This is a genomic window from Psychrobacter sp. KFRI-CH2-11, assembly GCF_038239325.1.
In the GTDB taxonomy this organism is placed as follows: domain Bacteria; phylum Pseudomonadota; class Gammaproteobacteria; order Pseudomonadales; family Moraxellaceae; genus Psychrobacter; species Psychrobacter celer.
The window spans coordinates 1,499,455-1,557,125 of record NZ_CP151283.1 but is presented as its reverse complement, the minus strand read 5'-3'; the positions used below and the strand labels follow the sequence as shown (position 1 = coordinate 1,557,125).

Annotated in this window: 41 protein-coding genes and 2 pseudogenes (2 of these 43 only partly in view); 16 read left to right on the top strand and 27 right to left on the bottom strand. The window is 47.1% G+C overall.

Translation table 11 applies throughout. The features are described from left to right. From AADH33_RS06480 to AADH33_RS06445, 8 genes are all read right to left on the bottom strand, one after another. Positions 1-530, bottom strand: the 5' portion of a protein-coding gene (locus tag AADH33_RS06480; RefSeq protein ID WP_348549923.1) for an ABC transporter substrate-binding protein. It extends 463 nt beyond the left edge of the window; 530 of the gene's 993 nt are visible here — the first part of the coding sequence; the start codon lies at positions 528-530; its stop codon lies beyond the left edge, outside the window. A gap of 82 nt (positions 531-612) precedes the next feature. Beyond that, entirely contained in the window at positions 613-2,295 is a 1,683-nt protein-coding gene (locus AADH33_RS06475; protein WP_348549922.1) for an iron ABC transporter permease, read from the bottom strand. A gap of 96 nt (positions 2,296-2,391) precedes the next feature. Beyond that, on the bottom strand, positions 2,392-3,279 hold the full coding sequence (locus AADH33_RS06470) for an ABC transporter ATP-binding protein (RefSeq protein WP_100749588.1): 888 nt from the start codon (positions 3,277-3,279) through the stop codon (positions 2,392-2,394). 295 nt (positions 3,280-3,574) lie between these two features. Then, positions 3,575-4,714 (bottom strand): M14 family metallopeptidase, encoded by a 1,140-nt coding sequence (locus AADH33_RS06465; RefSeq protein WP_348549921.1) that lies wholly within the window; start codon positions 4,712-4,714, stop codon positions 3,575-3,577. 341 nt (positions 4,715-5,055) lie between these two features. Further along, a complete protein-coding gene (locus tag AADH33_RS06460) occupies positions 5,056-6,021 on the bottom strand; it encodes an ABC transporter ATP-binding protein (RefSeq protein ID WP_348549920.1) in 966 nt (321 codons plus the stop codon). Positions 6,022-6,036: 15 nt separating this feature from the next. Next, positions 6,037-7,023, bottom strand: a complete 987-nt coding sequence (locus AADH33_RS06455; RefSeq protein WP_348549919.1) for a FecCD family ABC transporter permease — start codon at positions 7,021-7,023, stop codon at positions 6,037-6,039. Positions 7,024-7,092: 69 nt separating this feature from the next. Next, positions 7,093-7,950 carry a heme/hemin ABC transporter substrate-binding protein gene (locus AADH33_RS06450; RefSeq protein WP_348549918.1) on the bottom strand — a complete coding sequence of 286 codons (858 nt, stop codon included), beginning with the start codon at positions 7,948-7,950 and terminating at the stop codon, positions 7,093-7,095. Between the two features lie 176 nt (positions 7,951-8,126). Next, entirely contained in the window at positions 8,127-9,260 is a 1,134-nt protein-coding gene (locus tag AADH33_RS06445; protein ID WP_348549917.1) for a ChuX/HutX family heme-like substrate-binding protein, read from the bottom strand. Between the two features lie 418 nt (positions 9,261-9,678). Here AADH33_RS06445 and AADH33_RS06440 point away from each other — a divergent pair, with 418 nt between their 5' ends. The 4 genes from AADH33_RS06440 (at position 9,679) to AADH33_RS06425 (ending at position 17,730) form a co-directional block, all read left to right on the top strand. After that, entirely contained in the window at positions 9,679-11,856 is a 2,178-nt protein-coding gene (locus tag AADH33_RS06440; RefSeq protein WP_348549916.1) for a TonB-dependent receptor plug domain-containing protein, read from the top strand. A gap of 113 nt (positions 11,857-11,969) precedes the next feature. After that, on the top strand, positions 11,970-13,232 hold the full coding sequence (locus AADH33_RS06435) for an HmuY family protein (protein ID WP_348549915.1): 1,263 nt from the start codon (positions 11,970-11,972) through the stop codon (positions 13,230-13,232). 191 nt (positions 13,233-13,423) lie between these two features. Continuing rightward, positions 13,424-15,178, top strand: coding sequence for a multidrug ABC transporter permease/ATP-binding protein (locus AADH33_RS06430; RefSeq protein WP_348549914.1), 1,755 nt, complete (start codon positions 13,424-13,426; stop codon positions 15,176-15,178). A gap of 296 nt (positions 15,179-15,474) precedes the next feature. Next, a complete protein-coding gene (locus AADH33_RS06425) occupies positions 15,475-17,730 on the top strand; it encodes a TonB-dependent siderophore receptor (protein WP_348549913.1) in 2,256 nt (751 codons plus the stop codon). An 81-nt stretch (positions 17,731-17,811) separates the two neighbouring features. Here the strand turns inward: AADH33_RS06425 and AADH33_RS06420 are convergent, their stop codons facing one another. The 5 genes from AADH33_RS06420 to hppD form a co-directional block, all read right to left on the bottom strand. Continuing rightward, complete coding sequence (locus AADH33_RS06420; RefSeq protein ID WP_348549912.1) at positions 17,812-19,188, bottom strand: MBL fold metallo-hydrolase; 1,377 nt, start codon at positions 19,186-19,188, stop codon at positions 17,812-17,814. A gap of 373 nt (positions 19,189-19,561) precedes the next feature. After that, on the bottom strand, positions 19,562-20,968 hold the full coding sequence (gene nhaC / locus AADH33_RS06415) for a Na+/H+ antiporter NhaC (protein ID WP_075102381.1): 1,407 nt from the start codon (positions 20,966-20,968) through the stop codon (positions 19,562-19,564). 90 nt (positions 20,969-21,058) lie between these two features. Continuing rightward, positions 21,059-21,400, bottom strand: a complete 342-nt coding sequence (locus AADH33_RS06410; protein ID WP_075102380.1) for a 4a-hydroxytetrahydrobiopterin dehydratase — start codon at positions 21,398-21,400, stop codon at positions 21,059-21,061. Between the two features lie 71 nt (positions 21,401-21,471). Further along, entirely contained in the window at positions 21,472-22,446 is a 975-nt protein-coding gene (gene phhA, locus AADH33_RS06405; RefSeq protein WP_241900674.1) for a phenylalanine 4-monooxygenase, read from the bottom strand. A 216-nt stretch (positions 22,447-22,662) separates the two neighbouring features. Further along, a complete protein-coding gene (gene hppD / locus AADH33_RS06400) occupies positions 22,663-23,763 on the bottom strand; it encodes a 4-hydroxyphenylpyruvate dioxygenase (RefSeq protein ID WP_075102379.1) in 1,101 nt (366 codons plus the stop codon). Between the two features lie 193 nt (positions 23,764-23,956). Between hppD and AADH33_RS06395 the strand changes: the two genes are divergently transcribed. The 3 genes from AADH33_RS06395 (at position 23,957) to AADH33_RS06385 (ending at position 27,120) form a co-directional block, all read left to right on the top strand. After that, positions 23,957-24,883, top strand: a complete 927-nt coding sequence (locus AADH33_RS06395; protein WP_075102391.1) for a LysR family transcriptional regulator — start codon at positions 23,957-23,959, stop codon at positions 24,881-24,883. Between the two features lie 196 nt (positions 24,884-25,079). Further along, entirely contained in the window at positions 25,080-26,366 is a 1,287-nt protein-coding gene (gene fahA / locus AADH33_RS06390) for a fumarylacetoacetase (protein WP_193833357.1), read from the top strand. Positions 26,367-26,544: 178 nt separating this feature from the next. Next, positions 26,545-27,120 (top strand): VOC family protein, encoded by a 576-nt coding sequence (locus AADH33_RS06385; RefSeq protein WP_100749384.1) that lies wholly within the window; start codon positions 26,545-26,547, stop codon positions 27,118-27,120. A gap of 52 nt (positions 27,121-27,172) precedes the next feature. Here the strand turns inward: AADH33_RS06385 and AADH33_RS06380 are convergent, their stop codons facing one another. Beyond that, a complete protein-coding gene (locus AADH33_RS06380; protein WP_100749385.1) occupies positions 27,173-28,006 on the bottom strand; it encodes an IclR family transcriptional regulator in 834 nt (277 codons plus the stop codon). A gap of 199 nt (positions 28,007-28,205) precedes the next feature. On the opposite strand from AADH33_RS06380, the gene maiA reads away from it, so the two are divergent. Then, on the top strand, positions 28,206-28,853 hold the full coding sequence (gene maiA, locus AADH33_RS06375; protein ID WP_198411596.1) for a maleylacetoacetate isomerase: 648 nt from the start codon (positions 28,206-28,208) through the stop codon (positions 28,851-28,853). A 229-nt stretch (positions 28,854-29,082) separates the two neighbouring features. Here maiA and AADH33_RS06370 read toward each other — a convergent pair. Then, positions 29,083-29,292: pseudogene (locus tag AADH33_RS06370) on the bottom strand (integrase core domain-containing protein); the annotation flags it as partial. 9 nt (positions 29,293-29,301) lie between these two features. Beyond that, the gene (locus tag AADH33_RS06365; protein ID WP_100749387.1) at positions 29,302-30,192 is read right to left on the bottom strand and encodes a LysR family transcriptional regulator; all 891 of its coding nucleotides are present in this window, start codon (positions 30,190-30,192) and stop codon (positions 29,302-29,304) included. 135 nt (positions 30,193-30,327) lie between these two features. Here AADH33_RS06365 and AADH33_RS06360 point away from each other — a divergent pair, with 135 nt between their 5' ends. Beyond that, entirely contained in the window at positions 30,328-30,819 is a 492-nt protein-coding gene (locus AADH33_RS06360; RefSeq protein WP_075102373.1) for a CidA/LrgA family protein, read from the top strand. Between the two features lie 9 nt (positions 30,820-30,828). After that, the gene (locus tag AADH33_RS06355) at positions 30,829-31,527 is read left to right on the top strand and encodes an LrgB family protein (RefSeq protein WP_075102372.1); all 699 of its coding nucleotides are present in this window, start codon (positions 30,829-30,831) and stop codon (positions 31,525-31,527) included. A gap of 10 nt (positions 31,528-31,537) precedes the next feature. Here the strand turns inward: AADH33_RS06355 and AADH33_RS13185 are convergent, their stop codons facing one another. Together AADH33_RS13185 and AADH33_RS06350 are read right to left on the bottom strand one after the other, a co-directional pair. Further along, the gene (locus AADH33_RS13185) at positions 31,538-31,684 is read right to left on the bottom strand and encodes a transposase (RefSeq protein WP_350339869.1); all 147 of its coding nucleotides are present in this window, start codon (positions 31,682-31,684) and stop codon (positions 31,538-31,540) included. A 17-nt stretch (positions 31,685-31,701) separates the two neighbouring features. Then, entirely contained in the window at positions 31,702-32,064 is a 363-nt protein-coding gene (locus AADH33_RS06350) for an IS630 transposase-related protein (protein WP_100749388.1), read from the bottom strand. Positions 32,065-32,111: 47 nt separating this feature from the next. Between AADH33_RS06350 and AADH33_RS06345 the strand changes: the two genes are divergently transcribed. After that, entirely contained in the window at positions 32,112-32,222 is a 111-nt protein-coding gene (locus AADH33_RS06345) for a DUF4298 domain-containing protein (RefSeq protein ID WP_241900675.1), read from the top strand. A 42-nt stretch (positions 32,223-32,264) separates the two neighbouring features. On the opposite strand, the gene AADH33_RS06340 is transcribed toward AADH33_RS06345, so the two are convergent. From AADH33_RS06340 to AADH33_RS06325, 4 genes and pseudogenes are all read right to left on the bottom strand, one after another. Beyond that, on the bottom strand, positions 32,265-32,879 hold the full coding sequence (locus AADH33_RS06340; protein WP_075102370.1) for a DedA family protein: 615 nt from the start codon (positions 32,877-32,879) through the stop codon (positions 32,265-32,267). A gap of 117 nt (positions 32,880-32,996) precedes the next feature. Beyond that, positions 32,997-33,131, bottom strand: coding sequence for a hypothetical protein (locus AADH33_RS06335; protein ID WP_274539908.1), 135 nt, complete (start codon positions 33,129-33,131; stop codon positions 32,997-32,999). A gap of 287 nt (positions 33,132-33,418) precedes the next feature. After that, positions 33,419-33,691, bottom strand: a pseudogene (locus tag AADH33_RS06330) (integrase core domain-containing protein); the annotation flags it as partial. A gap of 124 nt (positions 33,692-33,815) precedes the next feature. Next, positions 33,816-34,877 carry an RNA-guided endonuclease InsQ/TnpB family protein gene (locus AADH33_RS06325; RefSeq protein ID WP_348549911.1) on the bottom strand — a complete coding sequence of 354 codons (1,062 nt, stop codon included), beginning with the start codon at positions 34,875-34,877 and terminating at the stop codon, positions 33,816-33,818. Positions 34,878-35,330: 453 nt separating this feature from the next. Here AADH33_RS06325 and AADH33_RS06320 point away from each other — a divergent pair, with 453 nt between their 5' ends. Next, positions 35,331-36,512: a hypothetical protein gene (locus AADH33_RS06320; RefSeq protein WP_348549910.1), complete on the top strand. Its 1,182-nt coding sequence runs from the start codon at positions 35,331-35,333 to the stop codon at positions 36,510-36,512. 320 nt (positions 36,513-36,832) lie between these two features. On the opposite strand, the gene AADH33_RS06315 is transcribed toward AADH33_RS06320, so the two are convergent. The 3 genes from AADH33_RS06315 to AADH33_RS06305 all read right to left on the bottom strand — a co-directional run bounded on the left by AADH33_RS06315 (position 36,833) and on the right by AADH33_RS06305 (position 47,352). Then, on the bottom strand, positions 36,833-44,650 hold the full coding sequence (locus AADH33_RS06315) for an ESPR-type extended signal peptide-containing protein (RefSeq protein WP_348549909.1): 7,818 nt from the start codon (positions 44,648-44,650) through the stop codon (positions 36,833-36,835). A gap of 414 nt (positions 44,651-45,064) precedes the next feature. Then, entirely contained in the window at positions 45,065-46,594 is a 1,530-nt protein-coding gene (locus AADH33_RS06310; RefSeq protein ID WP_348549908.1) for a sensor histidine kinase, read from the bottom strand. A gap of 62 nt (positions 46,595-46,656) precedes the next feature. Then, positions 46,657-47,352, bottom strand: a complete 696-nt coding sequence (locus AADH33_RS06305; RefSeq protein WP_100749392.1) for a response regulator transcription factor — start codon at positions 47,350-47,352, stop codon at positions 46,657-46,659. A gap of 219 nt (positions 47,353-47,571) precedes the next feature. Here AADH33_RS06305 and AADH33_RS06300 point away from each other — a divergent pair, with 219 nt between their 5' ends. Beyond that, on the top strand, positions 47,572-48,156 hold the full coding sequence (locus tag AADH33_RS06300) for a Spy/CpxP family protein refolding chaperone (RefSeq protein WP_348549907.1): 585 nt from the start codon (positions 47,572-47,574) through the stop codon (positions 48,154-48,156). 91 nt (positions 48,157-48,247) lie between these two features. Here the strand turns inward: AADH33_RS06300 and AADH33_RS06295 are convergent, their stop codons facing one another. Then, on the bottom strand, positions 48,248-49,873 hold the full coding sequence (locus tag AADH33_RS06295; protein WP_348549906.1) for a hypothetical protein: 1,626 nt from the start codon (positions 49,871-49,873) through the stop codon (positions 48,248-48,250). Positions 49,874-49,909: 36 nt separating this feature from the next. After that, entirely contained in the window at positions 49,910-51,790 is a 1,881-nt protein-coding gene (locus AADH33_RS06290; protein WP_100749395.1) for a hypothetical protein, read from the bottom strand. A 234-nt stretch (positions 51,791-52,024) separates the two neighbouring features. Between AADH33_RS06290 and AADH33_RS06285 the strand changes: the two genes are divergently transcribed. The 3 genes from AADH33_RS06285 to dnaE form a co-directional block, all read left to right on the top strand. Continuing rightward, positions 52,025-53,101, top strand: a complete 1,077-nt coding sequence (locus AADH33_RS06285; protein WP_348549905.1) for an RNA-guided endonuclease InsQ/TnpB family protein — start codon at positions 52,025-52,027, stop codon at positions 53,099-53,101. A 280-nt stretch (positions 53,102-53,381) separates the two neighbouring features. Beyond that, the gene (gene ggt, locus AADH33_RS06280; protein ID WP_348549904.1) at positions 53,382-55,310 is read left to right on the top strand and encodes a gamma-glutamyltransferase; all 1,929 of its coding nucleotides are present in this window, start codon (positions 53,382-53,384) and stop codon (positions 55,308-55,310) included. A 334-nt stretch (positions 55,311-55,644) separates the two neighbouring features. Further along, a protein-coding gene (gene dnaE / locus AADH33_RS06275) for a DNA polymerase III subunit alpha (protein ID WP_348549903.1) crosses the window boundary here: on the top strand, positions 55,645-57,671 show its 5' portion. The gene runs 1,678 nt beyond the window's last position; 2,027 of the gene's 3,705 nt are visible here — the first part of the coding sequence; the start codon lies at positions 55,645-55,647; the stop codon falls past the right edge of the window.

Below are 57,671 nucleotides of genomic sequence, written 5' to 3'. Positions count from 1 at the left end.
TTTTGTACAAACAACCAACCAGTCGACGAGCCATTGGGATCAACCATCGCAATTTTGTTTTGGTAGATAGGCTTTGCCAAATCTTTGGCGCTGGTTGGTCTAGGTAGGTTTTGCGCCGCCATCTCTTTGGTATTTAAAATAATCGCCCCAGTAAAACTTAAGATGGGCGCATAGTAACTAGGTACTGCAATCTGCGGGTTGACCTCATAGCTGACATCCTTAAACATCGAATGCTTTGCTTGCGCGCTCTCTAAATAAAACGAGCTCATGGTGACCAAGTCTGCCTCTGTGTTTTTACCTTCGGCCAATAAACGCCCGCCAAGCTCACCGGTACCAAAGGACTGAAAGATATATTGACCTTCATAGCCTGCTTGATCTAATACCGCTTGGATGACTTCGACCGCTTCTTCGTCGGCGTTACTATAAATGATGACTTCGTCTGCGCTATTGTCCTTAGAAGCGGCTGAGCTACAGCCAGTCAAAATCATGCCGCACGTGAGACCTACCATTAACGTTTTGAGTGTAAACATCGTGTATCCTATATATTTTACTGAAGGTTTAATTATTAGAGTTTAGTTATTAAAAGTGGCTTACATAACAACTAGCGATAGATTAAACAGCCTTTGCGGTAACAGCTTTTTCGATGATTATTTTCGATGTACCGTAGAGTTGTCTGCTATATAGATGACGAATGCTGGCAAACAGAATCAAGGCGCAAATATTGGTCAGCAGTATCATCAGCGATAAGATAAAAATCTCATCAAAGCGCGCAAAATGCTGTAATTCTACAATTTTGGTGGTAAGCACCATGGTTTTGGCACCAGAGATAAAGATAACCGCACTAATCGTCACCATGGCGCTGATAAAGTAGAAGGACGCCACCTCGATTAAGGTAAAGAATGAATTGGGAATCACCACGCGCCGCAGCGTCGCAAACCACGAATCACCCAATAAACTCGCCGTCGTCTCCCAGCCTAGATTCATCTTAGCCAGCGCGTTTTTACTCATCAGATAAGGGGTGGCAAAGTAGTGAATGATGTTGCTTATCACGATAATAAAAATAGTGTTGGCGACAGCAGAGCCTGAAAACATCATAAGATACGCAATACCCACCACCATCCCTGGTACGGTGTTAGTCACCAATGCTGAGCTCTGGATGCTGAATTTACCGATGTTAAATAAGCCAGAGCGTTCGCACAGCAGTGCTGAAAAGTAAGTGATTAAGGTGCCAAAGACAGCCGTCAACACCGCGACGATGAGCGAGTTTTTGTAGACGCGCATGAGATTGGCAGACTCTAAGACCTTGCTGACGGTTTCTGTGCTGAACTGCATTTGATAAGGCCATGTCTTGATCCATGGAATGATAAATATCACCGCAAAGACCATCAGTAAGCAGAACAAGATAGCGCTCGATAATACGGCTAACACTCGGTCTTTGATTTTCGAAGTAGGCAGGTCGATATTTGCTACCGTGTCGTAACGCACATTAAATCGCGCGACATACCAAAGTATGGCAATGCTCAATATCGATGGAATAAGCATAAACAATGCGACCACTGCCCCTTTTTCAAACGAAGGCGACGCGCCTAATATTTGGGTATAAAGCTCGGTAGCGATGACTTTATATTGCCCGCCAATGGACGCCGGAATGCCAAAGTCGGTAAAGGCTAAAAAGAAACATTGAATCATGGCCGCGGCAAAAGTACCAATCAATGGGCGAATGACTGTCATATCAAACTGGCGCAGAGACGAGTCGCCCATTAATTCTGAGACGATAACGAATTTTTTGTCTAAATACTGAAAGGTATTATTGAGTAATAAAAAGGCGATGGGTAAGGTATAAATGGTATAGCCAAGCCACATTCCTTGAAAGCCATATATATGTTCAAACAACTGAAAGCCGAGTATTTGAGTCAACAGACCTTGCTTGCCAAAGGTATAAATAATGGCAAAACCATAAGTCACCGTGGGCAACAACATGGGCAATAAGGCGGCAACCTTGATGGCCTTTTTAAAGCCTTTTGGTAAATTGGTCCAGTGCACGGTATAAGCTAAGATAAAAGCAAGCATGGTGGCGCTCAGCGCACTTATCGTCGCCACAAAAAAGCTATTAAGCATCACTTGCTGAAAGCCGTCACTGCTTGCGATGGCGGTATAATTGTCCAAGCCGATACCATCGCCGACATTTAGTGACAGCGCCAGCATCTTACCTAAGGGTACAAATAAAAAAACGATGAATAAAATCGTCACAAATAGCCAAATGGCTTTTGCTTGGGGTGGGTTACTCAGCTTCATAAACGTCCAAAACAATCAAATGGTCAGGTTTTTACTAAATGACATCTATCGTCCGTCTCTCAGTCACCAATACAGTAACTACAGGCTTTTATCAGCTTAGCCTTTTACCGCGTTTTTTGACTGTTGCTTATCATGAGCGGTGAGAGTATGAGAGTCTGTAGGACGGGAGCTAATATCAGCCTCATGATGGCCATAGTTTTGAGTTTGCGTGTATTTGCTTAGCGGGTCGGTTTCAGAGATTCCGTCGGCAAATAAGCTTAAGATATTGCGGCGTTTGATATTGAGCTGATTAAGAATGAAGTTGGTGACAAAATCATTGGCAGGGTTATGTATGATGTCAGTGGGCTGAGCGAACTGCGCCACTTTGCCTTCTGATAGCAGCAAGATACGATCCGATAACGTCATCGCCTCTTCTGGGTCATGGGTGACGATCAAGGTAGTCAGCTGATAGCGCTTTGCAATCTCGCGAATACGCGCTTTGACGGTTTCCTTAATTACGCCATCTAGTGCCGATAACGGCTCGTCTAATAATAGTATTTTGGGTTTCATAACCAGCGTGCGTGCCAGCGCGACACGCTGCTTTTGACCACCAGATAACTGATGAATACGCTTATTTAGATGTGCCTTGATATCGAGCAAGTCGACCAGTTCATCGACCTCTTGTTGTGTGCTCATATTCGGATTGTTACGCAGACCATATTCGATATTTTGTTTGACACTCAGGTTAGGAAATAACGCATAGTCCTGAAAGACGATATTAAAGCCCCGTTGCCTCATGGAGACGCGGGTAATGTCCTCGCCGTTATAGGCGATGCGGCCACCATTGATGTCGGTCAACCCCAAAATCATATGCAATAAAGTGGTCTTACCACAGCCAGATGGCCCTAAGATGGACACTATCTCACCCTTATTTATTCTGAGTGAAAGATCCTCAAATATTACCTTGTCCTCATATTTTTTTGTCACTTGTCTTAGCTCTAACATATTCACTCACCTAGTCGCTTACTGTCTATTTAAATGACTGTCTATTTAATCGTCATTTATTAAATTACTTGTCTTGTGTAGCTCAGCAGTGTATCGGTCAGTTATGACACTTCGATGAAAAAGCCTTGATAATAATTTCGATAAGGTCAGTATTTACCGCTTTATCATTGTTCTCCTTTTTTTGTTCTCCTTTTTTTGACAAAAAAATAGCGCCCATGTAGGCGCTATTTTTAGATGGTAGTAATAACAAGAGGTATTGATGACTCAAACAGTATCGGTGACTAGAGCTTTAAAACTAGCGTAAATCATCGACGACTGCCAACATCGCAACCAACGATGCCTCACCCAGCCTCATAGAACGCTCAGGCGACCAGCCCGTCACTGCATCAGGGCCATTATCATTGTCTTTAAATGGCATCTCCAACGTATTGGCCAGACAATCGAAATGCTCGGCTACCCAGTTGGTAGCGACGGTCATATTTGCGGTGCCTGGTGCGTCGATCTCATAGCCATATTCAGACTGAAAATCCGCACAAGCAAGCTTTAACACCTCTGAGAATCTATCACGCAAATGTGCCAGACGATCATTATAGCTTGGCGTGCCCTGTGAGCCGGCTAAAAACACATCTGGCAACGCTTCATCGCCGTGCACATCATAAAACAAGTCAACGCCAGTCTCCTCCATCTTATTGATTACATAAAAGACCTCAGGGCTTTTTTCCAAGCTTGGGTTAGACCATTCACGGTTTAAGTTGGTACCAGCAGCATTGGTCCGTAGATGTCCACGCACACTACCATCGGGGTTCATATTTGGCACGATATAGACATCGGCTTTTTCTAATAGCTGCTTGGCAGTGGCATTATCGCTATCTAGCAACGCATATATCAGCCCCTCAACCAACCATTCTGCCATCGTCTCGCCGGGATGCTGGCGAGCGGTAATCCAAATATTGCGCTTATTTACCTCACTACTGCTATCACCATTACCGATTTTTACTAACGTTAAATCACGCTTATCAAGGGTTTCGCCCAGATGCTCCAACGCTACCAATGGGTGCGTTTGGACAGCCGCCAGCAGGTCTTGATGACGCTCATAACTGTATGGGGCAAAATAGGCAATTTGAATGGTGTCATATTCCAAATCTGCCACTATAGTCAACTTGCCATCTTTATAAGTGGTAGGCAGACGGAACCAATACTCCCGATCGTAGGAAGCAACTGCTTGGTAATTCTCCCACCCTGCAACGTATGACGCCTCCCCTGCGTTGACGATATTTAAAGTGTACTGCTCACCTGCCTGACCTGTTAGGCGAAAATTAAACCACTGAAAAAACTCGCCCCCAACGTCTGGTCGAATCGCCAGTTGAATGTCGTCTTTATTTTGTGTATTGATAATATCGATATTACCTGCATCGAAATTTGCCGTGATGTGCATAATTTGTCCTTTATAAGTTTTATGATATTTATCGCTTACTGCTGAACGGCAAGCGTTTTGACATAAGGTTATAGTCGACTCTAAATAAAACAGATACATTATATGTCAACGTGGAACTGGTATAAGTTTTTCTTGCGTGCTGTGCCTGCGCAGACAGAGGCTGCGTAAAATTTATCCCAGTCCCACTGTATCGTTTTTATACTGAACTCACTATAAGAAACACTATCGACCTATTTTAGCAAAAAAAACGCCTCAAAACCCTGCAGGCCAGAGCAGGATTTTAAGGCGTCCATCATCAGTTGATGATTATCAGTCTTTATTGACCATGACTATCTACCAAATCATACAAACACCACGCCATCTTCGGTCTGATGTGCTTTGATATCGACATCATAGGCAGCACTGAGTCGCTGACGGGTCATCACCTCATTAGGCGTGCCTTGGGCAATAACTCGCCCACCGTTTAGTAGTACCACCTCATCGGTATAGCGATGGGCATAAGTCAAATCATGCAGCACCACCAAGATACTTTTGCGCTGCTCATGTACCAGAGTGTGTAAATAATGCAACAAAAAACGCTGATGGCGAATATCAAGATGGTTGGTCGGCTCATCAAACATCATGATTTTGGTGTCTTGCATCAGCGCCCGCACGATAGCTAAGCGCTGCTTTTCCCCGCCTGACAAGGTTTGCACACGGGCATCGGTCAGGTTTGACAGCTCAAAATCTTGCAGCAAGGTTTGCGCACGCTCGACATGGTGGCGATTTGGCCGCTGATACCAAGCAAGGTTTGGCGAGACGCCCAATAGCGCATAATCAAGCACCGTAAGCGGCAACTCAAAACGCTCATGTTGCCCAACCCAAGCGATATGACCATCACGCATCATCTCATCGATAGGCTGGCCTTGAGCCGTGATATACCCCTGTGTTTTTAACGCCACCCCAGTATGCTGACCCAATACTGTATGCAATAATGTGCTTTTACCTGCACCATTGGGCCCGATAAAGGCGACGAGCTTTTGGCTTGGTACGGTGAGCTTGTCTATTTTTAGCAGCACTTTGTCACCATGCGAGATATGAATATCTTGCATCGACAACAGCTCGCTTGCTTTCTCATGACTTGTATTATTATTTTGACTCGGTCGCTCTGTTTGCTCTGTTTGCTCTGTTTGCTCTGTTTGCTCTGTTTGCCCTGTTTGCCCTGTTTGCCCTGTTTGCCCTGTTTGCCCTGTTTGCATTGATCGTACTGGCCGCACGGATTTTGCTGCCGTAGCGCTGCGTCCACTGTGAAAAAATGAATCAAGCATAGTTACTCCTATCAATTAACGGCGGCTACTACGCACAAACAGCCAAATAAAGAAGGGACCACCGAGCAGCGCTAAAACGATGCCAACAGGCACATCCACCGGATAAGCGATATGCCGCGCTGTGCCATCAATGAGTAGTAATAATAGCGCCCCAAGCCAGCCCGACCAAATCATCAGCCGCATACGCCCGCCGCCAAACAAAATAGCCAGCAGGTTTGGCACCATCATGCCAATAAAGCCGATGACGCCGGCTAAGGATACCGCCGCCCCTGTCAATAATGCCGAGGCAATCACCACCAGACAGCGCACCACTCCCACCTTGATACCCAAGGATTTAGCAGCAGCCTCCCCTAGCATCAACCCATCTAACTGCCGCCCTAATGGCAATAAGATAGCCAGCCCCAAGATCATAGAAACGATCGCATAGCGCAGCGGTACAAACCCCGCCTCCGCCATACTGCCCGACAGCCAATTGGTCGCCGAGCGCAGCACCATGTCATCAGACATAAATAAAATCAGACTGACCACGGCCGCACAAAACGCACTGATCACAAACCCCAATATCAGCAGGCCCATCTGCCCACCGCCCAAAAACCGATGACAAGCGAGAATAAACAAACACACCAATACGCTTCCGCTAAAAGCGGCAAGCGGTATGCCAACGCCGCCAAACCCCAACGCCAATACCAGTACCACCCCAAGCGCTGCCCCGCCTGATGTACCGATTAGGCTAGGATCGGCTAATGGGTTTTCAAACAACGCCTGTAGCGCCGCTCCGCTGACCGACAACGCCATACCGACAAGCAAGGCTGTCGCCACGCGTGGATAGCGCAGCTGCCAGATGGTGTCATCCAGATGATTGGGACTGGACCAGTCGCCAAAGCCAATACCAAGGGCCAGCCAAATCAGTAGCAGTGATATGGCCGCCGCCACCAGATAATAAAGGCTGTGCTTGTATTTGCTTGATAATACAGGGGTCGGTACTGTTAGTGTATTTGCCATGGAAAGTATCGTTTTATGTGGATAAGAATTTAGCGAGTATATTTGCTTGATTTAGATTATTTGCTTAGGCTATTTTGCGAGCGCATTTAGCTTTTTTAGCACTTCAGGCGACTGTAAGCCATAACGCAAAAAATCATCGGCTGGCCAAAAATGGACGCCGTCATTTTTACCTGCTGTACTGGCAGCAACCTCAGGACGCTTACTAAACTTGCTGACACCGCCAACGACGGCCTCATTATGCTCGGCAATAATAATCACATCAGGCTTAGCGGCCAGCCAGCCTTCTCGCGACAAGGGCTTTAGCCCCGATACGTTGGCGGCATTTATCCCGCCCGCACGGCGGATCAGCTCATCGCCTACCGTGCCCTTGCCAGCGACAATACGGCCATCGTAACTTAGCAGATAGCGCTTGCCGGTTTTTGCCATAGGACTCATTCCTGCCTGCCAACGCTTGGCTAGCTGCGACCCGGCAGATTTTTTATCGACATAACTGCCGATAGACTTGATACTGTTGGCAAAGGTGCTGACTTCTTCTTTGGGTGCAACATTGACAGCCTTAACCTTGAGCCCATTTAGGCGCTGATAGATACTCACCGGCTGTACCATATAGCTGCCGAGCACCAAATCAGGCTTGACCGCCAGCACTGACTCGGCAGTGATATTACGGTGCATGCCCACAGCGGGCACGCTCTTTAGCGCCGGATTTTTATTGGTTGCATCTTTACCCACCAGCTTATCGGTCGCTCCTAGCGCCACGACCACATCGGCGACGTCGGGACTCATGGCGACGATACGCTCATAAGCTTGAGCAGAAAGCGTTGGCACGGCCAATACACCAAGGATGGTAGCCGTACTGATAGCACCACGGGTACGTTTTTTATTGATAACTGAGTGCGTGAGTGTTGTTTTTGATAAGGCAGAAGACATACGTATTCCTAATTTACTAACGTAAAAAATGACCTTATAGCCAATTCAAAACAAAATGCTTATAAATTCATACCAGTTGCACATTCATATGAGCGTATCGATTTTATTTTGAACTGCCTATATTTATAAGTCATTAATGTTAAATAATTATCCAAAATTGATTTTTTATAACTGGTCTATGCACTTTCTGCTTCAGCCATGACTGCTGGCGCTAACGCTTCTGCGTAGGCATGTTCGTCGACAATATTAGCAACTATTTGCTGCCACTCAGCCAGCTCAGGCGTGCCTTCGAGTCGTTGACCAAACACGCTAAAGACACTGACTCCGTGACCATCAAAACCTTCAATACAAGTCACAATGCCATCTTTGGTTGGACGCTTGACGCACCACACTTGCGCCAAAGCTTTGTCTTTGAGATGCAGGGTAAAGTCATTGTGGTCTTTGTCTAAAATATTAAACCAGTCCCCCATGCGCTTAAGCGTCTGCACCGTACCCGTCTGAATTTGCACGAGTCCGCTATTACCGATAAATATCATAATCGGGCATTTGGCATCACGGGCCTGCGTAAATACCGCCTCGACAGCGCTAACCTCAAGCTGCTGCGTCATCTGCTCTGGCGCTTGACGGTAGCTGCTGGCACGGTCGATATCGAGACTTCTTAATAGTGAATGAAACTGATGCACATCTGTCATTGCCTGCCAACCTTGTTGGAGCTGCGTGCGGGCGCCTTCATCCAGCGACTTGTAGCGCCAGTCACTTAGCGGCGCTTGTATCTCTAACGTCAGCGTCTCCGTATTTACCGTCTGCTGCTGCGCCGCAATCAGCGCCTGCCAGCTGGCGATATTCTCATCGCTTAATTCGCGCAGATAGACTTTATCAATCGCCGCTCCCTGACCGTTATAAAACTGAATGCTATAAGACGGTTTGCCTGTGCGACTGGTATCGGTGACCGCCAGCATGTGCTGCCATTGCCACATAAAAAACCGCAAATCCAAACCACCAACATTGAGCGCTATCCCCATCTTTTCGCCGAGTTTTAAATTGTGATACGGCGCGGTTTTTTCGTGTACGGCCAGATTGTTTCTGACGATGCTCTCAACGCTGCCAAAGCGTGCAAACTGCTGTAACACCGTTTTGCACTGATCTCCGATGTACTGGCTGTAGGGCGATGCGAGCATCAACTCAAACTCACTGACACCCAATGTCGCCGCCCCTTCTGTCGGAAACAGCATCGGCGTGTTTGCTTTTAGTGCTTGGTACTGTTGCCACAGCTCAGTATTTTTTGTGATTAAAGATAACGGTTGACTCATGAGGGTCTCCATAAAATAAGTAATAAAAAGCCAATCAGCTCGCTATATACGCAAAGAGATAAACGGCTGAATAATAATCGCCGCCTGTGGCCAATCTATCTGACTAAACCAAGCAAAATGGCAGCGCTCCATGTGTGCGCTTATCGTTTTTGTCAGGCGGTATTGAACGGGAATGATTATGGCAACATTTTTTTAGTTTGTAAATAGAAACAATTATCATTTACATGTTGATAATTATTATCGTTTGAAATATGATATCTAGGCTTTGTTACTCGCATTGAGGTTTTAAGTAACAAAACCTTGAAGGATTAAATCGCTGCTAGCCGCTTATTTTGTTGTTTTGATAAATAACTTTAATAAAACAGAGCGTCAAACCTCTCTGTTTTTTGCTTTCTCTTTTACGAAGGTTGTTTTGTTTATGTCGATGTCCCCGCTTCGCTCTTATTTACCAGATACCCGCTTCTCTACTCGTTTACCACAGTGGCGACAGCGTGCTTTGGTCACTAGCATCGCCTTGGCGTTATCTGCGTTGGCCCCTGCCAGCGTCCAAGCAGCAGGTTTTGCAGACGACGGCTCTGAGTTTACCGATGATACTGCCCTACCAAGCGTCCGTCTCGACCCTATCGTGGTGACCGCCACACGCTCTGAGCGTGCCTTAAGCGATGCGCCCATCGCTATGCAAGTACTTAGCCGCCAAACGCTCGATGACAACCACGCCCATACCTTAAAAGAAGCACTGGCGCTGTTGCCCAATGTTTACTTACGCAAAGTCCATGGCAAGACAGGCTATGAAGTCAGCATGCAAGGCTTTACCGGCGATCAGGTATTGGTGCTCATCGACGGCTTACCGATTACCGCCAGTACGGGATCGACGGTGAACTTAAATCAATATATGAATATGGATATCGAGCAGATAGAAGTGGTACAAGGAGCGGCGTCAGCGCAGTTTGGCAGTGCGGCCATGGGCGGGGTGATTAATATCATCACCAAACCTATCGGCGCGGCGACAGGACATATCACCACCGAGATCGCCAGCAATGGTGAGCAAAACCCATCAGGTAAAGAAATAGACGCCAACAAACGCTATGTCGAAGCCAGCGTAGAAGGCGCTTTAGATAAAGACCAACGCTTTCATGCGCGCCTATCAGGCTCATATCTAGACAATGATGGCTTGAGCTTGGATCATAAAGCGTGGCCCAGACTAAAAGACGCCAGCGAGCAGTCACAAATCAGCGCGCGCCTAAGCTACCGCCCTGATGGCAAAGGCATGTCAAACGATAGCAATAGTAGCGACGATAGCCACGTGGTCAAAAACGCTCAATATTGGCTAGAGGCCAGTCACTATAAAGAAGATGATGTCAGCCGCTTTAATTACTATGTGGCACCGCGCTATTTGGCGCAGCAGCGAGATGAGCACATCAGCAAGCAGCGCTTTAGTGTCGGTGCGCGCGCTGATATCACGCCGCATGCAGACGATCGCAGCAAGACCTATCGATTGTCCGCTCAAGCCCTGCATGAGGACTATCAAAGTGAGTCTAATACCAAAACCCAGCAGACCATCACCAGCGCCCGAGACACCGACATCAGTACCACGCTAGCGCAAGCGCAGCTAGACCTACCTGAGTGGGTGCTATCCGGCGATCATATTCATCTTATTCAGGTCGGTGGGCAGCTTCAGCAAGACAAGCTGAGCCAAACGAAAAACCAAGTCAGCGAGTTGATCAGCGATGAGGTCAGCCGCGATGTCGGTGAGCTATACCTACAAGACGATTGGCTGATTGGTGACAATTGGGAAGTGTTGAGCGGTATTCGCTACCAAAACGATGAAGACTTTGGTGGCCATACGGCGCCAAAAGTATCGCTCAAATATAATCTCATGGACGCCAGCGGCCGCGACCATATCTTGCGTGGCAGTATTGGCGGCGGCTACCGTGTGCCCAATCTCAAAGAACGCTACTACGTCTTTGATCATAGCAATTTGGGCTATAAAGTGCTGGGCAACCCAAACTTGCAGCCGGAGACCTCAACCAGCTACCAAATCGGCTACCAAGGTCAGCTGAGCGATACACTCAATCTCACCGTCAATGGTTTTTATAATGACGTTGACGACCTTATCCAAACCGACGAGGACAATGCGACCTTTGATGGCAATATCGCTGTTTATAAATATATGAACGTCGATAGCGCCAAGACCTACGGCGGCGATATCGGTATCGACTGGCAAGTAGATGAGCGCACCAAACTACAAGCCAGTTATGCATATCTCAAGACCCACAATAATGTCACCGACACCGAGCTGACCTATAAGCCCAATCACAAGGCTATGCTGGTACTTGACTATCAAATCAATGACAAGCTACAGCTGATCCCGCGCCTCAACTACGAATCCAAGCAGCTCGTCAGCACCAGCGCACAGACATACTCGCCGTCTTGGTGGACGCTCGACAGCAAGCTCAATTATGACATGACGGCAAACCTGAGCGTATACGCAGCGATTAATAATATCTTTGATGTACAGCGTGATGTCACCGATGCCAGTGACTATCGCCCAATCGACAATCGTGAGTGGTTACTGGGTGCCAGCTATCACTGGTAAGCCCTTGCCCGCACTTATCTTAAAGCAACGCTTGTAAAGCAATTGTTTAAAAAACTCTGTCTATAGCGCTGTTTTTATCTTTAGCCAAAACAATAACCATCAAGGAGCCTGACATGACCAAACCCACCCTAGCAATGAGCACCAAGCCGACCAAATTGGCCTTACTTTTTAGCAGCAGCCTATTAGCCCTTAGCATGACCGGCTGCGGTGGCGGCAGTGATGGCTCGAGTAGTGGCAATAACGAAAATAGCGATAATGCTGGCAGCACACCGCCTGCCAGCAGTGCCAGCTTTAGCGAAACCGCCACATGGCAAGTCACCAACCTAGCACCTGATAGTGCCACTTGTTATGATTTTGATGCCAAAGCTGAAAGCTCATGTGACGGCGATACGTGGGATATTAAGTTTGAAAACCAAGCACGCTCAGTCAAGCTTTGGTCAAACAGTGGCGACTCTGGCGCAGGTATGGGCGGAGTTTTTGGCTTGATCGACTGGTCTGATCTGAGCCGTTATACCAATGCCACCCTTGACCCTGATACAGGCCGTGACATCAGCCTACACTATAATGAAGACCGCAGTGGCGGGGTGTTTACTGCCAAGCCTTGGTTTGAGTACAACTTACAAGGCAAGCATCAGCTATATCCCAACAACCGCGTCTATATGGTCACCACAGACAGTAGTAGCGCCATGACAGACAGCAGCGTCCAGCAGCCGATCTATGCCCTGCAGATTACCAACTACTACAATGATGCTGGAAAATCTGGCTACCCAACCATTCGCTGGATTGATACGGCGCTACCAAACCAGGTACAGACCCAAACCATCAACGCCACCAACAATGATGACTGGGTATATGTTGACCTAAAAACAGGCCAAAGCAGCACGGACAAAGACAGCACTTGGCAGATCGGCTTTAAGCGTAATGATGTGATTTTAAATGGTGGGGATTCGGCCAGTGGTAAGATTGGCGGTTATCTTGCCGCCACACCAGCAGGATATTATGATGCAAAAGACGAGCCTATTGTCAGTCAATTTATCACCGATGGTAGTGCAGCGACATTAGCCGACCTTACCAGCACAGCAGACTACGACAAGCCGCTAAGCGCCAGAAGCTGGGTGATTGACAGTAAAGGCTCGGACCTCAACCCTGCGTATACTGGCAGTTTTCCGAATTTGGATTTTGGCTGGTATACCTACAATGGCATGACCCATCAGCTAAATGCCAAACCACTTGATAGTGCTCAAGGCGCGCTCATTAGATCCGCCGAAGGTAACAGCTATGCGCGTGTACGTTTGGATAAGATCAATTATCCTGATAGCACGGCGACGACGGCGACCTCATGGGAGTTTAAATTAGACATTCAGCCGGCTTCTTAGGCTGTGTTTTTTCACCCAGTCGCAGAGCAAGGAATCGACATAAAAAGCTATTTTTTATAGCTTCTACTTGTCATAGCTTCTATCTATATAGCCTGTATTTGTTTTTTTATCAGCGTTCAGCCTTATAAGCATCATAGGGCGAACGCCAAGCTTCTTTAAAACCCTCAAAAACGTATATTTATTGAGTCTTTATGTCCCCTCGCGCTGCCGCTTCTTTGTATCATATGGTATGGGCGCACTATCGCCTGCCGTTTTTAAAAGTTGTTTTATTAAACCTGCTCAATGCCGCCGTCAGCGTCGGTATCATCGCGTATATCAATCACACCTTTATCAGCCAGTCTGTCTTTAGTGCTTTATCATGGCAGAGCTTGGGGCAGTTTTCGCTATTGGTGCTGCTATTGCTAACGACCACGTTTTTAGCACAATATGCCCTCACGCGCTTGGGTCATCGATTTGTCTATGAGCTACGGACAAAACTGGTCAAACAAATCATCGACACCGCCGTGCCGCAGATAGATAATCTAGGGAGCGCGCGCTTACTTGCCAGCCTATCCTCTGACATTCAGTCTATCACCACCGCGTTTGTGCGCATGCCAGAGCTGGTACAAGGCGTGATTTTATCGGTAGGTGTCGGGCTGTATCTGGGCTGGCTGTCGCTGCCATTGTTATTGATTGTCATGTGCTGGATTGTGATGACGATTTGCATCAGTACTATTTTGGTTAAGCACGTCTATACGCATCTGACAGAGCTACGCGAGATCAATGATGATTTATACCAAGATTATCAGTCCATCATAGAAGGGCGTAAAGAGCTGGCGCTCAACCAACACCGCGCCCAAAGGCTGTATAACGACGACTTTTTGCGGCACGCCAAAGCCTATGAACAGACCGTGACCAAGTCTGATACCTTTCATTTATCGGCAGTGAACTGGTCCAATATCATGATGTTTGCCGCGATTGGTATCGTCTTTGCTGTCGCAAGCTCTCTGGGCATCTCCATGGCTGTGGCCACGACGTTTTCTTTGACGATTTTATTTATGCAGTCCCCGCTCCTACATGCTGTCGGCGCTTATCCCACGCTACAAACTGCTCAAGTGGCTTTAGAAAAAATACAGGCGTTGGCCCTTGCTGATTATCAGCCGGATTTTCAGACAGACAGCGCGGCGACAAACTGGCAAACCATCTGTTTTCAGGATATCTGTTATCGCTACCCACACAACTCCGATAGCCAAAATGTGACAGCTGTCGACAGCGAGCATGCTGATGATATCTTACAGTCTGTTACACTAACTTTGCAACGTGGCGATGTGGTGTTTTTGATAGGGGCAAATGGTAGCGGCAAGTCTACGCTGGCCAAGATTATCACGGGGATTTTTGCCCCGACGACGGGCACTGTAACAGTCGATGGAGAGCTCATTCATTCTCAAAACAGCGATTCACAAAGTAGCGACTCACAAACTAACAACTTACAAAGTAGCACCGATTATCGCCAGCTGTTTTCGGCGATTTTTAGCGATCAGCATCTGTTTACGCAGCTCATCGGCCCTAAAGGACAAGCGCCTGATCGAGTACTGACGGATATATGGCTGCATCAGCTCAACCTGCAAGACAAAGTGAGCATCACTGACGACATCCTCTCTACCGATAAGCTGTCACAAGGCCAACGAAAACGACTGGCCATGCTCATCACTGTCGCCGAACAAAAAGACATCCTCCTCCTCGATGAATGGGCCGCAGACCAAGACCCTGCCTTTCGCCGTGTGTTTTATCAAACACTGATACCTAAGCTCAAAGCCATGGGCAAAACCTTATTTATCATCAGTCACGACGACAGCTATTTTGCGCATGCCGATCGATTGCTACTGATGAAAGCTGGCCGACTGATAGAGCTAAACGCTGAAGAACGGCAGCGCGCCAGCATCGACGCCATTGCGATGCTCAAATAAATGACGCGCGCTTGGCACGATACGCACTAATCGCAGTGGTCGTTACTTCTATAGTCAACCCGATATAAAAACGATATGGCGAGATGAAGTGTTATTTTACGCAGCATCGGGCAGCGCAGGTACAGCACGCAAGAAAACCAACGCTTTAGCGAGCCATTTAGATTTGACTATACGAAGTTCTTGAATGCAATTTTTTAATGATAACAATTATCATTAATGTTATTATTATCATTGTTGTAAGTGTTGTTACAACTTCGTACCCAAAAGCCAACCATTTCAGCTCAAAAGGACATCAGATGCGGTCTCATTTACCCCCTCTATCTATCCGAACCATCCGAAAAAAACACCTGACATTGGCCGTACAGATCGGCCTATTAATGGGTATCAGTCATATCGCAGCCGCGCAATCGATTGCGGCAAAGACAATCGACAACTCAGGCAGTGCTGAGTCGTCTACAGGCGCGGAAGTCACCAGTGCAAGCGAAACAACCATTGCTTCGACCTCGACCGCCCCATCGACCACGTTAGAGGCCATTACTGTCTATGCCGATGGCTATCGCAGCACCGGTACCAAGACCGCCTTAGACCCTGAAGATGCGCCCATGAGCTACACCCGCATCGATCAGGAGCTGTTACAAAAGCGCCAAGCAGATAGTGTCAACGCTGCTTTGCGTTATGAGCCAGGCGTAAGCTCGGAGAGCCGCGGCACAGTCTCTATCTTTGATGAGTATAATATCCGCGGTTTTAAGACCTACTCAAACTTTTATGACGGCCTCAGACTGCCCTATGATGGCGCGTGGAATCTCATGCCACAGGTAGATATTTATGCCACCGAAGCGGTAGAGGTGGTCAAAGGTCCCGCCTCTTCGCTCTACGGTTATGCCGCACCAGGCGGTATGGTCAACCAGATCGCCAAAACCCCAAAGAGCACGCAAGAAACCGAAGTGCAGCTGCGACTTGGCAATCAAAACTTAAAAGAGGTAGCGGTCGATACGACAGGGCCAGTCAGCGATGCGCTCAACTATCGCTTGGTGGCATTAAAACGGCAAAAAGACGGTCAAATGCAGACCACCGAAGAAGAGCGATTACTAATTAATCCATCGCTTGAGTGGCAGGCGACTGACGATGTCTCTGTGCTTGCCAATCTGTTTTATCAAGATGATCCAGAGATGGTGCCATCCACCCCACTACCTGCTGTCGGTACGGTCTACAACGCCAGCCATGGCAAATTAGACAGCGACGCCTATGCAGGGGATCAATGGAATCATTTTAGTAAAGAAGTACTGATGCCAAGCATTACGGTAAACTGGGATATCAATGACAATCTCACCTTTAAGCACATTTTACGCTACACCGATGCCGAAGCTGAGCAGCGCAATATGTATAATAGTGGCGGGTTTGTCGATGGTAGCGATAAGATCTTAAACCGCGTGGCGTATACCACTGATGAGCGCATGAAAAACTGGACCACAGACAACCAGCTGGCTTATCAATTTGACACGGCCAATACCTCGCACAATGTGTTGTTCGGTATTGAGTATCAAGAAACCGACAGTAGCGCGACTTACTATGATGCGGGCGCAGCGGGTACGCCAAACCTTGACTTATCAAACCCCAATTTTTCCCAGATCGATACCGATACCCTGCCGCTAGATGCCTATCGTCAAGATGAAGACATCGAGCAAAGCCAGCTTGGGCTCTATGTACAAGATGAGATGCAGTGGCAAGATTTGACCGTGGTCGCAGGCTTGCGTCACGATAAGTTTGAGAGTATCACTGAGCAGACCAAAGCCGCACAAGGCGCGGTGTACGATGCACAAACGATCGATAATGATGCCTCAAAAACCAGTGGTCGTCTGGCGGCCATTTATGATTTGGATAATGGTTTATCGCCTTATGCCAGCTATTCGCAGTCGTTTCAGCCTGTCGTTGGTAGCAACTTTATTACCAATGAAGCGTTTAAACCCACCACCGCCGACCAGCTAGAAGCGGGTATCAAATATCTGTCCTCAGATCGCGCGACCAAAGGCACGCTCGCTGTCTTTGATATCACGCAAAAAAACGTCGTGGTCGCAGACGAAATCAACTATAGAAGCCAAACTCAGACCGGTGAGATTGAGTCAAAAGGCTTTGAGATATCAGGCAGTCATATGCTCAATGACTGGGTGGATGTTGCGGCAAGCTATAGCTATACCGACGCTGAGATTACAAAAGATGAATTTAACCCTGATGTGGTCGGCAATACCCCAGCGCAGACAGCTAAGCACAAAGCCACGCTGTGGGCCGACTACTACGCCACAGATAAGCTTACACTGAATGCAGGCGTACGCTACGAAGACGGCATGCAGCTTGATAAACAAAACTCGGATGAGCTACCAAGCGTGACCTTGGTCGATATCGGTGGCAATTATCAAATCAGTCCGATGCTGGCTGTCGGCGCAAGCATCAATAACTTGTTTGATAAAACCTATGTCGGTGCCTGTTACGATATCAATAACTGCTGGATGGGGCCTGAGCGTCAAATATCTGTCAGTTTGCAGGCGACATTTTAAGCGTTAATCAAAAAGGCTGGTGTTTTGGTGGAGACTGACCAAAGCACCAATGCTTTATAACTGGCCTGATGACATGCCTTATCACTCAGCAGTGTCTTTGGCATGACGCCACGCTTCCATCCCGCCCAGATAGATGTCGAGATTATCAAAGCCTCGGCTCGCCAGCCAGCCTGCAGCGACTGTGGCCCGTGCGCCGCTAGCACACATCAACGTATAGTGACGATGCTTATCAAGCGCCTGCCAGCGCTCATTGAGATGGCCGACATAGATGTGCTCTGAGCCTTCGATCGCATGGGCGGCGCGCTCGTCAGCGTCACGAACGTCGAGGAGCACCCAGTTTTTTTGGTCGATATCCTTATCATTACCATTCAAACGTTTGTTGACCTCATGGGTGTCGATCATCGGTATCTGCTGCAGACGCTCGCCCTGCTTGGCCGCAGCGACCACACCCACATAGCCGCCCACCACATCATCAAGCGCCACCCGCACCAGATGTGTCATGGCAGTAGCCAACTGCGCTTCATCTGCTGCCACCAACACAATACGCTCGCCTTCACCGATAAACCAACCGACAAAGGCAGGAATCATGCTGACTGGCAGACTCATAGAACCTGGGAAGTGGCCAGAAGCGTACGCCATCGTCTCGCGGATATCGATGATATGATCGGCATCAGAGTCCTTAAACTGTGCCAATGTCAAATTGCGCGGGCGCATGATAGCTGGCGGCGCGTCACCGCCTTGCATATTTAAGCGCTCCATCAGTCTAAAATACGGCGGCTGATAGTGATTTTCATTGATTTTTGCATCAATAAAAGCGTCGCGCTCTGTGATTTGTAAACGCGGGTTATTTAGCCGCTCATGCCCGACGCTAGAAAACTCACGCTCTGCCATACCTGAGCCGCAGACCGACCCCGCCCCATGAGCCGGATAAATAATCGCCTGATCGCCCAGTGCTAAGATTTTTTGTAGTGAGTCGTAGAGCAGTCCTGCCACCTCTCTACGGCGGTTAGGATAAAAATCCGTACGACCGACATCCCCTACAAACAAAGCATCTCCAGTAAACACACCTACCGCCTTGTCTGGATAAGCGCTGTCAAACATCGCGTACGCTAGGTGATCATCGGTATGGCCTGGTGTCTCGAGCACCCGAATCTCAAGCTGCCCAATCGCGAAACAATCACCCTCATACACCGTCTGCGCATAGACGATAGGCTGCTCTGGATTTGGACCATGAAAAACCGTCGCCCCTGTCATGTTCGCCAAAATCGGCGCGCCTGAAACCAAATCCTCATTACGATGGGTTTCAAATATATGCGTAATCTCAAGCCCAGCGGCACGTGCTTTTTCTACATAAATCGCACAATCACGGCGCGGATCAATCACCGCCGCTTGACCACCCGACCCCAACAAGTAAGATAGATGAGCCAGTCCAGGTGTCTTGATTTTTTCGAGTAGCATCGTTTTGTCCTTTATATTTATCGTTATCGTTGATGTTTTATGTCGTTATAATTTATTCAAGCCGGTGCTTACCGCTTATTGAATTGATGATTTTTTATAAGCTATTTTATGGGCAAGCAGCTCACACCAATATTTATTTAAAAGTTAGCACAGACCAGCGCCACTCCCCAATATACAATAACATATATTAACATAGCCATTATCTGCTTTGGTGCTAAGCGATGAGTAGCGCCGCCCGACTGTGAAAACAGATTGATAAGAATAGGTTGATAAGAATAAATTGATAAAACCTTACTGATCAAAACAGCACGCATAAAAAATCGGCCTGCAAGCAGACCGATTGGGGCATCATTTTTATGTTTTTTATGAAGAGCTATACAGACGTCTTGGCGCTAGGAGTATCTACGCGGCTGATGGTAATACCGGTAAAACCGAATATCAATGTCAAGAGCAGCGACAAATAGCAGAAGAACGCATAAGGCAAATAATCCAGTACAGGAACGCCTAACGCCTGACTGATAAACACCCCGCACACACTCCATGGTACCAATGGATTGATGACCGTACCTGCATCCTCAATGGTGCGTGATAGATTTTTGGGATGCAAGTTCAAGCGCTCAAAGGTTGGGCGAAACGCCGTTCCTGATAGCAGGATGCTCAAATACTGCTCACCGATCAGCACGTTGATACTAAGCGCAGACATCGCCGCGGCAAAGATTGCGCGCCCTGCGGTGGTCAAGCTGCCTTTAATCCCTGATAGCAATGCTGGCAAAATACCCAATGCCGTCAGCAAGCCACCCAGACTGAGCGCCAGCACCACGATTGCTTGGGTAAAAAACATGCTTTGTACACCGCCGCGCGATATCATCCCTGCCACTTCGCCCAGCTCTAGCGACTCAGCTGGCGTATAGCCTGCAAACAAATAGCCTCCCAACTGCCCGATACTGGGTGAGCTATGAAAATAGGTGACGATAAGGGCGACAAAAATAGTACAGATGATGGTATAAATAGCGTTGACGCGAAACACTGCCAACCCTACCAACACGACAAAAGGCAGTACCGCGTAGTTTTGTACCAAGCCACTGTCTATCAGCTGGTTTTGTAGCACAGTCACTTGACTTAAGTCCGAGCTCACCGTCTGCCCCGAAAAAAACCAAAACAATATCACGGTCAGTATCCATGCAGGGATGGTGGTATACATCATATTGCGAATATGGGCAAACAGATCAATCCCCACCACAGATGAAGCGATGGTACAAGTATCGGACAGCGGCGACATCTTATCACCAAAAAACGCGCCCGACACCACCGCACCTGCAGCGATAGCGACGTTGGCATCAAACGCATGGCTCATGCCGATAAAAGCCACCCCAAGAGTCGCCGCGGTCGTCAAGCTACTGCCTAAGGCCACGCCGATGATAGAGGTCAGTACAAACGCTGAAATATAGTAATACTCGGGCGATATAAGCTGAAAACCAAAATACATTAGCGTCGGAATGGCACCAGACATCATCAAGGCGGCGACCATTAGACCAATAAAAAAGAACAAATATATCGCGCCAATACCGCGCATCACGCCAGAGGCCATTTGCGCTTGCATATCATCGAAGCTGAGGCCTCGAAACAAACCGATGGCCAGTAGGACACAGATAGCGAGTATCAACGAGAGATGAGGCACCCAGCCAAAGCCGATCATGGTGACGCCCATGATAGCGATGACGATGGCAGAGATCATAAATGCCAGTTGAGAAGAGATTTGAGTGAGTATTTTTGGTGGCATCACACATCCTTAGATTGCCAGTGGATTTGGCGTTAGGGTTGGCTTTGGTGTGGCAAGTTTAATCAGTTGCTCTGATTATTGCTACCCTGATTATTTACCAAGTAGGCTATCGGTCTTGGCAGCCATGACAAAATCATTGCGATGCAGCCCCTTAATACTGTGTGACCACCAAGTAACCGTGGCCTTTCCCCACTCGACCAATATGCCTGGATGATGGCCTTCTGCTTCGGCGATATCGGCAAGCTCGTTGGCAAATGCCATGGCCGCGACGAAGTTTTTAAACTTATACTGGCGCTGCAACTGCCGGATACCATCGACCTCGATAAGTGACCAATCAGGAATCTGCGTTAATAACTCGCGCGCTTCAGTCTCACTGACTGTCGGGGCACCGATACGGCAGGCTTCGCAGCTGGCTTGGGATAGTGTCGTCATAATAAACTCCTTTTATTGTCATGATTACGTTTTTACGTGATATACGTCCGTGTTAAAGCAAATAAAGTAAATCAGCAGTTGGCTTCCCTGGCATAGGTCGGCTCAAACAAACCCAGTGACATCGCTTGCTTGACCACGCCCATGATATCGCTGTCGACGATATCAAACAGCGTATCCAGCTCATCAATCACATAATAAATAGGCTGGATATGGTCGATACGATAAGGGGTGCGCAGCACATCGAGCAAATCAAACGCCCGATGCTCAGGCGTGTCGCTCAGCGCATATAATGTCTCAGATGGTGAGCTTAAGATACCACCACCATAGATTTTGCGGTCTTTTGGGGTATGGCCTACCAGTCCAAACTCGATGGTAAACCAATAGAGGCGCGCCAAAAACCACCGCTCTTCTTTGCTGGCGTTGAGACCTAATTTACCATAGGTTTCATTAAAAGCGGCAAATGCAGGATGAGTCAGCAGCGGGCAATGGCCAACGATTTCATGAAAGATATCCGGCTCTTCGATATAGTCCATGTCATTCATGCGGCGAATAAAAGTCGCAACAGGAAAACGCCGCTGGGAGAGCAGTTTAAAAAACTTACCAAAGCTAATCAATGCTGGCACAGCAGCCGTTTGCCACCCTGTGGTCGCCTGCAAGACATCATCGATAGTAGCCAATTGCGGAATCTGGGTGGTGGGTAGCTGCAGCTTTGTTAGGCCGTCTAGATAGGCTGAACAGGCGCGATTGGGGATTTGTTTGGCTTGTCGCTCGAGCAGCGTTTGCCACATGAGGTGCTCATCATCGCTATAGGCAATATGGCCATCACTGTCGGGCTGGTGCGAGACATATGGCTGCTTTTGCGGCGCTTCTAGATAGGAAGCTTCTAGACGAGAAGCCGCTAGATGGGCGCTGCTATTAGTGGTATTGATATTAGTATTAGTGCTATCGGTAATTGAGCTGTCGGCGGCTTGTTTTTTGCCGAGGTCGTTTTTGTGACTGCCGCTGACAGCGCGTTGATAAGAGGGGGTATGTGAGAGGCGATCCATGCCTGTACTCCTTGTATGACGATTGTTTTTTCTATCAGCCCTTTGTCCTCTACCCGTTGACCATACAAACTGGCGCGTCGATCACGTCACCTAATCGGTCAAACAAGCCAGCCAGTCAGACCAGCCAATGCGGATAAGACTAAAATACGCAAGCCAACTGCTACGTATAATGAAGCAAGTGGACAAGACAAACTCCTTTTGCCTTGCCCGCCGCTGCTATAGCGCTTCTGTTTCTGGTTGACCGACAGCGCCGCGGCGCACTTGGTCGCGTTCGATAGATTCAAACAACGCCTTAAAATTACCTTCACCAAAGCCTTCTGCATAATCGCCTTTACGCTGGATAAATTCAAAGAACACCGGACTGCCTAAGATGGTCTCGGAAAAAATCTGTAGCAGTAAGCGAGGCTCGTTGCCCTCAGTCGTGCCATCTAGCAAGATACCGCGTGTTTGCAGTGCCGCGACATCCTCACCATGACCCGGCAGACGCTCACTTAACATGTCGTAATAAGCATCGTTTGGCGCAGTCATCAGCGGAATGCCCGCCGCTTTGAGCAAATCGATGCTCTCCAGCAAGTCATCACTGGCTAAGGCAATATGCTGAATGCCTTCGCCATTAAAGTGCATCAAATACTCTTCGATCTGCCCGCCGCCCTGCTTTGATTCTTCATTAAGTGGGATGCGAATTTTGCCATCAGGGGCGGTCATGGCTTTACTGGTAAGGCCTGTGTACTCGCCTTTGATATCAAAATAACGGATTTCGCGGAAATTAAAGATACGCTCATAGAAGTTTGCCCAATACGCCATTCGGCCGCGGTAGACGTTGTGCGTAAGATGATCGATGACTTTAAAGCCATAACCGGTAGGCTGTCTGTCGACGTCAGCAAAAAACTCAAAATCGACATCATAGATAGACTCACCGTCTTTGTAGCGGTCAATTAAATATATCAAAGAGCCACCGATGCCTTTTATCGCAGGCAAGCGCAGCTCCATCACGCCTGTTGGCACCTCGACAGGCTGCGCGCCCATCTCAATGGCACGCTCATAGGCTTTTTTGGCATCTTTCACCCGAAATCCCATACTACACGCCCCTGCGCCATGCTCTTCTACAAAATAGCTGGCGTGGCTTTTTGGTTCACGGTTTAAGATGAGATTAATATCGCCTTGACGATAAAGCGCCACGTCCTTTGAGCGGTGGTTGGCGATGTGGCTAAAGCCTAGCTGCTTAAACAATGCATCGACAGCGTGTGGCTCAGGTGAAGCAAACTCTACAAAATCAAATCCGTTTAGTCCCATTGGGTTTTCAAATAAATCTGCCATGGTCATCATCCTTAATATCAATTACTGCTAAAAATAATTAGTGCTAAAAATCGTCACTATCAATCCGTATCAAACCTTAAATCAGCGTAAAAATTTGTCTATATCAATAACGCTTATTGACGATGCATTTATATTAGATTAGCTTTATTTATAAGACTAATTGTTTTTTATGATTTATTTATCAGGTTTACTTATGAATATCAGTATTCGCCAATTGACCGCTTTTATCACTGTCGCTGACAATGGCAGCTTTACCCGTGCCAGTGACCAGATGCATCTGACCCAATCTGCCGTGAGTGGTTTGATCAAAGAATTAGAATCCAGCCTCGGTATCGTGTTGTTTGACCGCACCACCCGCCAGCTATCGTTGTCCGCTGTAGGTCGCCATCTGCTGCCACAAGCGCGGCGGGTACTAAATGAGATGCATCTATTTGAAAACGAAGCCAGTAGTTTGACCAGCTTGGCGCAAGGCCAAGTCAGACTGGCGGTGTCGCAGTTTGCAGCCTCCTCTATGCCTGCTGTCATCGCTCAGTTTTCCCAAACCTATCCTGATATCAGCGTGTCGTTATTAGATTGCTCGGCCGAGAATGTCCTACAGCACATCCAAAATATCGAGGTAGACTTAGGCGTCGGTACCGAGCTTGGATTTATGGAGATGGATGATGACATCAGTACCGACTTACTGTACGAATTGCCGTTTTGTGTGGTGATGCCAGAGCAGCATGTGTTGGCACAAAAAAGTGAGATCGTCTGGCAAGACTTGCTAGAGACGCCGCTCATTACCTTGCAAGGGCCATTTATTGAGCAAGTCACCACCGAGCTTGATGAAGCGGTCGCCGCCCATATTCAGCAAGCGCGCTACAAGGTCAATTTTATGTCGACAGCGCTGGAGATGACGCGTCAAGGGTTTGGTATCACGTTGTGCCTACCCTATATGCCAGAGGTGATCGACTGGGTCAGCGCCAATGGCTTACAGATGCGGCCACTTGCTCATCCAGTCAAGACAAGGCGGTTTTTTATCTATCAACGCTCATCACGAGCGCTAGCGCCTGCAACGGTTGCCTTTAAGCAGTTTTTGCAAACGTATTTTGCGCAGCACTTCACCGATCTGCATGGCTAATAGTGCCCCTAAAAGTAAGCGATGATGGGCATAAAACCCTTGCAATACCTCTGATGATAACTTAGCATAAGACATAAATTATACTATAAGTAATAAATTACGTATTGCGTAATCAACCTTATATTTCTTATTCACTCACTTTTTATCACCTAACTTTGTCCTTTATTTTTTTAGCAAGGAGCATCTTATGTCAACGATTGACAAAAACTTGACTTCGTTTATCGAGGTTGCCGCCGACTCTGATTTTTCTATTCACAATCTGCCTTATGGTATTTTTAGCGATACCAAGACTCAAGCAAAGGCAGACAATCGCCGTGCTGGCGTGGCAATCGGTGAATACGTACTGGATTTGTCTGTGCTTGAGTCAGCAGGTCTTCTAGATTTAGCAGGCGGGCCGTACTTTAACCAGCCGACCCTAAACGCTTTTATTGACTCAGGCCGAGATAATTGGCAAAAGGCGCGTGCGACAATTCAAACGCTACTATCTGACGCAGACAGTACCCTACGTGACGACACCGAGCTACAAAAAAAGGCGCTGTTTAAGCAAGCAGATGTCACCATGCATCTGCCCGTTCACGTGCCAGGCTTTACCGACTTTTACTCGTCTAAAGAGCACGCAACCAACGTCGGTACGATGTTTCGTGACCCAAACAACGCGCTGCTGCCCAACTGGACAGAGATGCCAGTCGGTTACAATGGCCGCGCCAGCACGGTCGTCGTCAGTGGCACCGATATCGTGCGTCCCTCTGGGCAGCTAAAACCAAATGCGGATGAGCGCCCTATCTTCTCACCTTGTAAGCGCTTGGATTTTGAGCTAGAGACTGCGTTTGTCGTTGGCAGAGGCAACCAGCTTGGCCAGCCTATCGCCGTCGATGAAGCATTTGAGCATATTTTTGGCATGGTGTTGCTCAATGACTGGTCAGCGCGCGATATCCAAAAATGGGAATACGTGCCTTTAGGCCCATTCAATGCCAAAACCTTTGCTTCTGAGGTCTCGCCTTGGATTGTCACCATGGAGGCGCTCGCCCCCTTTAAGACTTCATGTCCTACCCAAGAGCCAAAACCGCTGGCGTATCTAAACGAGACCGCCACTGATACTAGCTTTGATATCAATCTATCGGTCGAGCTGCTGCCCGAAAATGCCGAGAGCGCTACTGTCGTTTGTGAGACAAACTTTAAGTATATGTATTGGTCGATGGCGCAGCAGTTGACGCACCACACCATCACCGGCTGTAAGGTAGAAGTCGGCGATATGATGGGCTCGGGGACGATCTCGGGGCCGACACCTGACGCTTATGGTTCGATGCTCGAGATCGCTTGGAACGCGACCAAGCCTGTGACGCTGGCCGGCGGTGAGACGCGCAGCTTTATCGAAGATGGCGATACCGTCATCATGAAAGGCTATAGCGAAAAAGACGGCGTTCGAGTCGGTTTTGGCGAAGTACGCGGTAAAGTCTTGCCTGCCCTGAGCTTTGATTTCTAGCTTTGATTTTTAGCTTTAATTTTGACCACTGATACTGGCTATCACATGGGCGTGCAATGCTAAATAATTGATCACGCTGCCAGAATCTTAGTAGAGCATACGTCCGATCTGATCAGACCGTTGCTCGAATCATACTGGCAGTATGACGCAGGTCACGCCTTATCAAAAGGATATTGATATGAGCTTTACAATTGAAAAAATTCATCACGTGGCTTATCGCTGCAAGGATGCCAAAGAAACTGTCGAATGGTACAAAAAACATCTAAACATGGACTTTATCTTGGCATTTGCCGAAGATCATGTACCCTCAACCAAGGCCTTCGACCCTTATATGCATGTGTTTTTAGACGCAGGACACGGCAATGTCTTGGCATTTTTTGAAGTACCAAATCAGCCTGAGATGGGCTTTGACCTCAATACGCCAAGCTGGGTACAGCATTTGGCGCTGAAAGTAAAAGATCGCGATGCCCTGATGCTGGCAAAAACGCATTTAGAAGACAATGGTATCGAAGTGGTCGGCGTGACCAATCACGGTATCTTTCACTCGATTTATTTCTTTGATCCAAACGGCCATCGCTTGGAGCTGACCTATGACGATGTCACATCAGAAGAAAAAGTATCGATGATTACCGAAGCGATGAAGCACGAGATGCTCGATGAGTGGTCACGTACCAAACGCGCACCCGTCCATACGCAGTTTTTGCACAACGAAGAGTTAGAAGAAGTAAAGCAACAACTCCCTATGGGCGAATAAATAGTCGGTGCAGGACTTGAGTATCGAAAAATAGTGTTAAGGAAAAACAACGTTACATCACATCATAACGCTGCGCGATTGCCCGTATCTGCGTGACCAAATCATGTTGCTTATGTACAGGCAGTTGCTCATTGGTCCCGATGACCGTGATGGCATACTCTAAACCGATAGATGCGTGTTTCTCAGTACTGTGATCGTCTATATGACTTGCCTGTGATGATATCAAAGCAGGCATACTAATGGCGTTGATACCCTTGAGCATATCGCCTGTCACCATGGCATAGCCTTGGGTACGGATATTGGCGCATCGTTCGCTAAACGTCTGACGTTTTTGCGCCATGTCATCATAGGTCTCATGATCACGCCATTCTGCCATCACCAATGGCCAAATAACCGTATCTGACTGATAGCTGGCAAACAGCTGTCCTGTCGCCGAGGTGCTAAGCGGCATCCGTGAGCCCACACGCGTGATGATACTGATGGCGCTATCTGGCTCGACCGACTGGATAATAATAGGCCCTTCGGTAAACCATTTGGCAATCTGTACCCCGCAGTGCAAGGTGTCTTTGATATCATGAGCGATAAGCGTCAGGCGCTCTAGAAGGTTGTTTGGACGGTGGGCGCGGTGGCTTAGCGCGTCGACTCTGTGCCCAAGTCCGTAACGCCCGTCTGCCAATTGCTGTGCATAGTCTTTTCGAATGAGACTGACCAAATAGCGATGACACTTGGCAGGATGCATTTGCAGCGCTTGAGCAATGTCTTTTAACATCATAGGCTCGCGGCGCTCGATGAGGATATCTAAGACGGACAACCCTGTCTCCAAAGACTGGACGCCATTTTTTTGAGTGGTCGGCGCGCTGTCTATAAGGCTTTTGGCTGCTGGCATAATGGACTCGCTAAAAGGCTGGCTTTATTTAGGCTTAGGCCGTGGAATGAGAAGTACAATTTTATAACACTTACGCCTGATTGTATGCATGTGCAGTTGGAGAGCATACATATCTTATGCAACGATAATGACGGGACAAGCTATGGTGGCAACGGGGCGTTTGACTCACAACATAACATAATAAAAGGAAGATACCATGATGAAACTTTACGGTTATTTTCGTAGCGGCACATCTTACCGTACACGTATTGCAATGAATCTAAAAGGCCTAGAGTACGATTATCTGGCAGTCAATCTGGCCCAAAACGAGCAGCTAGCTGAGACGTTCAAAACCCTAAACCCACAAGGATTGGTGCCTGTTTTACAAGCTGATGACGTATTACTCTATCAAAGCCCTGCCATATTAGAGTGGCTAGAAGAGGTCTATCCTGCGCCGCCTTTATTGCCCAGTGATGCTGCTGGCCGTATGCAAGTACGAGCGCTGAGTGCGATGATTGGCTGCGACATACACCCTATTAATAACCGCCGTATTTTACAATACTTACGCCACGAGCTGTCTGTAGATGAAGCGCAGGTCATGACGTGGTGCAACCGCTGGATCAGCGAAGGCTTTGCCGCTTTAGAAAAACGCTTGGCAGCTGACCATACTCGCGGTAAGTTTTGTTACGGTGACACGCCAACCTTTGCAGATTGCTATTTGATACCACAGGTGTCGTCTGCGCGCCGGTTTGAGGTGGACCTCACCCCCTACCCAACCATCGTCGCCATTGATGCTCACTGCCGCACATTAAAAGCCTTTATAGATGCCGAACCGATGCAGCAGCCTGATGCACCACAAGCGATCTAGCTGACCCAATGCCATCACCAGTATCCTATTAAGTGCGATATAGTGAACCGCCCCGACTATGTCGGAGTCTGGTTTACTTGAGTCAGGCAGCGATGCCTGAAAGGATTAAATTATAGTTAGCTGAATGTAAAACTGTTATGGATTTAAACGCGCTACTGGTATAAATTTTACTTGCGTGCTGCGTTCCCAGAGGCTGCGCAAAATTCATCCCAGTAGCGCTATGAGATTTTTAGAGTGTATCGACTATATCATAATACCGCTTTTCAAACTCAAAAGGCGATACATAGCCCAATGCACTGTGTATACGCTTTTTATTGAACCAATCTACGCAATTTAATGTCGCAAGTTGTACATTCGCTAAACCTTGCCAACCTGCTTTTAAATATTCAATCACCTCTGTTTTGTATAACCTATGTCCTGTTTCAGCCAAAGCATTATCAAGGCCTGGTTATATGTTTTTTCTTATGTTATCAAGCCAAGCTCGCATACTTGGTGTAAGCAAGCGATGACGACGCCAAGCCATGACAAGCTCCCATTTTAACTGAGGTTGGGTTAGTGGCAAGCAGACTAATCCTGTCAAATCCAACTTTTGAGTATAATATTGAGGCAAAAGAGTCACACCCATATCCTGTTTTACCATGTCAAGAAGCAAGTGCCACTGATTGGTTTGGCAAATAATATTAGGTTCAAAACCTAGTGATTGACAGTTTTCTATAATCATTGGAGTAAATGATGAATTGGAGGTAAATAAAATTAGGGGTGCATTTGATAGTGACTTAAGTGTTACATTGGTTTTTCGCTTACCCATACGGTTTTTATTTGCTACGACCACCACTGGATAGCAACATATCGACGAGTAGTCAAAATCATCGTCAATCGGCTTCATCAATGTTGCCACATCAAGTTGCCCCTCTAGAAGGGCCTGCTTAAGTGACTCAGCACCATCTTCGATAAGTGAGGTTTCTATACTAGGATGCATTTGGTAAAAGTTAAAAATAGCTTTGCTTAGTATTTCACTGCCTAACGGTGAAATCCCCAGACGCAACTTACCACCTATTAATTGCTGATAATCTACTACTGTTTGTTCAAGATTATCTGCCTTTTGTAAGATATCCACTGCTTGAATATAGAGGTGTTCGCCAATTTCCGTTAAATTAACTAGCCGCTTTTTTCTATGAGTCAACGGCTTATCAAACAGAGCTACGCCTAAATATTCTTCAAGGTTACTGATGGATTTGGTAACGGTGGGTTGGGTTAGATTGAGTTGGATACTAGCCTGAAGAAACCCACCTGTTTTTACGACTGTCACAAAGCAGCGTAATTGCTTGAAAGTTATCATAAATAATAGACCACATTTAAGAGAAAGAACGAAACTTATTATATAAATTAGGAATAAAAATAAAAATATAATTCATAATTTATGACTAGGGTATTTTTATAATAAGTAGTCTCTAATCAACAAACAACAATTATTATGCGTAATCCTAATATTCACTTATCCCTATCCTTTGTAGCTGAAAAAAAACTTAGACTTCAACAGTTCTGTCGCCAATCATGGCTTCATGTCCTTATGCAATGCGCTATTATCGCAGCTGTCTGGTATTGTGCTGCGATATTGGTTGAGTTATTGCATTTACCCGTATCCTCAGGCGTCTTAGGAGTATCTTTAATGCTGATCTTATTAATGAGTGGTGCTATCAAGGTTAACTGGGTCAGACTGGGGGCAAAATTTGTTTTGGGTGAATTAGTATTAATGTTTATTCCACTTATGATGTCAATACTTCAATACAAGGCGCTATTTATCAGTAAGGGCTGGCAATTAATGCTGACAATTATCTTAAGTACCGCGATGGTGATGTTAAGCTCAGCATTCACTTTTATTATGGTGCACCGTTTGCAACGTAGATTGTATCGACATCAGATTCATAAAGCCCAATTAAACCTAAAAAATAATGATAATGCGTGAGGGTTTGCGATGAATATCTGGTCAATCCTTTGTCTCATTTGGACATTAGCTGCTTATTATATGGCTAAAGTAATCTATGTGCGCTATCGAAAATCTTGGCTAAACCCAGCTATCACGGTTCCAGTAATAACGCTTTCATTAATGATTATCTTTAATATCTCTTATGATACTTATTGGAAGGATACAGCTTGGATTGTGCAGTTACTTGCCCCCGCAACGGTTGCGTTTGCTATACCTATTTATGAATATCGTCGTTTAATACGTCAACATGCTTTGGCTTTGACCGCTTCTATAACTGTTGGGATGGTGGTGGGAGTCTTAAGCATATACCTATTCACTGGTTTGTTCCATTTTGATAAGACCTTGACCTATAGCTTGATGGCCCGTTCAATATCGACACCATTTGCGTTAGACTTATCTGAAAAAATCCACGGATCTTCCTCTTTAGTTTCATTGTTTACTTTGATCACAGGGATGGTGGGAATGATTTTAGGGGATATGATTTTGACTTTTTTTCGTATTCGCTCACATCTTGCAAATGGAATCGCATTTGGTAATGCATCACACGGTTTTGGTACAGCCCGGGCAAGTCAGCGCAATGAGGACGAGGGCGTTATAGCTAGTTTAACAATGATTTTAGCGGGATTGTTTATGGTATTCTTAGGCCCTTCATTAATACATGGCGTAATGTTATTTGGGCAAGTTTAAACAAATATAGTCAATCCAACTTAAAGTTGTAACAGCAGACATTGCTGAATAAATGATTTACATTATTCTCACCCCAGCCTTGCCTGAGCGTTTTTACTTCAGTCCACTTCTTCTCAATCGGATTTAGATCAGGGCTGTAAGGCGGTAGCCATAGAATACGGTGACCATGTCGGTTTAATAGCTTTTCGATACGTTTGTTCTTATGAAATCTGGTACTCGAGCATAGCTCTCCCTTTGCACTCGGGCAAAGCAGTGCTTTATCTTCGCTTTCATGGCAACTTCTACGCCGGATTTACTACAGCCCAAACGAGCAGCTCTTTCATAGTAGTAAGCGTCAGGATAGTCAGTAATGTCTTGTTTTAGGGCATCATTAGGTATTTTGCGCGGTGCTCTGACGATGGGCTTGATAATGATGTCTTTTTTCCAGTTAATAATGGTGGTGGGACTCATGTCATAAAGCTTGGCTGCGGTGCGCACGCTCATGCCTTGTTCAAGAGACTGTAATACCTTTTTACGAAGGGTAATGGGGTATGTCATGGTAATTAGCGAGCTGGAATTTAGAATTATCGTAATTAAGCACTCTGGTGAGGCTCATTTCTATCTTTAGCGAAGACGGTATCTGGAATGCGATGACAGAGCATCAAGAGCAGGCGATTACTTGGATGCGCTTAGGGCCGGACGCTATCGACAAGTAAATCAAAGCGTTAGCACTTAGTGATTATCGGCCTTCGCATTTATTAGCGTTTATCAGATAAACGTCGCTTTACAAACCAGCCAATAATAATGACAACGATAAGGATGCTAATACCTGTCGAGTAAGGGGCGAGCGTCGATTCAATAACCTCGTAGTTTTGGCCCATATAGTAACCCGCGAGCGTCAGACCTGTCGTCCAAATGCTTGCACCAAGTGCGGAGAGTCCCAAAAACGGTAGCATTGGCATATTATTCATACCGGCAGGAATCGAGATAAACGAGCGGATACCAGGCACCATACGACCAAAGAATACCGCTTTTTTACCGTGCTTATCGAACCATTCATTGGTAGCTTTGATATCGTCAGGTTTTACAAAAACAAATTTGCCATATTTTTTGGTTAAGGCTATCAAGCGCTTTTCGTTAAACACGCGGCCTAAATAGTACAGCGGTAACGCACCAAGTACCGCGCCAAGCGTCCCTGCTAATATGGCAAGTATAAGATTAAGCTCACCATTTGAGGCGGCAAACCCAGCAGCAGGCATAATGACCTCAGAGGGAATAGGCGGAAAGACGTTTTCGGCAAACATGGCAAAGATAATGCCAAAGTAGCCAAACTTCGCCGTAATAGAGAGTACCCAGTCACTGATTTGACCCATAAAAAACCTTTAAAATAGTATGAACAATATTGCTGCTAAGCCGAATCTTTAGGCAAAAGATACTAGCTCATCAGAGGTTTTTCAATTTAGAAGGTTTTATCTGCTGTGCAAGTTTCGTTAACGTATATCTAAATCATCAGCGTAGGCAAATAGCGCCGGCGCGCCGCCGGTATGCCAAAATAAGACGTTATCGGTTGCTTTGATTTGCTCGGTACATATCACAGTGACAGAATTCCATTGGTATTTTATCATATTTACATCCTGATATATGAATACCTCCTTACCATCAATATATTTGGGTGTACCTGCAAATTTTAATTTCATTTTACTGTCTCAGTTAACTTTTCCACGCAGATACTATAGCGCCCCATTCTCTGTTTATAGCATCATATTCTCTTTCTTGCACAGAATCGTGCATATATAGTTAGCTGAATGTAAAACTGTTATGGATTTAAACGCGCTACTGGTATAAATTTTACTTGCGTGCTGCGTTCCCAGGGAAATACCCCCAAATTTAAAACACCAAATAAGTAGAAATAAGCTGCCATATTAAGTTTCTGAATCGGCGTAAAGCCACCATTACCTATATTGGGTCTTTCGTTATTATAGTGATACAGCCAAGCTTCAGCCTGGTGCCGCACTTGATCTAAACTATCAAATAGTTCTTGATTAAGCCAGTCATAACGCACTATCTTATTAAATCGTTCAATATAAGCGTTTTGCTGAGGATTGCCAGGCTCGATGTATTCGATAACGATACCTTGCTTAGTTGCCCAATCCTTTAAATCATTGCTGATATATTCAGGGCCATTTGTAGTGGTCAAATATTTTTAGACAGTACTTAAGATGTTTTTGTTGAAATAAAGTCTCAATGCTCGATCTAAGGCTTCTTGACGGTTTTGACTTCCTCCCCTCCCTAAACGGAGGGTATTCCTACTAAAGACGGTCAAGCCCGACCGCGAGAATGTTTTTTGCTCCATTAACATCTCTGTTATGGGTCGTTTTACAAGAACGACAAAACCATACTCTTATACCAAGACCTTCTCTACCTTTCGGACTGTCTTGGCGGGAGCCGCAACACGAGCAGGTTTGGGTGCTGTACGCTTCATTGACTTCGATATACTGGCAACCTGCGTTCGCGCATTTATAATCCAGTTGCCGTTTTATTTCAAACCAACCAGCATCATAGACGGATTTGGCCAGTTTGGATGAAGTGAATGCTGTTGATTTAATCTTTCCAACAATGATTAAGCTGTTGGCTTTAACAAGCTTTGATGTGAATTTATGGATCAGATCTTGGCGGGTATTTTTAATCTTGGCGTGTATCGCACGGACCCGTTTTTTATTCTTGGCTCTTTGGGCAATGGCCAGTTTTTCAGCGTATTGATGGGTTAGCTTAGTGGTTAGAACATCGCCATCACTACTGACTGCTGAGTCCTTACAGCCTAGATCAATACCGACTTGACCCGTGCCACACTTAATCTTTGGAAATTCTTTGACGATGATACAGGCGTACCAGTGGCCCCGATTGTCTTGTACCAACTCACAGAGGGCTAGGTTATAGCTGTCCCACAGATCAATGATCAGCTTTTGACGGTTAGCGAGGCTAAATTGTAGGGTGCTTTTTAAAGACTTTTTACTGCTTTGGCGCGTACTGATATGCTTAATCGCGGTCTTTTTAAAAGGAATCCAGCCCAAACTTCTACGTTTGGCTTTAGAATTATTGGTACGCCAGTTGAGTTTGGCTTTTTTGAATTGTTTACGGCTTTTGGCATGGGTTTCAGAGATGGCTTGTAGGGTTTGGCTGTGCAGATTTAAGTATTCGCCACTGCCTTTGGTATAGTCTGCCAAGTCATAAGCTGAAAAGAATTTGCCTGTGCGCTGTAAATGTTTAAAACTAAGCTCATTGACGTAATTCCAGACAAAATTAACTGACCCAGCCAAGATATTGAGCTGAGTGGCGTGTTTGTCTTTGATGCGTAGCTTGAGCGTTTTCATGGAATAATTATGATCTCAATGTATTTGGGTATCAAGGTATTCGCCATACTGGGCGACAATGACTGACGCCTGATGCCTGATATCCACGCCCTAGAAGAATGTAGATATCAGGCGCTGGATGATAAAGTGCGGTACGTGACATAGTCTTTCCATCTTAGCAACGACCATGATGTCGAACCATCATGGTCGCTCTCAAAAATTGAATGGTTGCTCAACTTTATCTTGTCTATACAGGCGAGTGCAGTAACGTTCGTTTACCGTCCTAACTTATCCTACGCTTATTACCGTGATTACCTTCACTAAATATTCATTATATTCAAATTACCGGTTGTATAGTAGTCGACAGTTGGTTATTCTTTGAATATAGAACGTTATATATAAACTCTAGAATAAAGCACAACTTATCGGTTTTAAAAAACAAATTCGTTTTACTAATGATAAGGGTCGAAAAATATGAGCCAAATATCTTTTCCATACAGCACACCGATTAGGCCTGCTAGCGCAGCAGATGAGACATATCATTTGGCACTTGCTCACCGTGAGGAGACAGAAAACCTTAGAAAGATTGCACCCGCTGTGATCGAGCAGCTCTCAGCCCGCCATTTATTTAGGATGGGTTTACCAAAGTCACTGGGAGGCTGGGAAGACAACCCAACCGAGACCTTAACAGTGTACGAAACCTTGGCAAGCGCAGAAGCGTCAGTGTCTTGGATCGTTTGGAACAATCATCTGGCGTGTACCTTTGGACGGTTTTTGGACAGCTTGGCCAGGCAAGAGGTCTTTAATAATCCTGAACATATCTATGCCAATTCGGCGCGTCCTGAAGGCGTCGCCGTCCAATACGCAGAGGGCTACACCGTATCAGGTCGCTGGACGCTGGTATCTGGCTGCGAGCTGGCCGATTGGTTTGTCCTACGATGCCGAGTCACCTCTGACGGAGCGCAAGCCCCACTCAGCTCTGGTGCCAATCTAAAACTGTTTTTTATCCCAAAAGCTGACGTCGATGTGATTGACACTTGGCATGTCGGTGGACTAAGAGGGACAGGCAGCCATGATATTGTGGTCACAGAAGCCTTTGTAAGGCCTGAATATGCAATCGATTTTGATAGTCCTATCGATACCGACAATAAATACAACCGCCTACCTATAGGGTGTATCAATGCTGCTGGCTGTGCAGCGATGGCGCTAGGCGTGCTAAAAGCTGCCACCGATGAGCTGATTGGTCTGTGTCTTGAGAGAGTTACCGCTGGTAAAAACCCAGATCTACGTGATCGCGCCACGGTACAAGCGGCCATCGCCAAAAGCAAGACTCTGCTGGCTGCCAGACGCCTACAGCTACACAGTAGCGTTGAGACATTATGGAATGAAGCTGTGAAAAACAACACTTTTACCGACACACAGCTTGCCGATGTCTGGGCAGCGGCTTGTGAGGCGGCAAGAGCATCTAGAGATATGGTGTCTGAGATTTACGCGGTGGCTGGTACTGTCTCGCTATATAAGACCCATAAAATTGAAAGAGCGCATCGCGATATCTATGCGATTTTACAACACGGTATCGTGCAGCCGCACTGGATGAATCAAGCAGGCATGGCTTATGTTGGCCTGACGCCGACAGCACCCATGTTCCGAATTTGACAGCAGTCTGTCAGCGTTTTTGGGCTGTTTATGTGGCCAAAAATGCGCGGAATATTATCGCTTTATATAGTCGACTCTAAATAAGTCACATATAGTGAGTTCAATATAAAAACGATACAGTGAGACTGGGATAAATTTTACGCAGTACCTATCGGCGCAGGCACAGCACGCAAGGAAAATTTATACCAGCTCCACGTTGATATAGTGTATCTGTTTTATTTAAAACCGACTGACATGATAAAGAAGCAAGACATCAGGTGCCTTGCTTCTCTTTTTTATACTTTATGAAAACAGTATTTTATAAAAACGGTCACGGCTTATTAGTCGAAGTGGAAACCTGCACCAATCGAGCCGCCTGCATTGCCTTGCGTATCTGCAGTACCATTTATTTTCATGACCCAACGACCGTCATTGGAGAGCTTAGAGAAGCCGATGGCCACTGCACTCTCGCCGTTGTAAGTACCGACACCGCCGCTAATCAAAGACTTACCAGAGATATAAGCTTGCGGTAGAGAAGACATCGCCATGGCCGCTGAGATACCTGCGTTTGCATCGTCTTCGACTTCGCCGATTTTGTAGCCTAGATCGCTCATGCTGTTGTTTAGCCTGCTATCGAGTGCACTTAGCTGACCAAGGTTGACAGCATCTGTCGCTTCGACACCATCGGCGACACCTGTAATACTCTTGCCACCTGCATACAGACCATCTGCCGTCATACTTGGGCCGTCTGTGATAGTGACACCGCCACTATTGATGGTCGTATTACCTGTACTGACACTATCTACGCTGATATTGCCATTGAGGTCAAACAAGATGCTACTGCCCTGCGCGGTGGTGGTGATGTTATTACCACCGGTAAAGCTTAGGACACTGTCATCACCAATAGGCTTGTTGATGTTATCTCCACTATCAGCGCCAAAGTTGAGACCGGTATCCAATCTATCCGTATTGCCTTGAATATTGGTCGTATTGGTGCTGATATTGGTGGTGTTGGTAGCGATATCAGCCGTATTGGCCTCAATATTGGTGGTATTGGTGGCTATACTTTCATTGATAATGGTCTCGCCTTGCTTGATCGAGGCAATCGCACCATCAATACTGCTTTGACCGGTACCGCCGATATTGGCATTGGTGAAGGTGCCATCTTCAGGGTTGTAGACGGTATCCCCACCTATTAGGGTACTGATACCTGCACCTTGTGCATAGAACTGGCTACCATTGATAGCATCTGAGCTACTGGCCGAGACTTCTCCGCTCATCACATTTGTGACTTTGGTGTCAGCGGCATTGATACCCGCTTTGGTCATACTTGGTCCGCCGACGATGGTCAAGCCGTCATTGCTCAGCGTACTATCGCCTGCTTGTACGCTATCGATGGCGATGTCTCTGTTCAGCTCAAAGCTAATGTCATTGACGTCTGCTGCTCGACTTGCTAGAGGTGATATACCATTGCCCGCAATCGTTCTTGAGATCGTGATATTGCCATCTCTACTGTTTATATCAACAGCACTGCCTTGTTTGACCATGGTAGCGCTATCACCTTGTGCACTTAAACCCCAACCTTGATCCAAAGCAAAGGTGGCTGCTTCTAACTGTCCAACCGTAGCAGCATCTGTAAAGTCGATACCGGCGGCGACATTTGTGATTCGATTAAAGCCGTTATCCAAACCATTATTAGTCAATCTAACGGTTCTATTCGGCGCATTATCGGACACAAAGGTAAAGCTATTGTTTGTCATGAGGCTACTACCCACTTGCATACGACCTTCATCACCCAAGTTTAGCTGATTGTTTAGCCGAACCTGAACGCCTGCGGCAGATGCCAGTGTGGTGATATTACCATCACCTGTGACATTGATGGTCTCCCCTAACGCAAATTGCTGGTCGTTAGCAACATTACCATCACCGATTTTGATGCCTTTGGCAATGTCTTGATTAGTTTTAAACAACTGGCTACCGTTGACCACATCTCTACTGCCAGCGTCCAGCAATCCATCAGCGACGTTAGTAATCTTGTTGTTGCCGTTGTTCAGACCATTGTTAGTCAGCGCTACCTGATCGTTATCGCCATTATATACAGTAACACCTGCATTATTCACCTGAGTGTTTCCGGTGGTGACGCTGCCTGTATTACCAAGGTTGATATCTTTATCCAATCTGATGTTCAATGTGTCATCGCCGTCAGCAGTAACGCTGATGTTTTTCGTTGCTGGATCAGCGTTGATGGTATCGTCACCTTTAACAATGAGCTTTTGACCAAGTTTACGGTTGACATCGGTACCACTGTCACCCCCAAAGTCTAAGCCTTGGTTGATAGTCGCATTGGTTTGATTCAGCTGGTAGACATTGACGGCATCAGTATCATCCTCACCAGCAGTAAGACCCGTAATTTTACCGGTATTCTCAGCGTTGATGGTTACCTCACCAAACTTCGGTGAATCAGCCATTTGAATTTCAATACCACCATCTTGTGTCGCAATCGTATTGATATTGCCTGATGAGTATGTACCAACCGCTGTTTTACTACCAACAATCTGCATCTCTTTATTTAGGTTGCGAGTAACATAACCAACAGCTGGGTTGTCGTTACCAGAGAAGCGTAAACCATCATCTTCTAACGTCGCTATGGTACGACTATTACCGTCACCATCTTCGTAACTTAAACGCGTGACGTCTGTGTCATCATTAAATACGTCGCCAGACTGGATTTCTGGACGCATGGTCAGCGTTGGACTCACACCGTCTATCCCTGCAGGACCCGTTAGACCAATAGTGCCATCAGCGCCATTAATCGCTACGCCAGATACACCGTCAGCACCATTCACACCGATGAAGCCATCTACACCATCTTCACCGTTTAGACCTAGTCCACCAACACTAAGGTCGTCGCCTAATGCCACAACCAGGTTATTATCTTCATTGGTTACGCTAATATTACCGTCACCGTTGATCGTAACGACGTCGTCTGGTTTGACATTGCTCTTCGCGCCATCACCAGAATCCGTACGGACAAACCACCCTTTATTGGCTGTTTCGTTGACTTCATTTAATTGATCAAGGTTCACAGCATCAGTACCATTGACACCTTTTCCAAGATTGGTGATTGTGTTGGTTGGGTAATCCTCGTCATCAGTGTTGGAGCCCATATCAATGCCTGAGCTGCTGATAATTGGACCGCCTTCATTGATGGTGATGCTATCGAGATCCGTTAGCTTCTTAGCCATCATTAGATTTAGCTTACCGTTATCACTGTCAACACGTAGGTTAGCACCTGATGCATCAGCAGAGTTAGCCAACGTACCTTCGATGTTCAAGGTTTCGTTGAGCTGCTTGGCGATGGTAGCACCCTTGTTACCCGCAAACTTCATACCATCTTCCATGGTGGCGACTTGAATATCGTCGATAATGATACGTGTAATACCGTCCTCACCATTCACACCGGGTACGCCATTGGTGACACCGATGGTACCTGAAGGACCTTGCTCACCGTGAAGACCTGCAGGACCCGTTAGACCGATAGTGCCATCAGCACCATTGAGAGCAATACCAGATTGGCCGTCAGCACCATTCACACCGATGAAGCCATCTACACCATCCTCACCGTCTAGACCTGGGCCACCAACACTGAGGTTGTCGCCTAAAGCAAAGTCGATTTCATTATCTGCCACTGTAGTGACGATACTGCCATCTGCACTGGTGTATTTAACTGTCTCACCAAGTTTAACTTTATCTTTAGTTTCACCAGGCGCTAAGGAAGCATTGTCAGCCGTGATTTCGAAACCTAGATCAATGATAGTGCCACTAAGGTCTGATAACTGCTCTTGAGTAGCCGCCTGTCCACCAGTATAGGTGATCGTTGGATCAAAGGTTCTATTGGTTAGACCTGAGATTGTACCTGTATCACCATTGATCTGTACTGGATTATCAGTACCAACGTTCACCACTGGAGCTAAGCCAAGCTCAATACCGTCGCCTGTAGAGAGTGGCGTTGTGGTTAAGTTGCTATCTGTATTGAGCTTAATCTCTTCTCCTAAAGCGAAGGTTTTCTCAAGACCATTATTGACGTTGAATTTGATGCCTTTAGCAATGTTGGTAGTGTTAGTAAAGGTACGAGTATCTAAATTACCCAGTGCATCACCGACACTGCTGTAGGTGCCGCCATTGAGTGCATAGCCTGGAGCACTCACCGTTCCATCAGGCTTGACCATTGAGCCACCACCGAAATTATCAGCAATAGATTGTGCGTTATCAAATAATTGGCTACCGTTGATACCATCAGTTGAGGTAGCAGTGATGTCGCCTTTGTCTACGTTAACGACTTTTCTATTGCCAGCATTAACACCGTTAGTTGTAACGCTTGGGCCACCAACAATATAAAGCCCAGTGCTATTTAGATTCGTAATGCCAAGCGGACTTGCTACCGTAACACCAGTGAGGTTGATTGAAGTACCAGCCAATGCATTGCTGGTTGTCATACCATAACGGTTAACGTTAGTCACAGGACCTAGACCAAATGGTGTACTTGTACCCATTTTGATACTACCATTAGTGTCTAGGTCTAGATTGTTATTGAGCACGACTTCAACTTTGCCACTGTCTACTTGTGTAGTAATGTTGCCATTAGAGCCTATGATATCAATTGTTTGACCTAGGTTTTTCTGGACGGTATTAGTATCAGCAGCTTTGATACCGAAGCCTAAGGTAGTCACATCACCAATGGCATTTTTTACATCACCGATGTTGGCAGCGTTGTAATCATCACCAACACCACTGGCTACATTCTTGATTTGTTTGTCACCAGCGTTGATGCCATTAGTAGTCATGCTTGGGCCACCAGCAATGATGAGACCATTAGTGTTAAGTACACTGTTGCCCGTCGTTACGCTACCGTCAGCATCAAGATTGACTGTTTCAGCTAGTTTTATAATTAGACCACCCGTTTCATCTGCTTCGACACCAAGATTGCCAGTCGTTAGATTACCTGTTGCACCACCAGTGACGCTGAGAGTTTGGCCAAGTTTACGAGTGGCCGTACCAGTATCACCTGTGAAGGTGAGAGGAGTTTGTAATGCCTCATTGATAGCTGTAAATGCGTCGCCAACATTATTCACCACAACACCCGTGCCACCATCAGCAACGGTATCTACGTTACTTGGATCAGTAAACACAAAATACTCAGGAGTTTCATAAGTGCCAGCCGCATCCGGGTCATTAGGATCAGGGATATAGTTACCACCAAGGGCGGCCATATTACCTTCAGCCATGATGGTATTAGCAGTGACGTTCTTATTGGTCTGGAATAACTGACTACCGTTAATAGCGTCAGTGCTAGTAGCATCCACGACACCTGGGGCGACGTTTTGGATTTGACGTTCAGCACCCACAGAGCCAACCGATACCGTTCTAGCGCCACTAGTTAAACCTGCAACTGGTTGATTGTTTATGGCAAAAGTGCCGGTATGCTGTGCTGCAGTAACGGATTGATGCCCCAAAGCGACGTTACCTGGCTGCCCTGCGATAGCAGCACGACCTAAGGCTGTGGCATTGCTGACTGCACTCGAGGCCTGACCAATAGCCGTACCGCCAATCTGAGCAGTGGACTTAGAGCCAAGCGCTACTGCGTAGTTACCAGACGTAGCGTCGTCACCTAAAGACGCAGCGTGGTTACCAGAACTTGATCTCACACCAATTGCTAAACCATTTCTGGTACTAGCCGCAGCAGTGGCACCGCGACCAATTGCAATACTGTCCTCGCCGTTAATTACAGCACCTTCACCCAGAGCGATTGAATACTTGTCACTGGCGTTGATTGTGACGTTATTACCTAATACGAAGGAATTGTCGGCATTGATAGTATTGTTATTACCCACCGCATAACTACCTGTACCGCTAATATTATTAGGGTCACCAAAGGCACCTGAGTTGTCGCCATTGACGATGTTACCTGTACCGATTGCGATACTATTGACACCGCTCGCTTTTGCTCCATCACCGATAGCCACACTAGACTTACCCTCAGCTTTGGCTTTCATACCCTGTGCGATTGAGTTTTCGCCGAACGCTTTTGCATCCCGGCCCTGTGCGATCGCACCGGACTTAGTTGCCTTAGCAAAATAGCCTTGCGCCGAGCTGAAGTTACCTGTCGCTTCAGCGTGAGTGCCTTGTGCAATGGATTGACTTCCGGTCGCCTTAGCATTTCTGCCTTGCGCGATTGATTGGTTTCCGGTCGCCTGTGCATTGTCACCTAGTGCGATGTTACTTTCCTTGGTTGCTAGAGACTTATTACCGATAGCCACACTAGACTCACCACTGGCAGTAGTACTATACCCCACGGCTACAGTATTCTTTTCAAGTGCTTTAGCCTCGCGTCCTAAAGCTGTACTATACACATCAGTCGAGACAGACTGACTTCCTATCGCTGTTGACCCTTTTTTGGTTGCTGCTGCCGCATCTCCTATTGCAATCGCAGCATAACCCGCGTTAGCAGCATATCCTATCGCGGTGGAATGTTTTTGATGTGCATTAGCTTGATAACCTAAAGCAATTGCGTTTCTATCTTTAGCTTGTGCTTGGTAACCAATCGCAGTGCTCCGCGTGCCCTCAGCATTAGACTTTGTTCCCAACGCTGTCGCATTTTCACCTGTCGCTGACGCATCAATTCCAGCTGCCATTGCATCAGCACCAGTCGCACCGTCATTATTGTAATTGCCACGAGTTGAATCTGTACTATTGACACTATAGAAATGTGTCTTGTTGGCTGCAACTGTAGTAGTTAAGTCTTTAACAGACTCATTGGTGGCATGCAACTGACTACCATTAATACCATCTGTACTGGTTGCACTCACCTCCCCGCTAGCGACATGCTTGATTTGACGCTCACGCTCTTCTGAGCCAACAGAGACCTGTGCTCCTTTATCATTGGTCGCACCAGCATAAAAATAATCTTTATTACCAATAGTAAGTTTCTCTTGGTAAGTGGCATCATTAAGCGTGGTGGATCCTGCACCTAAAGCAACCGAACCATCTTTACTTGCTGATGACCCCATACCAAAGGCTGAAGAGGCAACACCATCTGAGGAGGACTGTACACCAACAGCAGTAGATAAGTGACCTTTAGACAGCGCTTTTGACCCAATGGCGATGGAAGCAGCGCCACTGGCCTCAGTGTTTCTAGCATAATACGCAGGCTCTACAAGGTTACGGCCAGTGTAAGTCTTAAATACCGTATTCACACTGCCAGTGTTGGCACCAATATTTGAGCTGCCATCCAAGTTGGTTTCAGAGGCGGCGTTTAGATCATCGCCACCGATGGCGATAGCAGAGCCTCCTGTGGTCACCACATTTGCGCCAATGGCGATAGACTGCTCACCACTAGCGCTGGTAGGCTTGCCATTAGCCACACTACCGATAGCGATACTTTGACTACCAGCCGCACTGGCGTTTCGACCCATGGCCATAGCGTTTTCGCCAGTAGCCCCTAGATTGTCATAATTACTACCACCTGTGGAGTTGACGCTGTAGTATTTGGTTTTGTTGGCAGCAATTGCATTGTTTAAATCGCCGATATTGGCAGCGTTGTTATCGTCGCCGGCACCGCTTGCTACATTGGTGATTTTATTGCCACCGTTATTTAGTCCACTATTGCTTAAGGTGACATTGTTGATAGGATTAATTGCTTTGATGGTCATCCCTGAGCTATCCACCAAGGTGTCACCCATTTTTAGGCTACCATCTACGCCTAGATTGACCGTTTTATCTAGCTTTACGGTCAGTGTTTTGCTGTTTTTATTGGCAGTTACATTGATATTTTTGCTGCTTGGATCGCCAGCTACCGTCTCACCCCCTTTGATTGTCACTGTATGATGGAGCCATTCATTGGTATAAATTTTAGGCGTAGGATCGTCACCTGCAAAGTAAAGACCAAGCGCACTGGCTGGCATCGCGACACCAGCAGCCAGCAGACCGAGTCCTATAGCGCTCACATGCCATTTTTTGACAGAAGTGGTAGCTGTGGTATTAATACGAGCATTGGCACTGACGCTAGATTTAGAGGACTTGCCACGTGCTTTGGCATATTCACCAACGGCGACAAAACAATTTAAAGCTTCATTCCATATGACTTTATAGATGCGGTTCATGATGCGTACTCCCTTACATAATTATTAGAGGCCAACTCATAGTCGGTATGTAGAGAGCGAATACGACAAAATGACACGGCGGTAAGCTTTAATGAGACTTTTTGCGCAAATGTAACCATTCTTAGCGTTTAAAAACCTAAAAGTTTCATCGTGTAAGACTATGTACACTCCCTATATATTCATAATATCGAATATATAGGGAGTGTACATGTCACTCTTCGGCTATTTACTACCGCTTATCGGAATATATTCATATAAATAAATATATTCTTTTCATTATCTCTTATTTATATTAAATTACCTCCATTTTTCACAAATTTTCGTTCGTTGTTCTGATACTAAGCACATCTTTTCGCAGGTATTCGTTACTTATTAAAAAGGTGCGGCAACCATGTAGATCATTAATGAGACACTTTATATTTCAATAGGTAACACAATCTGCACTATCAGCCCTTGGACACCATCAAGACGATTACAAACGTCAATTTGGCCTTTATGTGCCAGCACCACCGCATGAACGATTGCCAGCCCTAGCCCATAGCCGCCAGTGTCGCGGTGACGCGCCGAGTCTAGCCTTACAAAGGGCTGAAAAATACGCTGCAAGTCTTGCTCTGCAACGCCGCCGCCCTCGTCTATGATGCGGATTTGAATGGCAGGTCTTTTGCCATCTATCTCTGCTGGTTTAATCTCAGCCATAACCGTTGAATCAGCTGCTGTGTGCATAAAAGCATTACGAATGACGTTTTCAAGCGCACTATGTAACTGTTCTTGGTTGCCCTTTACCGTCGACTTTAGGGTTGGTGGCTGCCAGTGCCAATGGACGTTTTTGTGCTGAAATTCAAAACAAACATCTTGTCCAATCTCACTGATAATCTCAGAAACATCAACCCAGTCATTTTCTACATTATCAATGGTGTATTGCTGCATCTGTAGCGACTGGATATGAATGATTTGTTCGATCAGCTCATTCATCCGCGCAGACTCTTTGTCGATACGGTCGAGGTAACGATTGGCATTGGGGGCAAAGTCTCGCGTCAGCTCGGTCGCCACATCAAGACGCGCTAAGGGCGAGCGCAGCTCATGCGAGATATCACTAAGCATCTGCTTGCGTGCCAGCTCACTCTCAGCCAGCCGCCTTGATAGCTTTGCCACGTCTTTTGCCAATAGACCCAGCTCATCATCGCCCATTTTTGCCAGCTGGGTATCCGCCTGATAATCACCAGCAATCATGCGATGTACCGCATGTTGGACGCGGCGCATACGCTGGGTCAATGTCCGGCTAAGCCAAACACAGACCAAGACACTAAAGAGAATAATTAGCAGCAAACGTACCGAAAAATTATTCCGCTGTAGCGCGACGACATCGGCAAAACGCAGGTGCGGACGCAGCTGTATAATGACAGATTGACCATCTGACAGCGCGATGGTCTTATCCGCCAGCTCAGGGCGCGTCTCGGGGTCTGCTATCGTGCGCTGAGCCATCATCGATTGCCAATAAGGATTGCGAGTATTGTTTGGCATACTGGCAGTATCGTCAGAGCGGTGATGATCTAAGGCGGGTGCGGCGGCTACGTTTGGCATGGCAGGCATTGATGGCATTGATGGCATCGGATGCATAGACTGATGCATGGATTGGTGCATGGGCGCACGCGGCATAACTTGCCTGCCGTCTTGACGGTCCGCTTGGTCTCGATAACGCGGAAAGATAATAGCGCCTTGCCCGTTATAGACTCTGATTTGACTCATCAGCCGCCGATCCTCACGGTACATCTGCCTGACTGATGCAAAATCGCCCGCTTGCAACGCAGTAGCCATCTCTTGACGTTTAATCAGCAACTGCTCAATCTGCGCCTCCATACGCGCGGTCAGCGCTCTTTCGACCAGTATCCGCTCTACCACGATGGATAAAATAGAGGTGAGTAAAATCGTCAGCAACAGGCTCAAGAACAGCCGCCAAAACAGCGTGATTCTGGGTCGAAGTGTAGAAGTATTTGCGGAATATGTCATTACAATACCAGCTGATAGCCTTTCCCACGAATCGCTTTTATCGGCTCATCATGAAAAGGCTGGAGTTTTTTGCGCAGGCGTGAGACATGCACATCAAGGCTGCGGTCGAAGGGCTGTAGCTCACGCTGCAACACATGCTCTGATAGCCATGCTTTACTCACCACCTCGCCTTTTTGCTTGAGCAAGGCGAGCAACAAGTCAAACTCGGTGCCTGTCACTTGTAGCTCTGTCCCGTCTATCTGACAGAGTCGCTGGTTTTGATCCAAATGTAAGCGGCTCTCAGGTAGCGGCATGTGCTCTAACGTACTATCAAAAGCATTAAGACGGGTGCGTTTTATCACCGCATTGATACGTGCCAACAGCTCACGCGGATTGCAAGGTTTGGTAATATAGTCATCCGCGCCAAGCTCAAGCCCAATGATACGATCAATCTCCTCGCCTTTTGCCGTCAGCATAATGACCGGAATATCACTGATGGCCGGCAGTTGCCGCAGCACACTGAGCCCATCGATTTTGGGCATCATGATATCGAGTACCAGCAAATCATAAGCGGTGGCAGTGCTGGTGTTTTTGAGCCTTTGCATGACCGCTTCACCATCGTGCACGCAGTCACAATCGATACCATGATTTTGCAAGTATTCTTGTAATAACTGGGTCAACTCTTCGTCATCATCGCCGAGTAGTATGTTTGGCACTGCTGTCTCCTCTCCTTAAGCCTAAGATCGCTTTGTTGCCTATATTATCAGGCATGAACTTATCATAACGCCATAAACGTTACCTTTCTTAATACTTCATAAAGTATCGCAACCTTTAACTGTCGTAAGATAGCACCTATCAATAACTTATCGTACTTATCGCCACACTGGCAAGATAAGGTATTTATTGTTTATTTACTCAAATTATAAAAGGATTGTATGATGAAAAAACTACTTATGGGCACAGTATTGGCCGCCTCTAGCGTATTTACTGTCACCGCCTGCACCAGTGTCAATGCAACGACTGACACCGTACCTGCCACCAGCAAGATGCAAAAGCATCATCAAGGCGGCATGAAAGAAGGTATGCACAAAGGTGGCATGCATAAAGGCGATATGAAAGGCGGCATGCGAGGCCCACTGTCACAGCTGGACTTGAGTGCCACGCAGCAAGCACAAATCAAAGCCATCATGAAGGCCAAACATGGCGACCGTAACGCTGAGCGCGCGCAACACAAAGCAGAACGGGCGCAAATGCATCAACAAATGCAGGCATTGACCACTGCCAACACGTTGAACACGGCCGCGCTTAACCGCCTAGCGGATCAGCAAGCGGCTAAAGTCAAACAGCGTTTTATTGAGCATGCTCAGACCCAGCACGCCATCGCGCAAGTGTTAACGCCGGAGCAACGCGCCAAACTTGCCAAACTGCGAAACGAGAGAATGGCAAAAATGACAAAAGGTCAGCATGGCTCTACGCATGGTGAGATGCATGGCCAGCCGCATCAGCATCAAGGCATGTAGTAGTTATTACTGCCCGCTACACCACTCAGAAAAAGCGCATCGTGATAACGGTGCGCTTTTTTGTATAATTCTGATGATAGCTCAATATCTTTTAATCAGTACCGCCCAAACGCTCTTGCGACAGCGGTAGCGCCTTAAATATTATCTTGCCTATCGCCGTGCCATTACCATCGCGATAGTACTGCATCAGCTCGCGACCATACTCGCGCGCATCAACACTATTGCGCGCATTTGGTACTTGTACATCGCTTGGTAAGTTGGGAAATGCAGCGTCTTTTGGACGAATAGCAGAATACTGCTGCATGGCATCCATCACGACGCCTTTATGCTGATTGGTCTCGCTAGGAAACTCACGCCGCAGGTGCTGCCAGATGAGACGGCCACGTTTATCAATGCCGTATAGCGTTTGCACGTTTGGCGTCTCTGCACCAGTATCTACTGTACGGCTGGCGACCGTATCATCAGCGGCGTCTATACTGTTTTTGATTATTGTCAGTACTTGCTGTACCAAGGCCTTACTGGTAAAAACGTCAGTCGCTACATCAGAAGCACTGTCAGCACCATCAGCACTGTTATTGACAAGCTCTGGATACTGCTCGCTTATCCGCTCATAAAAACCACGCATATACTCTTGATATGACTGCTCGTGACTGGTCGCGCTTTGAGTACGGCGGATCACTTGCTCACTTGCCAGCATTGCGGGCATCTGGTGCGCTGGCAGCTTAGGAGATAGCGCAGTCAAAGACGTGGCCGCGACGTACTCAAACTGACTTGCTGGCGCTGCGGCAAATGCGGCATCGAGCGCGGCAAAATGATGGGTGATCACTGCTTTGCCAAAGCCTTTGGGTAACGTGCCATCGTCCAGCGTGACTTTGAGCCATTTGTTTTGCCATGTCGTGCCAAGTTTGTCGTCCAATAGCTTTGAGTTAATCATCGCAAAATTGTCCGCCCATAGATAAATATCACCGTTTTTAAAATCGATATAGACCGGTTGGTTGAGGCTACTTTGATGATTACGCGCTTGGTATTGGGCACTGGCAAGCATGGTCGCTTTGCCCGCCATCGGCTGATACACGCCTTGGGCGTTGATAGACAACGGTTTTAGTAGATAGGCATCGAGTAGCTTTGCTTTTTTGATACCCTGCGCGGTTGGCTGCGCGTCATAATTATCAAACAACTTTTGGTAATCAGCAGGCACACTTACCTCACTGTCGTATTGGCTGTCTTGCCATGCTTGATAGGCATCCGTACAGGCTAGATAGGATTGTTTGATGGTCGCACGCTGAGCGTCATATGTTGTCGCCGATATATCTTGCTTTTGTCCTTCTGCCTGCGCCAATAATGCCGCATAGGCCTCGTCATGCGTATCTTCGCAGTATTGATAGATATCATCAGTAGTGACTGGGTTGTTAGCACCATTGTTGGTAGTGCTTTGAGACGTTATACCGTCAAACTGCTGCTTATTACTAATCTCAAGGTTGCTATGATAACGAAAGGACTGGCGACGCTGCGCTTGTAGCGCGCTTGCGACGGCTGTTTTGGCAGCTACTGAGGTTTGGGTAGCCGTCATGGCATTAGACTGTCCAAGGCTGGTCGATTGACACCCTGTCAATAACGCCGCGCCTGCGACAAGCGCGCTGGCAAATACCGCATGACCATTGATAATAGTAGATGCACGTGGCGGGCGGCTGGTATGAGTTTGCTGGGATTTTTTCATTTTTTATCCTTAATAGGGAGAGTTAACAAGACAGACCTACTGATCCGCTAGCTTGCTATCGATGCCATACTTGGCCGCATCGTCATACAATGCCTCATCGTTGTCGTTCCAGTCCTCACTATTACCACTGTCATAAACGCTACCCTCTTCATCAGTATTATCAACATCGTAACGATTTTCATCATCATACTCGTAGTCATAGCGTGCATAACGAGCGCTTCGCAGTCTGTCTTTTTGTTGGCGTATCTTCGCAAGCCACGCGTTGCCATCGATGGCAGGCTTGGCATTTGCCCCAAAAGACTCGGCCAATAAAGGTGTGAGCGCATGGTCGTTAAAGCTGGCCTTATCATAACGCACTTGGTTGAGTACGCTGGTGGTCGCACCCATCAAATCGCTACCGACATTTAGCCGTTGCTGCTTGGCCAGTAGCTGATTTGCGCGATCCAAATAGTAGTAGTTTGTTTGATTAAAGGAGATGGGACCGATCGCTTCAATCAGCTGTAGCAGTGCGCCGACATCCGCGCTTTGATAGCCTTTATGGTATAGCTGCGCCTTAGCAAGTGCAGCTTTTAGCATCGCTCCATCAGGATACTGTGACGGATTGGCATCGACATGCTCTTGTAGTGACTGGGTCATATATTTTAGGATTTTGCCGACCAGCTCACCGCCTTGCTTACTACCGATATATAACTTGACAGCATGGCTGGCCCCCACTTCTTTGGCAAATGCGTCATTACGTATATCAACGGCGCTAAAATACTCTGGTGCCAGCTCGGTCATACTCTTCTGTATAGCAGCAAGCGCAGCATCATACAATACCGTAGGCGGCAGCTGCTCGGTGATGCTCTTAGGCAGACCAAAGCTGACCGTATGAGAGGCCATCTCCTGAGGCAGCGGGGTATTTTCAGGACTGGCCAGCGCCACAATCGGCATGATGGCCGATGGGTCTACCATGATACGACTGTCATTAAAATCCAGTGCGAGCGGTATCTGTATGGATGAGCTAAGCGTTGGGCTGACATAGTCATAACTATAGACGCTACGTAGCTGGCGCTGTTTGGGCCTGAATTGGCTGACGCTATTAAATGTCAAATGCTGATATTGATAGGCGTTGGTCGCAGCGATTTGCTCAGGTGTGCGATGCAACATAGCAAGCATCTGACCGATGACGCCGGTAGTTGGCATCGGTTTGTCATCGCTCGCCACTGGCTGCTGCTTGGCGGCTTGCATGGCTTCATAGCTCTTTAATAATGCCTTGGGTTTGACATCTTGCACGCCCGGTATCAACCCATCGTCTTTAGTATTGGCGCTATACTCATCATCAGCAAACGCTTCATCTGCATCGTCAGCAAACTCACTATTATCATCAGCAGCCTCGTCGTCTATCGCTTGCTCTTCTTGATACGCATAAGTTTCGATGATGGTTCTTAGCAGACTGCTCGCGCCAGCATCGATACTGTCTGGATCGATAAAGGGTGCCATATGATAATTGGCCTGCGCGACGGCCACGTGCTCACTGGCGAGATGCTGACGAATGGCAGCAAGCAAACGTGTCTTTGCCTGAGTCTGCATATTGGGATAGCTCTGCTGGTCAAACAGTTGCTCATAGCGCGCAGAGCTGGCTTGTAGACGGTCAGTAAAGACGCGCCCCTGTGCTTGGTTTACTGCACTGTCTGCGATCTCAAAGTCGATGAGCGCATCTGATACCGCGCCTGAGGAGACGCCAGCGCTTGTCTGACAGCCCATCAATACCAATGACGTACCACCAAGCAGCAGCGCACAACCGGTCGCCGCCAGTGTACGTGATAAATTTCGATGTTTGTTTTTATGATAAATCGCCACAGGCGCAGTTACCTCATGCAGCTGCGACCTACAACCAGACTGTCGACTGCGATGATTGCTATGAGTAGATGACATAAAGGTCCCTTTATTTAATGGGTAAAATAAGGATAAACGCGTATGATATTTATAACACAAAGCGTTACAATTTAGTAATATTAGCGTGCGTTTCTAGGCAAAAGTCTGTATTGTTTTTATCATCTAACGCCTGATATCCACATCCTTCTAGGGCGTGGATATCAGGCGTCAGTCGTTGTCGCACAATATTGTGAACCCCTTGATACCCAAATACATTGAGATCATAATTATTCCATGAAAACGCTCAAGCTACGCATCAAAGACAAACACGCCACTCAGCTCAATATCTTAGCTGGTGCGGTCAACTTTGTCTGGAATTACGTCAATGAGCTTAGTTTTAAACATTTACAGCGCACAGGCAAATTCTTTTCAGCTTATGATTTGGCCGCTTATACCAAAGGCAGTGGCGAGTATTTAAACTTGCACAGTCAAACCTTGCAAGCAGTGACCGAAACCCATGCCAAGGCTCGTAAACAGTTTAAAAAAGCCAAACTAAACTGGCGTACCAATAATCCAAAGGCCAAGAGAAGAAGCTTGGGCTGGATTCCTTTTAAAAAGACCGCCATTAAGCACCTAGCAACCCGTCAGTCAGGCAAGAAAAGCCTTAAATCTACTATTCAGCTAAGCCTTGCTAACCGCCAAAAGCTGATCATTGATCTGTGGGATAGCTACAATTTAGCCCTCTACAACATCAACACTTGCGAATTAGTACAAGACGCACGGGGTCACTGGTACGCCTGTGTCACCGTTAAAGACTTTCCAAAGATTAAGTGTGGCACGAGCCAAGTCGGTATTGATTTAGGCTGCAAGGATTCAGCAGTCAGTAGTGATGGCGATGTTCTAACCACTAAGCTAACCCATCAATATGCTGAAAAACTGGCCATTGCCCAAAGAGCTAAAAACAAAAAGCGGGTTAAGGCGATTCACGCCAAGATTAAAAATACCCGTCAAGATCTGATCCATAAATTCACATCAAAGCTTGTTAAAGCCAACAGCCTAATCGTTGTTGGTAAAATCAAATCAACATCATTCACTTCATCCAAACTGGCCAAATCCGTCTATGACGCAGGTTGGTTTGAAATAAAGCGGCAATTGGATTATAAATGCGCGAACGCAGGTTGCCACTATATCGAAGTCAATGAAGCGTACAGCACCCAAATCTGCTCGTGTTGCGGCTCTCGCCAAGACAGTCCGAAAGGTAGAGAAGGTCTTGGTATAAGAGCATGGTTTTGTCGTTCTTGTAAAACGACCCATAACAGAGATGTTAATGGAGCAAAAAACATTCTCGCGGTCGGGCTTGGCCGTCTTTAGTAGGAATCCCCTCACTTTAGGGAGGGGAGGAAGTCAACTATTAGAACCTGCCCTCTCATATTTTGTATTTTTTATATATAGTTAGCTGAATGTAAAACTGTTATGGATTTAAACGCGCTACTGGTATAAATTTTACTTGCGTGCTGCGTTCCCAGAGGCTGCGCAAAATTCATCCCAGTAGCGCTATGACATTTTTAGAGTGTATCGACTATATAAAAAACCTCTTACTTAGACTTATGAAATACCCAAACTTTACCACTCACATAAAAAGGACTTTGCCATGCCAAATCTGTCTGGCCACTCTCAACCACCCATCATCACCACATTAAAATCTGCGATGCTCATTGCTAGCAGTACATTATTGCTATCTGTATCAGCGCACGCATTTGAACCAGTAACACCAACTGCTGCCAAGGTGGTAAATAATACCTCAATCAACACCAGTGCGATCAACCTCGCCATCATGAGCGACAATCCGACAGTCTTGTCTGAAACCAAGCGCATCACACCAGCGAAAATCAATACGCTGACATCCACAACCAATAAAACAAAAACCGACCCAGCTATTTACTCCGAGGACGCCATTCATCATCCCGTCTGGGCCAAAAACGGCATGGTCGCCTCTCAAGAAGCACTGGCCTCTGATATTGGCTTACAGATTCTAAAAGACGGTGGTAATGCTGTCGATGCTGGCGTTGCGGTGGGTTTTGCCTTAGCCGTGACACTACCGCGGGCGGGCAACATCGGCGGTGGCGGTTTTATGATGATTTATGATGCTGAGCAAGGCGAAACGGTGGCGCTCGATTACCGCGAAAAAGCCCCAAGCAGTGCCTCGCGTGATATGTATCTCGATAAGGACGGCAATGCGGTCAGTGATTTGTCTCGCTTTCATGGCTTAGCTGTCGGCGTACCAGGGACCGTCGCAGGGCTGCTCAAAGCACTAGAAGACCATGGCACCATGAGCCGCGAGCAAGTGATGGCACCAGCGATCGCACTGGCTGAAGATGGCATAGAAGTCACCGCTGGCTTGTCGGAGTCACTAGAAGCCTTAAGCGATCGCCTGCAAAAATGGCCCAGCACCAAAAAGGTGTTTTTTAAACCTGATGGCAGTGCGTATCAACCTGGTGAGCGCTTGTATCAACCAGAGCTTGCCCGCTCGTTAAAGCTCATTGCCACTCAAGGCGCTGATGGGTTTTATAAAGGTGAGACCGCGCGCAGTATTGTCAAAGCCGTTAATGAGGCTGGCGGTCGCATGAGCTTGCAGGATTTGGCCAATTATGAAGCCATCGCTCGTACGCCTGTGACAGGCGACTACCGTGGCTATAAGATCGTCTCTATGCCGCCTCCCTCCTCTGGTGGTATTCACATCGTGCAGATTTTAAACATTTTAGAAGGCTATCCACTAAAAGACTATAGTCACAATAGCGCGCAAACCATTCACTTGATGGCGGAGGCAATGCAACTGGCTTATGCTGACCGTGCAGAGTATTTGGGCGACTCAGACTTTATCGATGTGCCAGCGAGCGGCCTTACTTCTCAAGCCTATGCCGATCAGCTGCGCACCTTGATTGATCCAGACAAGGCCACGCCAGCGAGTACGATTAAAGCCAACAACCCACTGCCTTACGAGAGCGACCAAACCACGCATTTCTCTATCGTGGATAAAGACGGCAATGCAATCGCCAATACCTATACGCTGAACTTCTCTTATGGCACCGGTCTGGTTGCAGACGGCACAGGCATATTACTAAACAATGAGATGGATGATTTTTCTGCCAAGCCTGGCACGCCAAATGGCTATGGGCTACTAGGCGGTGAGGCAAATAGCGTAGAAGCCAATAAGCGGCCGCTATCCTCGATGAGTCCGACGCTGGTATTTAAAGACGATAAGCCGTATATCGTGACTGGCAGCCCAGGCGGTAGCCGCATCATCACCACCGTCACTCAAATCATCTCCAACGTCATCGATCACGATATGAATATCGCTGAAGCCACGCACGCGCCGCGTATTCATGACCAGTGGCTACCTGATGAGATACGAGTAGAAAAAGCACTGAATATCGATACGATCACAAAGCTAGAATCCATGGGACACACGGTCAGTCCAAAAGCCGCTATGGGCTCAACACAGTCGATTATGATAACGCCAAATGGTGTCTACGGCTCCTCTGATCCGCGTATTGTCGATGCAGCGGTGGTTGGGTATTAAACAAATCTTCATATCAGATCTAACCTGAATCTTACTTATAGTCTTTATCTGATAAGCGTTACGTATTGATAAAAACCTCGTTTTACTTCCTCTCAAAGCCTTTTATATCAGCATAGTATAGAAGGCTTTTTTCATATCAGCACCTGCCAGCAAAGACAGGCTATTTCTTATAGCACCCACCGAAGCTGTAGCTGTCAACAGCAAATAATGCTATGATGTCCAGCTCAATTGAGCATTTGCGACAAAGGCTTTTACGGCCTAAACTTCCCATATAAACCACGCAAAATCCGCTAATAAAACCTATTGTTATTGACCGCACCAATAAGAGTCCTCTATGGCATTTGTACACCTTGGCATTCACAGCGAATACTCCATCACTGATTCTATCGTGCGCATCAAGCCGCTTATTAAAGCGGCGGCAGCTGACAATCAGCGTGCGCTGGCGTTGACCGACCTCTCCAATCTGTACGCGACGGTGAAGTTTTATCGCACTTGTCTTGGCGCTGGCATCAAGCCCATCATCGGCAGTGAAGTCATCATGGATGATGAAGACACCAGACTGACGCTGCTGGCCATGGACAACGAAGGCTATCAAAACATCACCCGTATTGTCTCGCTTGGCTTTACCGAAGGCCGCGCCGACCCTGACAATCACGGCACCCCTGTCATCAAGCGCCGTCATATCTTAGAGCACGCAGCGGGTGTTATTGTGTTGTTTGGCGAAAAATCAGACGTCGGACATGCGCTAGTCAGCTCTATGCCAGAAAATGCCGATGTGCTGATCACAGAGTGGCAGGCGCATTTTTCTGATCGCTTGTACTTTGCGATCAAGCGTACCAACCGCTCAGGCGAAGACGCTTTTATCAAAGCGGCGATACACGCTGGTGCCAAGCATCAACTGCCCATTATCGCCCACAATGATGTGCGGTTTTTGGAGCAAGAGGACTTCGATGCTCACGAAGCCCGCGTCTGTATCGCAGGCTCGTACGTACTGGCTGACCCTAACCGTCCGCGCTTGTATTCAGATGAGCAGTATCTAAAAACCCAAGACCAAATGGCGCAATTGTTTGCCGATATTCCGCAGGTGGTCGACAATACCATCCGCCTAGCCACCCGCTGTAATGTGACACTAACGCTAGGCATCAACGTGTTGCCTGACTTTCCTGTGCCAGAGGGCGAGACCATTGAGTCTTTTTTTCGGGCAGAGTCACAGCGCGGTCTTGATCACCGATTGGACAAGCTCTTTCCTGTGGAAGAACGTGACGAGAGCTGGAGCGACTTTCGTCAGCAGTACGATGAGCGCCTAGAGTATGAGCTCGATATTATCTTATCTATGGGATTCCCCGGTTACTTCTTAATCGTTATGGACTTTATCCGCTGGGCCAAGGCCAATGGCGTCCCTGTGGGGCCAGGTCGCGGCTCTGGTGCCGGCTCTTTGGTTGCGTATGCGCTCAACATTACCGATCTCGACCCCATTCATTACGACCTATTATTCGAGCGCTTCTTAAACCCTGAACGTGTCTCTATGCCCGATTTCGATATTGACTTTTGTATCGAAGGTCGCGACCGTGTCATCGATTATGTGGCGCAAACTTACGGCCGTGAAGCGGTCTCACAAATCATCACCTTTGGTACCATGGCGGCAAAAGCGGTGGTGCGTGATGTGGCGCGGGTACAAAGCAAGTCGTACTTCTTGGCCAATAAAATCTCTAAATTGATTCCGAAAACACCTGGCATCACCTTGTCTCAAGCACTCGAGCAAGAACCACAGCTCAAAGACTTAATCTCTAATCCTGACAACATGGATTATGAAGATGCCATCGAGATTTGGGAGATGGCGGTCAAATTAGAGGGCGTGTGCCGCAACGTCGGCAAGCACGCCGGTGGTGTCCTCATAGCCCCGCATAAAATCACCGATTTTAGCGCCATTTACTGTGACGATGAGGGTCACCGTGTCAGCCAGTTTGATAAAGACGATGTCGAAGATGTCGGTCTGGTAAAATTTGACTTTTTGGGCTTGCGTAACTTAACCGTCATTAATGCTGCGGTCGAAAACATCAACCAACGCCGCGCACGCGAAGGCAAAGACGCGCTGGTACTAGAAGATTTACCGTTAGATGACAAAAAGACCTACAAACTCTTGCAAGAGGCCAAAACCACAGCCGTCTTTCAGCTAGAAAGTATGGGCATGAAAAAATACTTGGCCAAGCTGCAACCAACCAACATCGAAGACGTCATCGCCATGTGCGCCCTCTACCGCCCAGGGCCACTCGATGCCGGTATGGTAGAGATGTATATCGACCGTAAGCACGGACGCGAAGAGGTCATTTATGACCATCCCAACCTCGAGCCAATTTTGCA

What these genes read in the sequence shown, in the direction of transcription:
- maiA (WP_198411596.1), top strand. Translation starts at nt 28,206, where the DNA reads ATGAAACTTTACGGTTATTTTCGTAGCGGCACATCTTACCGTACACGT.
- AADH33_RS06440 (WP_348549916.1), top strand. Translation starts at nt 9,679, where the DNA reads ATGTCGATGTCCCCGCTTCGCTCTTATTTACCAGATACCCGCTTCTCT.
- AADH33_RS06420 (WP_348549912.1), bottom strand. Translation starts at nt 19,188, where the DNA reads ATGCTACTCGAAAAAATCAAGACACCTGGACTGGCTCATCTATCTTAC.
- AADH33_RS06325 (WP_348549911.1), bottom strand. Translation starts at nt 34,877, where the DNA reads ATGAAAACGCTCAAGCTACGCATCAAAGACAAACACGCCACTCAGCTC.
- AADH33_RS06365 (WP_100749387.1), bottom strand. Translation starts at nt 30,192, where the DNA reads ATGATAACTTTCAAGCAATTACGCTGCTTTGTGACAGTCGTAAAAACA.
- AADH33_RS06425 (WP_348549913.1), top strand. Translation starts at nt 15,475, where the DNA reads ATGCGGTCTCATTTACCCCCTCTATCTATCCGAACCATCCGAAAAAAA.
- AADH33_RS06450 (WP_348549918.1), bottom strand. Translation starts at nt 7,950, where the DNA reads ATGTCTTCTGCCTTATCAAAAACAACACTCACGCACTCAGTTATCAAT.
- phhA (WP_241900674.1), bottom strand. Translation starts at nt 22,446, where the DNA reads ATGGATCGCCTCTCACATACCCCCTCTTATCAACGCGCTGTCAGCGGC.
- AADH33_RS06430 (WP_348549914.1), top strand. Translation starts at nt 13,424, where the DNA reads ATGTCCCCTCGCGCTGCCGCTTCTTTGTATCATATGGTATGGGCGCAC.
- AADH33_RS06410 (WP_075102380.1), bottom strand. Translation starts at nt 21,400, where the DNA reads ATGACGACACTATCCCAAGCCAGCTGCGAAGCCTGCCGTATCGGTGCC.
- AADH33_RS06455 (WP_348549919.1), bottom strand. Translation starts at nt 7,023, where the DNA reads ATGGCAAATACACTAACAGTACCGACCCCTGTATTATCAAGCAAATAC.
- AADH33_RS06435 (WP_348549915.1), top strand. Translation starts at nt 11,970, where the DNA reads ATGACCAAACCCACCCTAGCAATGAGCACCAAGCCGACCAAATTGGCC.
- AADH33_RS06465 (WP_348549921.1), bottom strand. Translation starts at nt 4,714, where the DNA reads ATGCACATCACGGCAAATTTCGATGCAGGTAATATCGATATTATCAAT.
- AADH33_RS06380 (WP_100749385.1), bottom strand. Translation starts at nt 28,006, where the DNA reads ATGCCAGCAGCCAAAAGCCTTATAGACAGCGCGCCGACCACTCAAAAA.
- AADH33_RS06315 (WP_348549909.1), bottom strand. Translation starts at nt 44,650, where the DNA reads ATGAACCGCATCTATAAAGTCATATGGAATGAAGCTTTAAATTGTTTT.
- AADH33_RS06285 (WP_348549905.1), top strand. Translation starts at nt 52,025, where the DNA reads ATGAAAACGCTCAAGCTACGCATCAAAGACAAACACGCCACTCAGCTC.
- AADH33_RS06295 (WP_348549906.1), bottom strand. Translation starts at nt 49,873, where the DNA reads ATGAAAAAATCCCAGCAAACTCATACCAGCCGCCCGCCACGTGCATCT.
- AADH33_RS06460 (WP_348549920.1), bottom strand. Translation starts at nt 6,021, where the DNA reads ATGCTTGATTCATTTTTTCACAGTGGACGCAGCGCTACGGCAGCAAAA.
- AADH33_RS06470 (WP_100749588.1), bottom strand. Translation starts at nt 3,279, where the DNA reads ATGTTAGAGCTAAGACAAGTGACAAAAAAATATGAGGACAAGGTAATA.
- AADH33_RS06350 (WP_100749388.1), bottom strand. Translation starts at nt 32,064, where the DNA reads ATGACATACCCCATTACCCTTCGTAAAAAGGTATTACAGTCTCTTGAA.
- AADH33_RS06290 (WP_100749395.1), bottom strand. Translation starts at nt 51,790, where the DNA reads ATGTCATCTACTCATAGCAATCATCGCAGTCGACAGTCTGGTTGTAGG.
- ggt (WP_348549904.1), top strand. Translation starts at nt 53,382, where the DNA reads ATGCCAAATCTGTCTGGCCACTCTCAACCACCCATCATCACCACATTA.
- AADH33_RS06355 (WP_075102372.1), top strand. Translation starts at nt 30,829, where the DNA reads ATGAATATCTGGTCAATCCTTTGTCTCATTTGGACATTAGCTGCTTAT.
- AADH33_RS06475 (WP_348549922.1), bottom strand. Translation starts at nt 2,295, where the DNA reads ATGAAGCTGAGTAACCCACCCCAAGCAAAAGCCATTTGGCTATTTGTG.
- AADH33_RS06300 (WP_348549907.1), top strand. Translation starts at nt 47,572, where the DNA reads ATGATGAAAAAACTACTTATGGGCACAGTATTGGCCGCCTCTAGCGTA.
- AADH33_RS06395 (WP_075102391.1), top strand. Translation starts at nt 23,957, where the DNA reads ATGAATATCAGTATTCGCCAATTGACCGCTTTTATCACTGTCGCTGAC.
- AADH33_RS06340 (WP_075102370.1), bottom strand. Translation starts at nt 32,879, where the DNA reads ATGGGTCAAATCAGTGACTGGGTACTCTCTATTACGGCGAAGTTTGGC.
- AADH33_RS06385 (WP_100749384.1), top strand. Translation starts at nt 26,545, where the DNA reads ATGAGCTTTACAATTGAAAAAATTCATCACGTGGCTTATCGCTGCAAG.
- AADH33_RS06360 (WP_075102373.1), top strand. Translation starts at nt 30,328, where the DNA reads ATGCGTAATCCTAATATTCACTTATCCCTATCCTTTGTAGCTGAAAAA.
- AADH33_RS06335 (WP_274539908.1), bottom strand. Translation starts at nt 33,131, where the DNA reads ATGATAAAATACCAATGGAATTCTGTCACTGTGATATGTACCGAGCAA.
- AADH33_RS06320 (WP_348549910.1), top strand. Translation starts at nt 35,331, where the DNA reads ATGAGCCAAATATCTTTTCCATACAGCACACCGATTAGGCCTGCTAGC.
- AADH33_RS06445 (WP_348549917.1), bottom strand. Translation starts at nt 9,260, where the DNA reads ATGAGTCAACCGTTATCTTTAATCACAAAAAATACTGAGCTGTGGCAA.
- nhaC (WP_075102381.1), bottom strand. Translation starts at nt 20,968, where the DNA reads ATGCCACCAAAAATACTCACTCAAATCTCTTCTCAACTGGCATTTATG.
- hppD (WP_075102379.1), bottom strand. Translation starts at nt 23,763, where the DNA reads ATGGCAGATTTATTTGAAAACCCAATGGGACTAAACGGATTTGATTTT.